Raw genomic sequence first — 57671 nt, forward strand, 5'->3', positions numbered from 1 at the left:
TCTTTTTTATTTTACTGCAAAGATACGAATAAGCCGAGAGAAAAAAGCAAGTTCGCTTGCATTTTTTCCGAGGCGTATTATCTAAGGCAAAGCCAAAGATACGAAAAAACGGATGGGTCAAAACGCTCGTCCTCTTTCTAAAAGTGCCGTTACGGCACCAAAGATAGCGCAAACCGGGCGCACTGCCAAATTTATTTCCGTCAGATATACCGGCTTTCGGTATCGCCGGCCTGCACGGGGTAGAGCAGTACGGAACTGTATGCGGCGAAAAGGTGCTCGAGCATGGCGGGGATGCGGCTCATGGCGGGGTGGTAGGAGACCCTTTCGCGGCGGCTCATCACGAACCACAGGCAGTCGTCGTCGCGCAGGTCGTGTTCGAGCGAGGGCAGGTCGTCCCACAGTTCGAACGGCACGAAATCGAGATTTGCCGTGCGTTTGCGGCCTTTCGGACGCAGGTATTCCATCGTCGTCGCCGGGGCGAAGACCACGATTTTGATCCCTGAATTCTCGGCCAGATGGCGGATGCGGCGCAGCCACATCTGGAATCCCGCCTCCTGCTCGGCCTTCTCGGGCACCACGATCAGGTGGCGCTTGATGGTCGTCAGGGGTTGCACGGGGTTGTAGATGAAGGTCGTGACGTTGCTCCGCGCCAGCACGTCGGCGGCCATCTTGCCGATGCCCGTGCCCGTGCCGCCGTGGATGCCCGGAATCGCCGGGATGCCCGGGACGGCGGGCGCTCCGTGGTGCATGCCCATCACGATGTCGGTGATGTTGCGTTCGCGGACCACGCTGACGATGGCGTTGGAGATGTTCACGTCGTAGCGCAACAACTCCTGCAGGTAGATGTCGCCCGCGGCGGCGGCCGTGGCCGCCACATCGAGAATCTTCTGGGCCCGTTTTTCGACGTTGGGGTCCTCGACCTGATTGTCGACGGCGTGCAGGGCGTAGAGCCCGTTGGGCTCCTTGGCGCGTTTGAGCATCGCGCTCAGGCCGACCAGTTCGTCGGCCGTGCGCTCGTCGGCCACCGGGATCAGGATGTGGTCCTCCTGCTTGGGGGCTTTGTCGTCGGCGTCGTGCGTGTGGCGGACGGCGATGTTGTGTGCGCCGCGCTGCGTGGCGAAGGTCGAAATGGTGCAGGTGGCCAGAATCATCAGGATCGTGCCGTTGAGCACGCTCTCGTTCAGCAGGCGGATGGGTTCGCCGTCGGGCGTGTGGCCCAGAATGACGTTGTAGCCGACCATCACGGCGGCCAGCGTCGCGGCCACATGGGCCGAACTCAGGCCGAAGATCACCGTCCGCTGGTCGCGCGAGAGGCGGAATGTCTTTTGGGTGAGCCACGCCGCAATGAATTTCGCGGCCGTAATCAGCACGATCATGATGGCCGCCACCTCGATGCTCTCCCAGTCGCGGAAGAAGGCGCGGTAGTCGATGAGCATGCCCACGCCGATCAGGAAGAAGGGGATGAAGATGGCGTTGCCGACGAACTCGATGCGGTTCATCAGCGGCGAGGTGCGGGGGATCAGGCGGTTGAGGGCCAGCCCCGAGAGGAATGCGCCGATGATCGGCTCCAGTCCCGCCAGCTGGGCGAGGTAGGCGCCCAGAAAGACCATCACCAGCACGAAGATGTACTGCGAGACGTTGTCGCTGCACTGCTTGAAGAACCAGTGGGCGATCAGCGGAAAGAGAAAGACGATGATGACGATGCAGAGGAGGACCGAGCCGCCGAGCCGCCACCAGAACATCTCGTCGACGTTGCCCGTGGCCATGCCGACGATCACGGTGAGCAGCAGCAGGGCCAGCGTGTCGGTGATGACCGTGCCGCCGACGGCGATGGTCACGGCCTTGTCGCGGGCGATGCCGAGTTTGCTGACGATGGGGTAGGCGATGAGCGTCTGCGAGGCGAAGAGTCCGGCCAGCAGGATCGAGGAGTAGATCGAGAATCCCATGACGTAATACCCGGCCAGAATACCGAGGCCCAATGGAACGCAGAAGGTGTAGAGTCCGAAGATGAGGCTTCGCCAACTGTTTTTCTTGAAGTCGGACATGTCCATGTCGAGCCCCGAGAGGAACATGATGTAGAGGAGGCCGGCCGTTCCCGAGAGGATGATGCTGCTGTCGCGCAGCACGAGGTTCAGGCCGTGGGGACCGATCACCGCACCCGCGATGATGAGCCCCAGCAGATAGGGGATTTTGAGTTTGTTCAGCAGCAGCGGAGCCGCGAGGATGATGACCAGAATCAGCATGAACTTCAGGATCGGGTCCTCGAGCGGCAGCGTCAGATTTATATTGTGTGCGAATAGCAGCATGGGCATAAAAAGTGTCGTTATGAGACCAAATATACGAAAATCCGCGGTTATTTCCAAACGGGCGGGACGCTTTGTGCGGACAGGGCGTATCTTGCACGTTTTTTGTTCATTGTCGGCAGCAAAGATACGCAATTGGGAAATAAACGGTGTCCCGAACGCGTTTTTTAGAGAAAAAAACGTAACTTTGAAAAATTTGAAACCCGAAATTCCGCCTCGGATGAGCGTAGACAAAGTCGATAAGAAGTTGCTCGGGCCCGTGCTTGCGGGCTTTTTCATCATGGGATTCTGCGACATGGTGGCGCCCATCACGGGCCGCATCGCCGCCGAATTCCCGGCCGAACGGCAGGCTGCCGTGAGTTTCCTGCCGACGATGGTGTTCCTCTGGTTTCTGGTGCTCTCGACCCCCGTCGCCGCGCTGATGAACCGCTGGGGCCGGAAGGCCACGGCGCTGGTCGGCTACGGATTCACGATCGCGGGGCTGACGGTGCCTTTCGCCGCGGGCGCCGACTGCGCGCTGGGGTGGTATTTCGCAGGCTTCGGACTGCTGGGCATCGGCAATACGGCGATTCAGGTGGCCGTCAACCCCCTGCTGGCGACCATCGTTCCCGGCGAGCGGATGACCAGCTACCTGACCGTCGGCCAGATATTTCGCAACACCTCGCTCCTGCTGCTGGCCCCGATCGTCACGGGGCTCGTCGCCCTGACGGGGTCGTGGCGGCTCCTGCTGCCCATCTACGCCGGACTGACCGTTGTGGGCGGCATCTGGCTGCAACTGACCGCGGTGCCGGAACCCGCGCAGATGGGACGCGCCGCGTCGCTGGCCGACTGTTTCCGCCTGCTGAAAAACCGCGCCGTACTGCTCTCGACGCTGGGCGTGGCGGCGTTCATCGCCGCCGACGTGGGTATCGGATTCCTCTCGGTGCGGCTGATCGACAACCCCTCGTCGATCCTCACCACCACGGGATTCTACGCCTGCCGCATCGTCGGAACACTCATCGGCGCATGGGTGCTGGTGCACGTCTCCGACGTGAAATACCTCGGCTGGAACATGGCCGGGGCGCTGGCGCTGTGCATCGCGCTGCTGTTCGTGCGCAACGAGGCGGCGATCTATGCCGCCGTCGGGCTGCTGGGCTTCGGCATGGCGTGCGTCTTTGCCACATTCTATGCCGTGGCGACCAAGGCCGTGCCCGGGAGCGCCAACGAAGTGGCCGGGCTGATGATTATGGCCATCTCGGCCGGAGCGGTCTCGGGACCCGTCTGCGGCGCGATCATCCGCGCTTCGGGCAATCCGCATCTGGGGATGCTGTTCGTCGCCGCATGCGTCGGCTACATGCTCTGGGCCTCCGTCAAACTGAAAACCAAACGCTGACTATGATACGCAAGATCGTACTGACCCTGTTGCTTGGAGGCGCCGTGCTGAGCGCCGCCGCGCAGAAACCCCGCGCCCGGGTGGAATGGGGCGTCGTCGGGGGTATCAACATTCCCGACTACACGACCAACATGAAAGCCGCCGACGTGAAGAACAAACTGGGCTGGCAGGCCGGTATCGTCACGGCCGTCAACCTCGGGGCTTTCGCCGTCGAGCCGCAGATACTCTACGTCCGGCAGGGGCTCCGCATCCGTCCCGAAGGGGCGAAGGAGATCAACCTCAAGTCGAACTCGATCGACGTTCCGGTGCTGGCGTCGTTCCGCCTGCTGAAGCCCGTGCGCATCTATGCCGGTCCGGTCTTCACGGTGATGAACGACTGCAAGCAGAAGTCGGGCGGCGATCTGCTCGACTTCGGGCGCATCCGTCCGACGCTCTCCTACACGGTGGGGGCCGGGGTGGTGCTGATGCGCCACCTGCTGATCGACCTGCGTTACAACGGCCAGTTCCGTTCGAAGCACGAGGTGGTGCTGCCCGACGGAAGCCAGCTCGATAAACTTCGTACCTATAATGTTGCGCTCAGCTTCGGCTATCTATTCTGATCTATGACGGAAACAGTCGGAAAGGAAATACTCATCGAAGGCGTCGATCCCCGCGAGTTGTACGGGGCGCAGAACGTCTACCTCGAACAGATCAAATCGCTGCACCCCGCGCTGAAAGTCGTGGCCCGCGGCTCGTCGCTCAAGGTCCTCGGCTCCGAGGCCGAGACCCGGCGGTTCGCCAAACGCATGGACTCGCTGGTGGCCTATTACCTCAAGTACGGGCATGTCTCGTCGCAGGTGATCGACCAGTGCTTCTCGGGCGGCATCACGCAGGACGACGCCCCGGTGGACAAGGACGTGATCGTCTACGGCAACAACGGCAACATCGTCCGGGCCCGGACCGTCAACCAGCAGCGGCTCGTCAAACTCTACGACAAGAACGACCTGCTGTTCGCCGTGGGTCCCGCCGGCTCGGGCAAGACCTACACGGCCATTGCGCTGGCCGTCCGCGCCCTGAAAGAGAAGCAGGTGCGGCGCATCATCCTCACGCGCCCGGCTGTCGAGGCGGGCGAGAAGCTGGGCTTTCTGCCCGGCGACATGAAGGAGAAACTCGATCCCTACCTGCAACCGTTGTACGATGCGCTGAACGACATGATCCCGCCCGTCAAACTCCAGAAGTTCCTCGAGGACGGGACCGTGCAGATCGCCCCGCTGGCCTACATGCGCGGCCGCACGCTGGACAATGCTTTCGTCATTCTGGACGAGGCGCAGAACACCACCTTGTCGCAGATTAAGATGTTCCTCACGCGCATGGGCCGCAACGCGCGGTTCATCGTCACGGGCGACGTGACGCAGATCGACCTGCCCCGCCGGAGCGACAGCGGACTGGTCCGCACGATGGAGATTCTGCGCGGCATCGCCGACATCGGCATCGTGGAGTTCGACAAGCGCGACATCGTGCGCCATCCGCTGGTGAAACACATCGTCGAGGCGTTCGACAAACATACGGAACCCGAACATTCAAACCCAAAAACAGAATAAGCTATGGATCGTAATTTAACGGCGCTGAAACCGGCGCTCGTCTGGAAACATTTTGCGGAGATCGTCCGCATTCCGCGTCCCTCGTACCACGAGGAGAAGATCCGCAAATACATCCTCGATTTCGCCCGCGCGCAGGGCCTCGAATGCAAGGAGGACGCGGCGCACAACGTCTATGTCTCGAAACCCGCCTCGAAGGGGATGGAGAACCGCAAGGGCGTGATCCTGCAGGCGCACCTCGACATGGTGCCGCAGAAGAACAACGACAAGCAGTTCGACTTCACGAAAGACCCCATCGACGCCTACATCGACGGCGACTGGGTGACGGCCGACGGCACGACGCTCGGGGCCGACAACGGCATCGGCGCGGCGGCGATCCTCGCGGTGCTGGAGGACAAGACCTTGAAACACGGCCCGCTGGAGGCGCTCTTCACGGCCACCGAGGAGACCGGCATGGACGGCGCTTTCGGGCTGAAAAAGGGACTTCTCAAAGGCGACATCCTGCTGAACCTCGACTCCGAGGAGGAGGGCGAACTCTATGTGGGCTGCGCCGGAGGACTCGACGCCAACGTCACGTTCAAGTACAAGGCCGAGCCGACGCCCGCCCGCAACTATACCGCTGCAAAGATCACGGTGAAAGGGCTCAAGGGCGGCCACTCGGGCATTCAGATCGTCTGCCAGCGCGCCAACGCCAACAAGGTGCTGTTCCGTTTCCTGAACGCCTCGCCGTGCGACGTACTGCTGGCGTCGGTGGACGGCGGCGGTCTGCGCAATGCCATTCCGCGCGAGGCCGAGGCCGTAGTGCTGGTCAGGACCAAGGACTACGACGGGTTCGCCAAGGCGCTGAAAGCCTATGAAAAGGTCGTCAAGGCCGAATACGCCGGTATCGAGGATGCAGTGTCGATCAAGGTCAAGGAGTGCGACAAACCGGCGGAGATGCTTCCGAAGGAGGTCGCCGCCAATCTCACGAAGGCCGTGGTCGCCTGCCCCGACGGGGTGCAGAAGATGTCGATGGCGATGCCCGGACTGGTGCAGACCTCGACGAACCTTGCGCGCGTGGTGTCGGACGGCAAGACCGTGAAACTCCAATGCCTGCTGCGCAGTTCGGTGGGTACGGAGAAGGCGGCGCTGGGCGAGGCCATGGCCGCGGTCTTCGCGCTGGCCGGTGCCAAGACCGACCTGACGGGCTCCTACGACGGCTGGAACCCCAATATGGAGTCGCCGATCCTGAAAGCCATGACCGCCTCCTACGAAGCGCTCTACGGCAAGAAACCCGCCGTGACGGCCATTCACGCCGGACTGGAGTGCGGCATCATCGGCAGCAAATACCCCAAGATGGACATGATCTCGTTCGGTCCGACGATCTGCTATCCCCACTCGCCCGACGAAAAGGTTCAGATCGCTTCGGTCGGCAAGTTCTACGACTTTCTGGTAGACACGCTGCGCAACATTCCCGAAAAGTAGACGCAGCGTGGCAGCCAATTCCGAAACTTGGTTCGTCATCGTCAATCCCGTGGCCGGAGGCGGCCGCGGGCTCGACCATTTTCCGCAGATCTCGAAGCACCTGCGCGATGCGCATATCCTTTGCGAACCGGTCTTCACGGAGCATAAGTTCCACGCCACGGAACTCACCGTGTGGGCCGTGCGCGAGGGCTACCGCCGCATCATCGTCGTGGGCGGCGACGGTACGCTGCACGAGGTGGTGAACGGGCTGTTCATCCAGCAGGAGGTGTGCCCCAGCGATGTGCTGCTGGCTGTGGTGGCCGTCGGCACGGGCAACGACTGGGTCCGCACGTTCGGCATTTCGAACCGTTATCAGGACGCCGTGAAAGCCATCAGCGAGGGCTGTTCGTTCCTGCAGGACGTCGGGGTGGTCTCCTACGAGGAGGCTCACTACCGCCAGAGCCGCTACATGGCCAATGTCGCCGGAGCGGGCTTCGACGCCCATGTCGTGCGCAAGCTCTCGCACCTGAAAAAGAAGGGCCACAAGAGCCGCTGGCGCTATACGTGGTGTCTGGTGAAGAATTTCTTCCGTTACAAGTCCACGGGTGTCAAGGTCTGGGTCGACGACCGGCTGGTCTACAACAACCTGCTGCTGTCGGCGGCTGTGGGCATCTGTAAATTCAACGGCGGCGGCATCCAGCAGTTGCCCGAGGCGGTTGCCGACGACGGTATGCTCGACCTGTCGCTGATCCGCCCGGTGCATTTCTGGCACCTGCTGTTCCGCTTCCACTACCTCTTCAACGGCGGCATCTACCGCATCCGCCACATCTTGCAGGAGCGCGGCAGCCGCATCCGCATCGAATCGTCGCCCGAGGGGTCGGTCGAGATCGACGGCGAGCCGCTGGGGCATACGCCCCTCGAATTCTCGGTGCTCCATCAGGCCGTGCGGATCGTTGTAGGGCGCGATTTCTTCGAGAAAGCCTCTTGTTAAGTATACCATGTAAAGAAACGGGGACCTGACATCAGTCAGGTCCCCGTTTCTCATATAGGCGGGATTACTTGTCGGCGTAGAGCGATCGGGCGATGCCCAGCTCCAGACCGCGCAGCTCGGCCAGACCGCGCAGGCGGCCCAGACACGAATAACCCGGATTGGTCTTCTTTTTCAGGTCGTCGATCATCTGATGACCGTGGTCGGGACGCATCGGGATCGAGATGCCGCGGCGCTGCTGAATCTCCAGCAGGGCTTTCATCACGTCGTACATCGGCACGTCGCCTTCGAGGTGGTTGGCTTCGTAGAAATTGCCCTCGGCATCGCGCTGCGTCGAGCGCAGGTGGACGAAATTCACCCGGTCGCCCTGACGGAGCATCATCCCCGGCAGGTCGTTCTTCGCCGAGACGCCGAACGATCCCGTGCAGAGGCACAGACCGTTCGAAATGTTGGGAACGGCCGCTACCAGCTTCTCGAAATCGGATTCCGTGGAGAGGATGCGCGGCAGGCCGAGAATCGGGTAGGGGGGATCGTCGGGGTGGATGGCCAGCACGGCGCCCGCCTCGTCGGCGACAGGGGCTACTTCCTTGAGGAACGCGATGAGGTTCGCACGGAGGGTCTCCGCATCGACGCCCTTGTAGCGGTCCAGTTCCTGCTGGAACTGCTCCAGCGTGAAACTCTCCTCCGAACCGGGCAGGCCCGCGATCATGTTGCGGGTGATGAGTTCGATCTCCGCGGCGTCCATCTGCTCGAAACGGGCCTTGGCGATGGCGCGCTCGGCCTCGGTGTACTCCTGCTCGGCGCCGGGACGCTTGAGGATGTGGAGGTCGAAGGCGAGGAACGCCGCACGCTCGAAGCGCAGGGCGCGCGATCCGTCGGGCAGCTCGTAGGCGAGGTTCGTGCGCGTCCAGTCCAGAACGGGCATGAAGTTATAGGTGATGACCTTCACGCCGCAGGCCGCGAGGTTGCGGATCGACTGTTTGTAGTTCTCGATATAGCGCTGGAAGTCGCCCGTGCGGGTCTTGATGTGCTCGTGAACGGGAACGCTCTCGACGACCGACCATGTGAGGCCCGCGTCGGCGACCGTCTGCTGGCGTTTTTGAATCTCCTCGACGGTCCATACTTCGCCGTTGGGAATGTGGTGGAGGGCGGTCACGATGTCCGTGGCTCCGGCTTGGCGGATATCCTCCAGCGATACGGGGTCGTTCGGACCGTACCACCGCCAAGATTGCTTACATAGATACATGGCTGAATGCAGTTTTAAAGCTCGTCCCTCCGATCGCTCCGGGCGGTTTCGACTCACGGCCTCTGGCCGTGTTTACAAGTCTGACCCCACCCTAAACCCCTCCCTCGGGAGGGGCTTGTCGCACGCGACCGGAATGACGCGCCGATTGGTTATTCACTAAATAGAGAATGCGTCGAAACCGCCGTCGACGACGGCCAGCGCGCCCGTCACGAACGACGAAGCGTCGCTGATGAGGTAGTGGATCGTACCCAGCAGCTCCTCGGGCTCGGCGAAGCGGCCGGCGGGGGTGTGGGCGATGATCGTCCGCGCACGGTCGGTGTACGAACCGTCGGGGTTCGTCAGCAGCGTGCGGTTCTGGTTCGTCAGCAGGAAGCCCGGGACGATGGCGTTAACGCGCATTTCGGGGCTGAACTTCATGGCCAGCTCGGCAGCCATGTATTTCGTGTAGTTGCCGATGGCGGCTTTCGCGGCGCCGTAGCCCACCACGCGGGTCAGCGGACGCAGGGCCGATTCGGAGCAGAAGTTGACGATCACGCCCTTCTTGCGGGCCGTCATGGCCTCGCCGAAGACCGTCGTGGGCAGCACCGTGCCGAAGAGGTTGAGGTCCACGACCTTCTTGAAGGCGTCGATCTCCAGATCGAGGAACGACTTGTCGGGGGCGATCGTCGCGCCGCCCATGTTGCCGCCGGCGGCATTCAGGAGGATGTCGATGCAGCCGTAAGCCTTGAGGATCGCCTCGCGGTTCGAAACGAGCACTTCGCGGTTCAGTACGTCGGTCACGAGGAACAGCGCCTCGCCGCCCTTCTCGCGGATCGACGACGCAAGCGCCTCGCCCGACTGCTCGTCGCGGTCGAGAACGACGACTTTAGCCCCCTGCTCGGCGAGGTATTCGCAGATCGAGCGGCCCAGAATGCCGGCCCCGCCCGTCACGACGACGACGCGGCCACGGATGTCAAACAGATTTTTCATGGTTTTTCAGATAAGGTTGTTTTTATAATATTGAATGTTCTCTTTCAGCAGAATGTCGATCGGCATGTGGTTGACCGGCGCCTCGGGGCGGCGTCCCTCGACCAGCCATTCGCACAAGGCCATCACCCCGCGGTAGCCCTGCGCCTCGGGGCGCTGGGCTACCAAGGCCGTCACCACGCCCGCGTCGAGCATCTGCCCGTTGCGGCGGATGACGTCGTAGCCCACCAGCCGGACGTCCGTGCGGCGGCGTGCCGCGAGGTAGCCCGCCAGAATGTAGCACGTCGAATTGAAAGTCACGGCTCCGGCGATCGCGTGGTGTTTGAGGAACAGGTCGTCGAGCACCTCGCGGTTGTAATCCTCGTCGTCGAGCCGCAGCGCGGCGTAGTGGAGCTGTCCCCGGAATCCTTTTTCCCGGAGGTAGCTGCGGAATCCCTCCTCGCGGCTGCGGCCCTGATTCGAACCTCCGTCGCCGCGGTGGATGATGTTGCCCACGACGATGTCGGAACCGGGGTCGAGACGGTCGAACAGCAATCTCGCGGCGACCACTCCGGCATCGAACGACGAAGTGCCGAAATAGGCCAGTTGGTTGCATTCCGGGATGTTCGAATCGACAAACACATAGGGGATGCCCCTCCGGTCGAGTTCGTGTGCGAAGGGGGCGACCGTCTCGGCAAAAAGCGTGGCGATCACTGCGCCGTCGAACGCTTCGTCGCGCAGTTGCGCGAGCAGTTTCTCGCACGACGAGCGGTCGTATTGGTCGAAGACGAACTTGCGGACCGCGATGTTGTAACGCCGGGCTTCGGCCTCGGCACGGACGATTCCGGCGTCGAAATCGGCCCAGTATTCGCCCTGCGCGAAGCGGGGCATCACCACGGCCAGCGTATATTGGCGGCCCGAGGCCAGCGAACGGGCGATCAGGTTGGGGCGGTAGTTCACGGCGTGAAGCACTTCGTTGATGCGTGCGAGGTTCTCCTCCGAGACCTTGCCGCGGTTGTGGATCACGCGGTCGACGGTAGCTACCGACACCCCCGCCATGCGGGCGATGTCGACGATGCGGACCGTCGTATTTTCGTTGTCAGCCATGATTCGGCAGCGGGTTTGAAGTTTCTACCGCAAATCTACGCATAATTTTCCAAAATCGCAAGTGTGTGCGCACACATCGCATTTTTTAGGGTAAAAAAGCATTGGTCGCGGTTGTTACCGCGAGATTTTGCCGCTTTTTGGTCGGCAAAAAGCGGCGTAAAAACCGACCGGCAGACGAAAAAAGCTAAAAGACGCGGCCTAACGCTGACTCCGGGCGACTATTCGCGGGTTTGCAAGCAAACCGTCCCCTCCGTTCGCGCTTTTAGTCCGCATCTTTCTTGACGCTTTTTTCGCCGGGCCGGATTATTCGCCGCCGTTGGCGGCGGGGAGCAATCTGCGTTATTGCTTACAACCGCAAAAAAATGACGCGCCCTAAAATAAGGGACGCGCCGTTTTATCGTATTGAACCCCGGCTATTTCTTTTGGGCCGGAGCTGCTGCCGGGGCGGCGGGAATGGTTTCGGTGATATCCACCTCGGTCACCACCCAACTGAAAAGATCGTTGGCGCACTGGCTCTCCATTTGGCGGATCTGCGACAGGTCGGTCGTGTCGGCCAGAATGGCGTTGAAGAACTGGTCCGTCGTGGCGTAGGCCGCGTTGACCTTTCCGGCGAAGCATTCGTAGAACGCCTTCTGCTGGGAGCGGTCCAGACCCGCCGGAAGCACGCCCTGTGCGACGAGGGTGCTGTAAGGATAGATGTGGCGCATGTTGTGGGCGTCGGCATCGAGTTCATCGACGATGGTCGATACGACGACCATATCGACCGTGTCGTCCACGCCCTGCATCTCGACGAATTCCACATAGACCGGATAGCTGTTTTCGAGCTGACCGGCCACGTCGTCGGTGAACACTACGAATTCGGCGTCGGTCAGGTCGTCGAGGTAAACCATCTGGCGGTAGCTGCGCAGCGCTTCGCGCATGGCTTTGCGCTGTTCGTGGTTCCATTGGCGTTGCTGCGAGCAGCCGACGAGGCCTGCGGCGAACATGGCCAGCAGGGGGACACAGAGGAGAATTTTTTTCATTTTTACCTTGATTTTGGTTTTACTTCTGAGAGAACGCAATCCGTGTGCCAAAAAAATCGCTATATTCGCACAAAATAGCTTGTTATGGATGTTTTGAGTTTCCGCGACTACTGCCTGTCGCTGCCCCTGACCGAAGAGACGACCCCTTTCGACGAGACCACACTGGTCTATAAGATCGGCGGCAGGATGTACGCCTGCGCCGATATGGAGGCGTTCGAGTGGATTGCCGTGAAGTGCGACCCCGACGAGGCCATTGCGCTGCGCGAGCGGTATGCGGAGGTGAATCCGGCGTTTCATTTCAACAAGGTGCACTGGAACGGCATCGGCACCACGGGCGACCTGCCCGACGCTTTCATCCGCGAACAGATCCGCAACTCCTACCTGCTGGTCCTGCGGCAGAACGTCACGCCCCGGGCCCGCCGCGAGGAGATTCTGCGCTATATAGACCAACACGGCCTGCCCGTCTAAGAGGCGGGATTTAGGGGCTGCGGAGACTTTTGCACATCAGACGCGATTTCCGCTACGACCCACGCTAAATCCCGCGTTTTACGCAGGTAGGCGGTATCCGGCCCGGAACCATCCGAAGGTCGGTCGCCCCCTAAAACCCGCCTTTTAGGCGGGTAGCGCAACTCTTGCTCCGATACGGGAACTCCTGCCGCCGCCCCTAAAACCCGCGTCTTACGCGGGCTTGTTTCCTCCAGCGGAGATAACCTGCGACGGCCAGCGCCGAATAGAGGGCGTAGAGCCCTGCGGTGAGCGGAATCTCCTTATATAAATAAAGCCCCGCCGTCACGACGTCTACGGCCAGCCACACGAGCCATTGTTCGACCTGTTTGCGCGAGAGCATCCACATCGCCACGATGCTGGCGGCCGTGGTCCCGGCGTCCCAGAAGGGTACGGTGCTGTTGGTGAAATACACCAGCAGCAGGTAGATGGCCGCATGGGCCGCGGCGTAGACCCCGACGAGCCCCGGAATCTGCCGCAGGGGCGTGTGAACGATCTCCGCAGGGACTTTCTTCGGAGCTTTCGGAGCAGCGTGCCGCCGCGCACGGCGCCATACCGCCCAACCGTACAGCCCGGCCAGCACATAGTAGACCTGCATCGAGCAGTCGGCATACAACCCCGCCTTGAAATAGAGCGTGCCGTGTACCACGGGCATCACGAGACCCACGATCCACAGCCGGATGTCGGCGCGGTATTCGAGCCAGAGATAGGTAAGTCCCAGCAAGACCCCTGCGATTTGCAGGATGAGTTTCCAATCCATCGTTATCATTTATTATCCGCCCGCCTAAGAGGCGGGTTTTAGAGTGGGTCGTAGCGGAAATTGCGTTCTGATGTGCAATAGGCCGCCGCAGCCCCTAAATCCCGCTTCTTAAGCGGGCCGGCGTAAGACGCCGGCGGGCTAAAATTTCACCGTTACGTTCGCCAGTACGTTGAGCGGCGCCTGCGGGAAGTAGAACGCGTTGTCGATCTGCTTTCCTCCGGTATATTCCGAATAGCCGTATCCGTTGCTTTCGTACTCGGTGTTGAAGAGGTTGTTGACCAGCAGTCCCAGCCGCACGCTGCGCGCCGCCTTCGTGCGGAACGTATAGGCGAGGTTGAGGTTGGTCACGCAGTAGGCGTCGAGCATCATGTCGGGATTCTCGTAGTTGGTGAAATACTGCTTGCTGACATACTGCGTGTGTAACACGGCCTCGAACCCTTTGTGGTGGAAGTCGAGCAGCAGCGCGGCGATGGTCTTGGGCGAGTAGGAGAGGCGCGTGGTCCCCATCTCGACGGTGTGATAGCCGTAATACCCGGCCACGTCGCCCGAAGTGTCGTAATCGACCACCCGGTGCACATAGTTTTCGATGCGGTTCTGCGAGAAGGTGGCGTTGGCTCCCACGGTGAACCATCCCGTCGCGCGCCACGCCGCCGACAGCTCCACGCCCCGGCGGTAGCTGTCCGCCACGTTGTCGTTCAGCGAGTCGTAGCCGTCGTTGATGCGGCCCGTCGGCACCAGTTGGTCCTTGTACTTCATGTAGTAGAAGTTCACGCCCAGCGAAAGGCGCGGAGCCGTGTACTGGTAGCCCAGCTCCCAGTCGTAGAGCTTCTCCGACGAGGGGTAGGTGTTGGCCTCGGCGAACATGTAGCGGTCGGTGAAGTCGCTGCGCGTGGGTTCCTTCTGGGCCACGGCGAACGAGAGGTAGAAGTTGTTGCACTCGGCGAGCGTGTAACTGATGCCCACACGGGGATTGAAGAAGTGATAGGTCTTGTCCACGTCGATGGGCTGCATGCCGACCTCCTCCGAAACGAAGTTGTCGTTGACGCCCCACGCCTGATAGCTGACATAACGGTACTGGAGGTCGCCGAAAAGGCGCAGTCCCCGGGCGACGGTCCACGATGCGCGGGCGAAGACGTTGGCGTCGTGCTTGTCCACGTCGTTGTCGTACCAGCGGCCGCCGATCTGACTGCTTTCCAGTCCGTCCACCCAGTCGAGCGTACCCCAGTGGGGGCAGGAGTAGTAGCTGTACGACGCTCCGAAGGTGAGATCGAGGTTGCGTACCGAATAGGACGCCGAGGCGTTCAGACCTCCTAAGTGGTTGCGCATCAGCTTTTCGCGGATGAGGTCGGCCTCTTTCCCGGCCGCGACTTCGGTCGGGATGTTGAGGTATTCGGACAGCGTGCGCCCGTCCTTATATTGTTTGTAGAAACCGTAGCCGTAGGTGTAGAATCCCGTGGCGTTCAAGGTCCACTTCTCGTTGAAACGGTGGGAGAGCACCAGCTGGTTGTTGATCTGCAGGTAGTTGTCCGTCTGGTCGTCGTAATAGCCTACCGTGGCGCGCTCCACCTTGTCGTCGTCCATGTAATAATAGGAGTGCGGGCCGTTGGAGGTGTAATACATGCCTTCGGTCTGGAACCGCCGGCCGTTGAGGCGCATCTGCTCCTTCGTAACGCCCGTGTAGGTGAGGCCGGTCTTGGCCTTGCCGCCGAACGAAAGGAATTTGAGCATCGTGTTGCCGTTGTAATACCCGGCCTGAAACATGTAGGATTTGAGGTCCGTGGCTCCGCGGTCGATGTAGCCGTCCGATCCGATGTGCGTCAGCCGTGCATCGAGGGTCCAGTGACCGCCCATCAGACCCGACGAGAGGTGTACGGCCTGCTTGTTGGTGTTGTATGAGCCGTAGGAGAGCGATGCGTCGCCTCCGAATTCGGTCTGCAGGGCGTCGGTCGACATATTGATAGCGCCGCCGAAGGCTCCCGTGCCGTTGGTCGAAATACCCGCGCCGCGTTGCACCTGCACGGTCCCCACCGACGAAATCAGGTCGGGGGTGTCGTACCAGTACATCGAGTGCGAATCGGGGTTGTTCATCGCCACGCCGTTGATCGTGACGTTGATGCGCGTGGCGTCCGTGCCGCGCAGGCGGATGGCCGTTCCGCCGATGCCGATGCCGGTCTCGTTCGTCGCCACGACCGAGGGGGTGAAAGCGATCAGCGAGGGAATGTCGAACCCGTAGCTGTTGCGGGCGATCTCGCTGCGCGTGATGTCGGAATAGGCTACGGGAGTGTTTCGGGAGGCCCGCGTGGCGGTCACCTCGACCTCCTGCAAACGGTACATCCGCACCGAATCATCGGCACCGGACGCCGGTTTTTCGGGCGTCGGAGCCGTTGTGCCGTTCGGAGCCGCATTTCCGCTCCGTTCGGGTAAATCTTCCGCGTGCAGTTGTGCGGCCGGGCAGAGCGCGGCAGCCGCAAGAATCAGAAAAATCCTTTTCATCGTTAAACTTTTTAAGTTAATAGACTGAAAAGGGGTATGAGTTGTTGATTACGCTTCGTCCCGGTCTCGGCATTACCCGTCTCCGGTTCAATGGGTATAATCTCAGCCTGACAGTAAGGCACCCCTTTGAAATATCGGGGCAAAGATAGTGTTTTTGGGGCGGATTTTGAAATTTTTTGATTAATTTTGCGGCTTCATTGAAAATTACCCGTTACAGATGAAAGTCATGTCATTCAGACCCAAGCTCTTCGATACGCTGAAGGGTTATTCCCGCGCGGATTTCCTGCGCGACCTGATGGCCGGCGTCATTGTCGGCATCGTCGCCCTGCCGCTGGCCATCGCCTTCGGCATCGCCTCGGGCGTCTCGCCCGAAAAGGGCATCATCACCGCCGTGATCGCCGGATTCGTCGTTTCGCTGCTGGGCGGCAGCCGCGTGCAGATCGGAGGCCCCACGGGCGCCTTCATCATCATCATCTACGGCATCGTCCAGCAATACGGCGAGGCGGGACTTCTGGTCGCCACGCTCATGGGCGGCGTCCTGCTGCTGGTCATGGGCCTCTGCCGGCCGGGCACGGTCATCAAATTCATCCCCTATCCGATCATCGTGGGCTTCACGAGCGGTATTGCCGTGACGATCTTCACCACGCAGGTCGCCGACCTCCTCGGGCTCGACTTCGGGGGCGAGGCCGTTCCGGGCGATTTCGCCGGGAAGTGGATGCTCTATTTCCGCCATTTTGGTTCGGTCAACGGCTGGGAGGTGGCGGTGAGCGCCGCGAGTATCCTGCTGATCGCCCTCACGCCGCGCGTCATGCGCCGCATTCCCGGATCGCTCGTGGCCATCGTCGTGATGACCGTCGCGGTATGGCTTCTGCGTACCTATGCTGGTGTCGAGGGCATCGACACCATCGGCGACCGCTTCACCATCCGCGCCGAACTTCCCGCCGCCGCCCTTCCGGCGATCGACTGGGAGGCGATCCGCAACCTCTTCCCCGTGGCTGTCACCATCGCCATTCTGGGCGCCATCGAATCGCTGTTGTCGGCGACGGTGGCCGACGGCGTGATCGACGACCGCCACGACTCCAACACCGAACTCATCGCGCAGGGCGCCGCCAACCTGCTGACGCCGCTCTTCGGCGGCATCCCGGCCACGGGCGCCATCGCCCGCACGATGACCAACATCAACAACGGCGGCCGCACGCCCGTCGCGGGTATCGTCCACGCCGTGGTGCTGCTGCTGATCCTCGTGCTGTTCATGCCGCTGGCGCAATATATCCCGATGGCTTGTCTGGCGGGCGTACTGGCTGTCGTGGCCTATAATATGAGCGGCTGGCGAACTTTCCGGGCTCTGCTTCGCAACCCCCGCTCGGATGTCGCGGTGCTGCTGCTGACCTTCTTCCTGACGGTGGTCTTCGACCTGACGATCGCTATCGAGGTGGGCCTGCTGATCGCCTGCGTGCTCTTTATGAAACGGGTGATGGAGACCACCGAAATCTCGGTCATCCGCGACGAGATCGACCCTTCGGCGGGGCTCGACGTGGCTACGCACGAGGAACCCCTCGCGGTGCCCGAGGGAGTGGAGGTCTACGAGATCAACGGACCCTATTTCTTCGGTATCGCCACACGTTTCGAGGAGCTGATGGCTCAGATCGGCGACCGTCCCCGGGTGCGGATCATCCGCATGCGCAAGGTGCCGTTCATCGACTCCACGGGCATTCACAACCTCACGACGCTGTGCGAAATGTCGCACCGCAACAAGATCACGGTGGTGCTTTCGGGCGTCAACGACGATGTCCGCGCCGCGCTCGAACGCTCGGGTCTCTACGAACTTCTCGGAGGCGATAATGTCTGTCCCCACATCAATGCCGCGCTGGCGCGGGCCGGTCAGATCATCGCACAGACGGAGCAGTAAAACGAAGCGGCGGCCCATCGGGCCGCCGCTTTTTCTGTTTAGAACGTTCCGAAGCGGAACACGATCTTCTGGCAGTAGAGTTCGCCGGGCCGGAGCAGCGGCGAGGGGAACTCGGGGTGGTTCACGGCGTCGGGGTAGTTCTGGCACTCCATCGCCACGCCGTCGTAGTCGGCATAACGGCCTCCGGTCTTGGTCTCGGGACATCCGCCCGCGAGCCAGTTGCCCGTGTAGATCATCACGCTGGGCTGCGACGAGAGCACCTTCACCGAACGGCCCGACTTGGCTTCGCGCAGTTCGCCGACCTCGCCCAAAATGTTGGGCTTCCAGTTGTCGACGACGAACGGATGGTCGTAACCCTTGAAGTCGCGGATGTGGTTGAATTCCGAGTCGATGCCGGGGCGGAACGTCCGGAATTCCCGAAAGTCCTGCGGCGTGCCGGCTGCGTCGAGCAGTTTGCCCGTGGGAATCTGCTTGTCGTTCATCTCCAGCACCTTCGAGCTGTTGAGCCGCAGTTCGTGGTCGAGGACCGACCCGCTGCCGTCGCCCGCGAGGTTGAAATAGACGTGGTTGGTGAGGTTCACGACCGTCGTTTTGTCGGTTTTGGCCAGATAGGTGATCTCCAGCGCGTTGTCGTCGTCGAAGTCGAAAACGGCCTCGACGCACAGCTCTCCGGGATAGCCTTGGTCGCCGTCTTCCGAGACGAGCGACATCACCACACGGTTGGTCTCCACACGGCTCTCCCAGACGCGGTTGGCGAATCCTTTCGTGCCGCCGTGCAGGTGGTTTACGCCGTTGTTGACCTCCAGCCGGTATTCCTTGCCTTCGACCATCATCTGCCCGTAGGCGATGCGGTTGGCGCAGCGGCCTACGCTCTTGCCCGAGGCGGCTCCGTCGAAGAAATAACCTTCGGGATGCTTGTAGCCCAGCACCACGTCGGCCATGCGGCCCTCGCGGTCGGGCATCGTCACCGAGACGATCGCGGCGCCGTAGTTCGAAAGCCGGACCTCGGCTCCCGAGTCGTTGCGCAGCGTGTAGAGGATGATCGCCTCGCCTTCCGGGGTCATGCCCCAGACGTTCTGTTCGATTGCTACCATTTTATTCAGCGGGTTTTAGGTTGTTCAATAGGTTGTCGATGCGTTTCAGGCACTCCTCTTTGCCGATGAACGACGTCACATCGTACATCCCGGGGCCTTTCCCGGCGCCCACGAGCGCCAGCCGCAGGGTGTTCATCACCTGTCCCATGCCGTAGCCTTTCTCCTCGATCCAGCCGTGGACGATGCGCTCGGTGTTCTCCAGCGAGAAGTCGTCGATACCCTCCAATACGCCGCGCAGTTCGCGCAGGATGGCGGGATTCTGGCCTTTCCAGTACTTTTTGGCCTGCTTCTCCTCGTACTCGGCGGGAGCCACGAAGAAGAACGACGTGAGGTCCCACAGGTCGGTCGTGAACGTCGCGCGCTCCTTCATGATGCCCGCGGCCCGTCCGGCCAGCTCGTCCGACACCTCGATGCCGTGCTCGCGCAGGACAGGCTGGTAGAGGACAGCCAGCTCGGCGTCCGTCTTGCGGTGCATGTACTGGGCGTTGAACCACTTGGCCTTGTCGGGCTGGAAGCGGGCGCCCGATTTCGAGACCCTCTCCAGCGAAAAGTTGTCGATCAGCTCCTGCATCGAGAACAGCTCCTGCTCCGTGCCGGGGTTCCAGCCCAGCAGAGCCAGCATGTTGATGAACGCCTCGGGGAAATAGCCGTCCTCGCGGTATCCGTGGGCGGTCTCCCCGGTCGGGGAGGTCCAGAAAAGCGGAAATACCGGAAATCCCATCTTGTCGCCGTCGCGCTTCGAGAGCTTGCCGCCGCCCGTGGGCTTCAGCAGCAGGGGCAGGTGGGCGAACTGCGGCTGTGCGTCCGTCCATCCGAAGGCCTTGTACAAAAGATAGTGCAGGGGCAGCGACGGGAGCCACTCCTCGCCGCGGATGACGTGCGACACCTCCATCAGACGGTCGTCGACGATGTTCGCCAGATGGTAGGTGGGCAGTGCGTCGGCCGACTTGTAGAGCACCTTGTCGTCCAGCGTCGAGGTGTTGACCTCCACATGGCCGCGGATCAGGTCGTCCATTTCGACCACCTCGTTCTCGGGCATCCTGAAGCGGATGACCCACTGGTCCCCGCGGTCGATGCGGGCCTTGACCTCCTCGGCCGGCAGAGCCAGCGACGTGGCCAGTTTTTCGCGCACGGCGTAATTATAGGCGAACGCCTCGCCGCGCGCCTCGGCCTCCTTGCGCAGGGCGTCGAGCTCTTCGGCGGTGTCGAAGGCGTAGTAGGCCCACCCGGCTTCGACGAGTTGCAGGGCGTATTTGAGGTATATCTCGCGCCGTTCGCTCTGGCGGTAGGGGGCGTGGGGCCCTCCGACGCCGACGCCCTCGTCGATCTCGATGCCGCACCATTTGAGCGATTCCAGAATGTAATCCTCGGCGCCCGGCACGAAGCGCTGCGAGTCGGTGTCCTCGATGCGGAGGATCATCGTGCCTTTGTGCCGGCGGGCGAACAGGTAGTTATACAGTGCCGTGCGGACGCCCCCGATGTGCAGGGGCCCGGTGGGGCTGGGTGCGAAACGCACCCGAACGGGTCTTTCCATGATTATGTTACTGTTTTTTTACTTTAGTTGTTACGACATGCGGGAGTGCCGGGGTTGGACGGAGGATGGCCGGTCCGACCATCGCCCCTAACCCCCCCCCTCTCTCGGACGGGTTATTTTATGCGGTATTCGATCCGCATGGTGATGCGGGCCTTCTTGTTGCGGTTGGCGGTGTTGAACGAACCTCCGGCCGAGAACTCCTCGTTGGAGTTGGCTCCGGTGATCTGGAAAACGCCCATGCGCGCCGACGAGACGCTGCCGATCTTCGCCCCGGCATTCACGGCGATCTTCTCGGCCCGCAGGCGGGCATCGGCCGAAGCCTTCTCGATCAGCCCCATCTTCACATCGTCGAGTTTCGTGTAGTAGTAGTCCGGGGCGTATGCCTCGATCGACACGCCTTGAGCGATCAGCGACGAGATTTCGCGCGAGATGGTCTCCACCTTCTCCACGTCGGACGATTCGACCGTGAAGCGCTGGCGCAACTGGTAACCCGCAAAACGCTGCCCGGCCCAGTTGCCCGAGGCGTTGTAGACAGGGGTGTACTGCTTGTCGACGTTCACGAACGCAAAGACCACCGCCCCGGCGGGCACACCCTTGTCTGCGAGGTATTTCTGCACCTTCTGCTTGCTCTGCTCGATCCGGGCGTAGCCCGCGGCGACGTTCTCCGCCTCGGCGGTCAGCGTCCCCGACCAGACGATCAGGTCCGAAGTGAATTCCGTTTCGCCCAGCCCGGTTACGACAATGGTGTCCTGCGACCGGTATTTGTAGGTGTAGGCGCGTGCGAGCACGACGGCGCAGACGATGGCGGCGATGCCCAGAAGGATGTACTTCGAATTTTTCATGGCGGTATGTTTTTTAAGGTTCTCTCCCGTGTGTCAGACGTTGAACAGGAAGTGCATGATGTCGCCGTCCTGCACGACGTATTCCTTGCCTTCGATGCCGATTTTTCCCGCATCGCGGCACGCTTTCTCCGACCCCAGCGTCACATAGTCGTCGTACTTGATGACCTCGGCGCGGATGAATCCCTTCTCGAAGTCGGTGTGGATGATTCCGGCCGTCTGCGGGGCTTTCATGCCGCGCGAGTAGGTCCATGCACGGGTCTCGTCGGCTCCGGTGGTGAAGAACGTTTCAAGATTGAGCAATTTGTAGGCCGATTTTATCAGACGAGCGACACCCGACTCCTCCAGCCCGAGGTCCTCGAGGAACATCTGGCGCTCCTCGTAGCTCTCCAGCTCGGCGATGTCGGCTTCCGTGGCGGCGGCGATGACGAGCATTTCAGCTTTCTCTCCGGCGATGGCGGCCCGGACGGCTTCGGTGTAGGCATTGCCCGTCGCGGCGCTCTTCTCATCGACGTTGCAGACGTAGAGCACCGGTTTGTCGGTCAGCAGGTTGAGGTCGGCGACCAGCTTGCGGTCCTCTTTGTCGAGTTCGACCGTGCGGGCCGAGAGACCCTGCTCCAGCGCCGACTTGTATTGTAACAACAGCTCCACGGCGCGCTTGGCGTTCTTGTCGCCGCCCGAGGTGGCCTGTTTCTGGATTTTGCCCAGACGCCCCTCGACGGTCTCGAGGTCTTTCAACTGCAATTCGGTGTCGATGATGCCCTTGTCGCGCACGGGATCGATTGTGCCATCGACGTGGGTGATGTTGCCGTTGTCGAAGCAGCGCAGGACGTGGATGATCGCGTGGGTGTTGCGGATGTTGCCGAGGAATTTGTTGCCCAGCCCTTCGCCTTTCGAAGCGCCTTTCACCAGCCCCGCGATGTCGACGATCTCGATCGTCGTGGGGACCACGCGCTTGGGATTGTCGATCTCGGCCAGCCGGATCAGCCGCTGGTCGGGGACCGTGATGACGCCCACGTTGGGCTCGATGGTGCAAAAGGGGAAATTCGCCGCCTGCGCCTTTGCGTTGGACAGGCAGTTGAAAAGGGTCGATTTACCGACGTTCGGCAAACCGACTATGCCGCATTGTAATGCCATTGGTTCGTTGTTCGTTTAAAAATTGTCGCACTTGAAAATAAGTTCACAAAGATAGCTATTTCTTTTTATTTCGGAGCGCGCAGACGCCAGAAAAGTCCGCTCCGGATTCGTTTCGGGCAAAAGGTTTCCGCAGGTGCCGGACATTCCTGAATTTTTTCTATCTTTGGCTTCGCCTTGGATACTCCCGCTCGGCAATGTTCAAATAAATTTGACATTGCCCTCACTTATTCGTATCTTTGGTGCTTGAAATTGGATGGAACTATGGATTTGAAAACGATACAAGGCGAATTGCGGCAGCTCTCGGCCCTCGTCGAAGGATGGGCGCAGACGGACGGAATCCCGGCCCTCGAACGCGATCTGGCGCTCGAAAAATTGCGGTCGCTCTATGACAAGGTGCGCTTCGGTGCTGTGGATTCCGATGCGGTAATTGCTGATGCAGAGGATGTTGCGGTAGTTGCAGAGGCCATCGACTTGGGCGATGTGCTCTCGCTCGATCCTTCTGCCGGGGAGGACGAACCGGTGTCGGAAGCCGCGGAAGAGGAACCTGCGGAGGAGGTTGCCGAAGAGGTGATCCCGGGACCGGCGATTCCCGAGCCCGTTGCCGAATCCGAGTCTGCCGAACCCGAGCCCGTTGTGGAACCTGCCTCTGTCGAGCCCGCGCCGGTTGCAGAGCCGGTTGAGGAGCCCGCTTCGGAGCCTGTTCCAGTATCCGAGCCGGAACCCGAACCGGAACCGATCGCTGAGTCTAAGCCTGAAAAGCCCAGTTATGTGGCGCCTACGCTGTTCGGGCTGGAGGAGGAGACCATCCGCCACCGCAACAAACAGCGCGTCATCATGTCGCTTTACGATACGGCCGCCGAAACGCCCGCCCGTCCCGAACCGGCTCCCGAACCGGCTCCGAAGCCTGCGGAAACTCCGGCTCCTGTCCCCGTGGAAATACCTGCTCCGGAACCCGAGGCCGAAGAACCGGCCGCAGTTCCGGAAGAGCCCGCCGAAATACCTGAAACCCGGGAAACGTCCGCTGCGCCGCAATCTGCGGCAGAGGAGGATGACGAACCCGGCTTCGAGGAGATTACGCTAGAGGCGGCCGCTCCCGCCGGGGTCGTGCTGGGCGACGTCATCAACCACGACGTGCAGACGCTGGCCGACACGCTCGCCGCGCCGCGCGACCGGGCTTCGGAACTGCGGCGCAGCGAGCCCGTCACCGACCTGCGCAAAGCGATCGGCATCAACGACAAGTTTCTGTTGATCCGCGATCTGTTCGGGGGCGACGGCGAGGCTTACGAGCGGGCGATCGGGACGCTCAACGACTGCGCCGATTTCGACGACTGCATGATCTATATCGCCGAAAACTATGCGTGGAACCCCAATTCCGACGGGGTGAAACTGCTGATGGAACTGCTCGAACGCAAATTTGCCTGACAGCGATGGCCAAACTCTATATCGTACCTACGCCGATCGGCAATCTCGACGACATCACGCTGCGTGCGGTGAATGTCCTGCGCAGTGTGGATTTCATTCTGGCGGAGGATACGCGCACGACGTCGTTCCTTTTGAAGCACCTCGGCATCGAGCAGAAGCTCCGTTCGCACCATAAGTTCAACGAACACGCCACGGTGCAACTGGTCGCCGAGTCGATTGCTGCGGGACGCGATGCGGCTCTGGTGTCGGATGCCGGGACGCCCGGTATCTCGGACCCCGGATTCCTGCTCGTGCGCACATGCGTCGAGGCGGGGATCGAGGTCGAGACGCTGCCCGGGGCCACGGCGCTGATTCCGGCGCTGGTGCAGAGCGGATTTCCCTGCGACCGCTTCTGCTTCGAGGGCTTCCTGCCCCAGAAAAAGGGTCGCAGCAAGCAGTTGCAGACATTGGCCGACGAGGAGCGGACGATGATCTTCTACGAATCGCCCTACCGGGTGGTGAAGTGTCTGGAACAGTTCGCCGAGGTCTTCGGTCCCGAACGCCGGGTCTCGGTGTCGCGGGAGCTGACCAAGAAATTCGAACAGACCGTGCGCGGCACCGTCGCCGAGGTGCTGGAGCATTTCCGGGCGACCGAGCCCAAGGGGGAGTTCGTGATCGTCGTGGCCGGAAAGCCCAAGGCCCGGCGCGCGCAGGAGTTGCAGGAGGAGTAATTTAATATGGAACAGACCGGTTATGGAAAATAATCCTACGGACAATACACAGCAGGTGCGGCGCTCGTTCTCGGCATGGATCGGGGAGCTGCGCGAGTTTATGAAGGGACGTTTCAGTCTCGAGGAGGATCAGGCGCAGCGCGACGAGGTCGTGGCCGCCATTTCGAAGGGCGTGGTGTTCCGCGGCGTCAACCTCTGGGTGCTGATCTTCGCCACGATGATCGCGTCGCTGGGCCTGAACGTCAATTCGGCCGCCGTGATTATCGGCGCGATGCTCATCTCGCCGATCATGGGCCCGATCATGGGCGTGGGCCTGTCGCTGGGCATCAACGATTTCGACCTGCTGAAAAAGTCGCTGCGCAACCTGACGCTGATGTTCATCGTTGCGATCATCACCTCGACGGTCTATTTCTTCATCTCGCCCCTTTCGTCGAACAGCAGCGAACTGCTGGCGCGCACCGTGCCCACGACCTACGACGTGCTGATCGCCCTCTTCGGCGGTCTGGCGGGCATCGTGGCGCAGACGCGGCAGGACCGCACCTCGACGGTGATTCCCGGCGTGGCCATCGCCACGGCGCTGATCCCGCCCCTCTGTACGGCGGGCTTCGGACTGGCTACGGGGCAGTTCCGCTTCTTCTTCGGGGCGTTCTACCTCTTCTTCATCAACTCGGTCTTCATCGCGCTGGCGACCTATGCCATGGTGCGGTTCCTGAAATACGAAAAGAAAGCCTTCATCGACAAGAACCGCGAACGCACGGTCAAGCGGCTGATGATGGTCATCACGTTGGTGACCTTCATCCCGAGCGTCGTCATCGGGTTCCACATGGTCCGGGTCTCGGTGTTCGAGGCCGTGGCCGACAAATATGTGTCGCAGGTCTTCAATTTCCCGCATACGCGCGTGATCGAGTGCAACAAGCACTACGCGCAGGGCAAGAATCCGTCGCAGATCGAACTGCTGCTGGTGGGCGAACCGCTGGGTGAGGAGGTGATCGAGAATGCCCGGACGCAGATGGGCGGTTTCGGGCTGGAGAATGCCGAACTGGTCGTCCGGCAGGCCAACACCGAGGACAAGATCGACGTGGCGTCGCTGCAGCAGAGCTACAAGGAGCTGCTGGAGGAGAAAAACCGTCGTATCGGCGAGATGTCCGCACAATTGAAACGCTACCGGGTGACCAACGTCGAGGTGGACGACATCTCGCGCGAGGTGGGGGCCATGATGGAGAACATCGGCGCTATTTCGCTGATGAAGGGCATCACGTTCGACGTGAAGGGCACGCCCGGCGACACGACGCTCGTGTGCGTGGTGACGCCCAAGGACCCTGCGGAGGCGATCGACCGGGAGACGCTCTCCCGCTGGCTGAGGATCCGCACTAAGGTCGAGAACGTGAAACTTTTCGTAGAACCGTAACCGCACGGCAGGTATGAAAACGACGGAACTGACCCTCATGCAGCGAATCGGACTGGAGTCTCTCTGGCTCGGGGCGCGTGTGTTCGCCGTGATGCCGTATTGGTTCAAGTATTATGTGGTCGAGAACCTGATCTTCGCGCTGCTCTATTACTGCCTGCGCTACCGCATGAAGGTCGTGAAGACCAACCTCCGGAACTCATTTCCCGAGAAGGACGAACGCGAACTGGCCGTCATCCGGCGGAAGTTCTACCGCACGCTGGCCGAGATTTTCGTCGATACGATCAATCTGGCCGACCTGACGCCCGAGAAGGGCCGCTCCCTGCTGACCGTCAAGGGGCTGGAGGAGCAGAAAGAGCGGGTCGGAGGCCGCGACTGGATCGCCATGACGGCCCATTTCGGCTGCTGGGAATACTGCTCGTTCTGGGGTCTGTACGACCCGACGCAGATCGTCGTCGCGGTCTACCATCCGCTGCGGAGCAAGATCGTGGAGGCGCTGTACCAGCGGCTCCGCAACGGGGATTACGCCACGACGGTCTCGATGAAGGAGAGCCTGCGCTTCTACCTGCGCAACCGGGAAAAGGGCATCGACGGCAAGAACCTCGCCATGGGACTCATCGCCGACCAGAATCCCCCGCGGCGTCCCGACAGCCATTGGTTCCGCTTCCTCAATCAGGATACGATCTTCTTCGACGGGGGCGAAAAACTGGCCCTGCGCTGTCGGCTCCCGGTTTATTTCGTGAAAATGGACCGCGTGCGGCGGGGCCGTTATGAAATGTCTTTCGAGCAGATCTACGACGGTAAAGAGGAGGTCGCCGAATACGAAATCACGGAGCGGTACGTTCGTATGCTGGAGACGGAGATTCGCCGGCGTCCCGAACTCTGGATGTGGTCGCACCGCCGCTGGAAACACAAACGAAATGCCAGTCGCTAAAATCGTCATATTGAATTGGAACGGCGCCGGACACCTGCGCCGTTTTCTGCCGTCGGTCGTGGCCGCGGCTCCCGAAGGGGTCGAAGTTGTGGTGGCCGACAACGGATCGACGGACGATTCCGTGGCGATCCTCGCCGCCGAATTCCCTACGGTCTCGGTGCTGCGCATGGATGCCAATTACGGCTTTGCCGGCGGTTACAACCGGGCGCTGGAGCAGATCGAGGCCGACTATTACCTGCTGCTCAACTCCGATATCGAGACGCCTCCGGGGTGGCTCGGGCCGATCTTGGACTGCCTAAGCAAAAATCCCGACGTGGCGGTCGTCGCGCCGAAACTGATCTCCTATGCCGACCGGACGATGTTCGAATACGCCGGGGCTTCGGGCGGATTCATCGACTTTCTGGGCTATCCCTTCTGCCGGGGCCGCATCCTGCGCTGCGTGGAGGAGGACCGGGGACAGTACGACGACGCCCGCGACGTATTCTGGGTGAGCGGCGCGGCTTTCTGCTGCCGGGCCGACGTGTTCCGGGCGCTGGGAGGCTTCGACGCCGATTTCTTCGCCCACATGGAGGAGATCGACCTCTGCTGGCGGATGCAGTTGGCGGGCTACCGCGTGCGGGTCGTTCCCCAAAGCACGGTCTACCACCTCGGTGGCGGTACGCTCCAGACCGATTCGCCGACCAAGGTCTTCTACAATCACCGGAACAATCTGGCGATGCTTTATAAATGTACCTCCACCGGGCAGCGGCTTTTCGTGGCCGTGGCGCGTCCGGCGCTCGACCTGCTGGCGGCTTTCTCCTATCTGGTGCAGGGACGCGGGGATAATTTCCGGGCCGTGTTCCGTGCCTACCGCGATTTTTTCCGCTGGCATAAGATGCTCTCCCGCAAGCGGCGCACGATCCGTGCGACCCGCAAAGGTTCCGCCGCGGAGCATATTTACCGCGGTTCGGTGGTCCTGCGCTACCTTTTCGGGCGGCGCACTTTCGCCAAGATGATGCCTTGAAGCTGAAATCCGCAAAATCGGAAAAGTCCGTTCGTCCCGCAGGCGGTACCTTTGTCCCGAGATGAAGAACAAACCAGCCACCACGAACGACTATCAGCAGCGCATCAACCGGGTCGTCGAGTACATCCGGATGCACCTCGACGAAGATATCGACCTGCGCGCCTTAGCCGAACTGTCGGCATTCTCCCCGTACCATTTCCACCGCATCGTGTCGGCCCTGCTGGGGGAGCCGCTCGGTGAATTCATCGCCCGCACGCGGATCGAAACGGCCGCCCGGCTGCTGTGCTATACGGACGTTCCCGTCGCGGAGATCGCCTACCGCGTGGGTTACGACACGCCCTCGTCGCTGAGCAAGGCGTTCCGGCGGTTTTTCGGCATCTCGCCCAAAGCGTATCGAATCACTAAAAACCGTCCGATGATGAAAACCGACATCCAACCCGACGCCGAAATCCGGCTGTCGAAACCCCGGATCAGCGAGATTCCCGCCAAAACCGTGGCTTACATCCGCGCACAGGGAAATTACAGCAAGGTCGATTACGGCTCCTATTTCACCCGGCTGTGGGGTTACGTCAGGGAGCATAAGCTCTTTACTGCGGGGATCGAAAACCTCGTGATCTACCACAACGACCCCGACATTTCGCAGGCGGGCGACCTGCGCTGCGACGTATGTCTCGCACTGCCCGGAGGAAGGGCGGTTGCCGACGGCGATATCGGCGTGAAGGAGATCGCCGGGGGCAAATATGCCGTGTTTCTCTATACGGGGCCTTATACCGGACTGGGGAGTGCCTACCGGAAAATCTGCGGCGAATGGCTCCCGGAAAGCGGCTGCGCGCTGCGCGACAGCCCTTGTTTCGAGAAATACATCAACCATCCCGACCGGGTCCCGGCCGGGAAACTGAAAACCGAGATTTACGTTCCGCTGATGTGACGGGAATTACTGCCGGGGTTCGTAAGGCAGCGTGAACCAGAAGGTCGAGCCTTTCCCGACCTCGGACTCCACGCCGATCTCTCCGCCCAGCGCCTTGACGATCGATTTCGAGATCGCCAGCCCGATGCCGATGCCCTGCTTGTGCGACCCGGCCTTGACGAAGCGTTTGAACAACTGTCCCCGTACCTCCTCGGGAATACCCGTTCCGGTGTCCGAGACATAAATGCGGATTTCCCCCCCCCGGATGTCGTATCCGAAATCGATACTGCCCCGGGCCGTGAATTTCACGGCGTTGCTCAGGAAGTTGGCCATCACCTGCGACAACCGGTTGCGGTCGGTGCGGAGGTAGCACGAGGGATATTTCCGGTGGAACGTGATCGTCGTGGGACTGTCTTCGGACTGCCGCAGCCGGCAGAGGTGCTCCTGCTCCTCCATGATGGTATTCAGTTCGATGTCGGAGTATTCGTATTCGAGTTCCCCGGCTTCGATCTTCGAGAGGTCGAGGATGTCGTTCACCAGTTGCAGCAGCAGTTCGTTGTTGGTCCGGATGATGCGGAGATACTCCTGCTTCTCCTCGGGGGTGGGGTCGGTTGCGAGGAGTTCCGAGAATCCGACGATGGCATTGAGCGGCGTGCGCAGTTCGTGGCTCGTGTTGGCCAGAAAGAACGTTTTCATACGGTCTGCTTCCTCGGCACGCCTGCGCGCTTTTTCCAACTCGCGCTGGGCGTTTTTCTGGTTCGTGATGTCGTTGACGGTCAGTACCATCCGGACCGTACTGCCGAAGGTCAGGTAATTGCCGGCCACCGATACGTCGCAATCGACGGTCTGCGTGCGGTCGTCGGAGGTGTAAAGGACCATCGGGGCCTCGACTCCCGAGAAATTCCGTCCCGTGCGGAACGCTTCGGCAATGGCCGACCGCACGGGGCAGTCGGCGCAGAGGTCGTGGGTGCCGCAGACGCCGGCATCTTCGCCGTTCTTGCACCGCAACAGGTTCCCGACCTTGGGAGGCACGGCTTTCGGAGCCGTACCCGTCACGGTGTAGTAATTGGTCTGGTGGACATTGAAGTCGGGATCGATCAGCAGGACATAGGCTGCGACACTGCGGAATATCTCGTCGTTGACACGGCTGCTTATCCGAACGTAACGACGCTGCCAGATGATACGGCCGGTCAGGAGAACACACGCCACTGCCAACACCGCCGTACTGATTATCCCCGATAAGCACATCCTGTTCCTGTTTTTCGATTATGCCACCAAAGATAGGCAAAATCCGGTGAGGTGGAAAGGAAAGTGCAAAAAAAAGACATCCGAATTGCTCCGGATGTCTTTTTTATTGGCGAAAACAGTTTTTACTTGTTGATCTTGGCCCACGAATCCTTGAGCGTCACCGTGCGGTTGAAGACGAGGTGTTCGGGGGTCGAGTCGGTGTCGGGGCAGAAATAGCCCACGCGCTCGAACTGCACGGCCTGTCCGACGGGAATCTCGCGCAGCGAGGGTTCCAGATAGCCCGTGACCTTGACCATCGACTCGGGGTTGAGGTTGTCCTCCCACGTCTGTCCCTCCTCCACGTCGTCGGGGTCCGCCTTGGTGAAGAGCGGGTTGAACAGCCGGACTTCGGCTTCCACGGCGTCCTTGGCCGACACCCAGTGGATGACGCCCTTCACCCGGCGGCCGTCGCTCGACGAACCTTGGCCCGACATCGGGTCGTAGGTGCAGCGCAGCTCCGTGATATTGCCTTCGGCGTCCTTCACGACCTCCTCGCACTTGATGAGGTAGGAGTAGCGCAGGCGCACCTCGCCGCCCGGCGAGAGGCGGTAGAACTTCTTGGGTGGCTCCTCCATGAAGTCGTCGCGCTCGATGTAGATCACCTTCGAGAACGGAACCTGACGCGTTCCCGCGGCTTCGTCCTCGGGGTTGTTCACGGCCGTGAACAGCTCGGTCTTATCGTCGTCGTAGTTGGTGATGACCACCTTCAGCGGATTGAGCACGGCCATGCGGCGCTCGGCGACCTTGTTCAGATCCTCGCGCACGCAGTATTCCAGCTTGCCGAGGTCGATTACGTTGTCGCGCTTGGCGACACCCACCATCTCGGCGAAATTACGCACCGAAGCCGGCGTGTAACCCTTGCGGCGCAGGGCGCAGATGGTCGGCATGCGGGGATCGTCCCAGCCCATCACGGCGCCTTCCTGCACGAGTTTCAGCAGTTTGCGCTTCGACATCATCGTGTAGGTGAGGTTCAGCCGCGCGAACTCGTACTGGTGCGAGGGGAAAATCTCCAACGCCTGGATGAACCAGTCGTAAAGCGGACGGTGCACGTCGAATTCCAGCGTGCAGATCGAGTGGGTGATCTGCTCGATCGAGTCGCTCTGGCCGTGGGCGTAGTCGTACATCGGGTAGATGCACCACTTGTCGCCCGTGCGGTGGTGGCTGGTGTGGATGATGCGGTACATCAGCGGGTCGCGGAACAGCATGTTCGGGTGTGCCATGTCGATCTTGGCACGCAGCACCTTGGCGCCGTCGGGGAATTCGCCGTTCTTCATGCGTTCGAACAGGTCGAGGTTCTCCTCGACCGTCCGGTCGCGCCACGGCGACGGGGTTCCCGGCACGGACACCGTGCCGCGGTTCTCGCGGATCTGCTCCTGCGTTTGGTCATCGACGTAGGCCAGTCCCTTTTTGATAAGCTCCACGGCCCACTCGTAGAGCTGGTCGAAATAGTCCGACGCATAACGCTCCAGTTCCCACTGGAAGCCGAGCCACTGGATGTCGCGCTTGATCGAGTCGACATACTCCACATCCTCCTTCACGGGGTTCGTGTCGTCGAAGCGCAGGTTGCACTTACCGCCGTATTTCTTGGCCAGGCCGAAGTTGATGCAGATGCTCTTGGCATGGCCGATATGGAGGTAGCCGTTCGGTTCGGGCGGGAAACGGGTCTGTACGCGTGTTTCGCCCTTGGCGATCGACTCTTCGATGATCTCTTCGAGGAAGTTCAGCGACTTCTCCCGGATTTCGGTTGTTTCGCTTGCCATATAGTTGTCTATTTTTTGTGATTCTTACTGTTGTAAACCGTTTTGAGCAGCTTCACGCCGACCACCAGCATCTGCTGGGTTCCCAGCGCCGTGCCGTCGTGATGGGCGGAGAATTCGGCGCGCACCGAGACCGTGTCGTCGAAGAACGACCGGCGGTAGGAGAGCGCCGTGCGGCTGTATACCTTCTGGTCGGTGCGGAAAAAGCTCTCGCCCGGATAGAGTTCGCGCCCGTAGGGCAGCGGCGTGCCGTCTTCCAGCGTGTGCCCCATGAAGAACGGATGGATGTTGTCACCTATGTACAACCGCTCGTCGAGCGAAAGGCCCCAGCGGCTAATTCGGAAAGCGAACTCACCCATGCAGGGAGTTTCCCACGAATGGCCGAAACTGCGGTCGCGCTGGGCCGTCAGCAGCGCCCCTAACTTGATGTCGAAATCGAAGAATGCGTTGAATTTCACGCCGACGCAGGGGTTCAGCAGTTGCAGGTCCACGACGTTTTCCAGTTCCGCGCCTTTCTGTCCCGCGAAGTGGAACATCGAGTAGTTGAAGCCGTAGTAGAACATATTGAAGTAGTGGCGTCCGGCCAGCAGGATGCGGAATTTTTCACGCGAGAGCTCCGAATACATGCCCTCCCAGTCGCAGACGAACTCCACATAGGAGTTCCGCTTGCCGTTGTACTGCGCCAGCACACCGTTCATCCGGTTGTGGCGGAAGCGCTCCGACTCGGAGAAAAAGGCCGTCGAATAATCGTCGTCATGCATCATGTCGCGCGTGAAGATACCGGCCACGGCCGTCACCTTGGGTGTCTGGAACTGGTAGTAGAAGACGGGTTTCACCTCCGAGAGATAGGACGATTCGGCCGAACCGAAGTTCTTGACCATGTCCGCCGCAATGAAAAGCGTGTTCTTCTCGTCCCACCGGATGCCGACACGGGGCGTCAGGCGCGCTGCGAAATCCGTGCCCGAATCGATGTCCAGCCCCGGAACGGCGAATTCGTTGCTGCCGAACTCCTTGTTGTCGAAGTACATCTTGAAATCGGCGCCCAACAGAATCTCCTGAGCGTATCCTGAGACAGCCCCCCCCCATGAGAGGATGAGTAAAAATAAAAGTCTTTTCATGCGATTCATCTGAATATAGTTGACAAAAGTAAGGAAAAGATTTTAATTTTATTTATTTTTGACCCCGAAATAAACCATTCCGAACCCATTATGCGCAAAATCACCAACGAAGAACTCGGCAGGCCATCGGCAGAGGAGTTTGCCGCGATGGAGAAAATGCCCGTCACGGTGGTCTTGGACAATGTCCGTTCGGCCCAGAACGTCGGGGCTTTTTTCCGCACGTCCGACGCTTTCGCCGCGGAGCGGATCGCCCTGTGCGGCATCACCGCCGTGCCGCCCTCCCGCGACATCCACAAAACGGCTTTGGGGGCCGAGCTGACCGTGCCGTGGAGCCGTCATGCGACCACCGCGGAGTGCCTCGCGCAGCTTCGGGCCGAGGGGTACGAAATCCATGCCGTGGAGCAGGTCGAGGGGGCCGTGATGCTCGATGCGTTCCGTCCCCGGCCGGGGGTGAAATACGCGCTGGTCTTCGGCAACGAGGTCGACGGCGTGGGGCAGGAGGCGGTCGATATGTGCGACGGGGCCATCGAGATTCCGCAGTCCGGGACCAAGCATTCGATCAACGTCTCGGTCGCCGGGGGTGTCGTTTTATGGAATTTCTTTTGCCAAATCCGACCGAAGCGTTAACTTTGCCCCGATTTAAAAACTTAAAACCTGAAAAAATGTCAGTAGAAAGCACCGTTCGTGCGGTAACGACTTACCGCCTTACGGAGATGAAACAGCGGGGCGAGAAGATCGCCATGCTTACCTCTTACGACTATTCGATGGCGAAGATCGTCGATGCCGCGGGCGTCGACGTGATTCTCGTGGGTGACTCGGCGGCCAACGTCATGGCCGGTTACGAGACCACGGTTCCCATTACCCTCGATATGATGATCTACCACGCACGTTCGGTCGTGCGCGCCGTCGAGCGTGCGCTGGTCGTCGTCGACCTGCCGTTCGGAGCCTATCAGGGCAACTCGAAGGTGGCACTCGACTCGGCCATCCGCATCATGAAGGAGACCGAGGCCGACGCTGTGAAGATGGAGGGCGGCGAGGAGATTCTCGAATCGGTCCAGCGCATTCTTTCGGCCGGCATTCCCGTCATGGGGCACCTCGGCCTGACGCCCCAGTCGATCCACAAGTTCGGCACCTATGCCGTCCGTGCCAAGGAGGAGGCCGAGGCCGGGAAACTGGTGCGCGACGCCCGCCTGCTGAGCGATGCGGGGTGCTTCGGCATCGTGCTGGAAAAGATTCCCGCAGCGCTGGCCGAGCGGGTGACGAAGGAGATTTCGGCCCCGACGATCGGTATCGGCGCCGGCGGCTGCTGCGACGGGCAGGTGCTCGTGATCCACGACATGCTGGGCATCAACAAGGGCTTTTCGCCCCGTTTTCTGCGCCGCTATGCCGATCTGCATACCGTGATGACCGGAGCCGTGGAGCAGTATGTCCGCGATGTGAAGGAGTGCGATTTCCCCAACGAGAGCGAGCAGTATTAATATAAGGAGTGTTCTCCGTACAGACAGGGCGCAACGGAATTCCGTCTGCGCCCTGTCTGTATGTATCCGAAACTCCGATTGATAAATTGTTGATAAAAAAATCGGCGGATCGGCCCGGAAATTAGGCCGTTTCGAAAAAAATGATTACTTTTGCGAGCAACAAAAATCCACGTTCATTATGTCTTTTATCAATGAAAGGGTTCAGCCCGAAGGACTTACCTTCGACGACGTGCTGCTTATACCCGCCTATTCGGAAGTGTTGCCGCGAGAGGTCAATATCCAGACCCGTTTCTCGCGAAATATCAAACTCAACATCCCCATCGTGTCCGCCGCCATGGACACCGTCACCGAGGCGCCGCTGGCTATCGCTCTGGCCCGTGAAGGGGGTATCGGCGTGATTCACAAGAACATGTCCATTGCCGAACAGGCCGCGCAGGTGCGCCGGGTGAAACGCGCCGAGAACGGCATGATCTACGACCCGGTGACCATCTCCAAGGAGAACACCGTCGGCGATGCGCTGAACCTGATGAAGGAGAACAAGATCGGAGGCATTCCGGTCGTGGATTCGGATAAGATCCTCATCGGCATCGTCACCAACCGTGACCTGCGCTTCCAGCGCGACATGTCGCGCCGCATCGAGGAGGTGATGACTCCCGGCGACCGCCTGATCACGACCCGGAACCCCGAACTCGAACATGCATCGGAAATCCTGCTCAACAGCAAGATCGAGAAGCTCCCCGTGGTGGACGACGCAGGCCGTCTGGTGGGGCTTATTACCTATAAGGACATTACCAAGGTACAGGACCATCCCAACGCCTGCAAGGACTCCAAGGGGCGTCTGCGCGTGGCTGCCGGCGTGGGTATCACGCCCGATGCGCTGGACCGCGTGAGGGCGCTGGTCGCCGAGGACGTCGATGCCGTGGTGCTCGACTCCGCACACGGCCATTCGGTCGCCATGGTCCGCAAACTGCGCGAGATCAAGGCCGAATTTCCGTCGCTCGAGGTTGTCGCCGGCAACGTGGCTACGGCCGAGGCTGCGAAGTTCCTGATCGAGAACGGCGCCGACGGCGTGAAGGTCGGCATCGGTCCGGGTTCGATCTGTACGACGCGCATCATCGCCGGAGTGGGCGTTCCCCAGCTTTCGGCCATCTTCGACGCCGCATCGGCCGCTGCCGGAACGGGCGTGCCCGTCATCGCCGACGGCGGCTTGCGCTATTCGGGCGATCTGGTGAAGGCGCTGGCTGCGGGCGGTGACTGCGTGATGATCGGCTCGATGTTCGCCGGTACGGAGGAGGCTCCGGGCGAGACGATCATCTACAACGGCCGCAAGTTCAAGAGCTACCGCGGCATGGGTTCGATCGACGCCATGAAGGCCGGGTCGGCCGACCGCTATTTCCAGAAAGGCTGTGAAAACAACTTCAGCAAGCTCGTTCCCGAGGGTATCGCCGCGCGCGTTCCGTTCAAGGGTTCCCTCTCCGAGACGGTCTACCAGTTGATCGGCGGCGTCCGCGCCGGCATGTTCTACTGCGGTGCGAAGGATATTCAGACGCTGCAACAGGCGCGGTTCGTCCGCATCACCGCTTCGGGCATGCACGAAAGCCATCCGCACGACGTAGCCATCACGAGCGAGGCGCCCAACTATTCGAGCGAACGATAAACAACCTACGATAATGCAGGAAAAAATTCTCATTCTCGACTTCGGATCGCAGTACACGCAGCTTATCGCACGGCGTGTCCGCGAACTGAGCGTCTATTGCGAAATCCACCCCTTCAACAAAATTCCGGCGCTCGACGCTTCGGTGCGGGGTGTGATCCTTTCGGGCAGCCCCTACTCCGTGCGGGATGCTCAGGCCCCGACCCCCGATCTTTCGGCCATCAAGGGCAAACTGCCGCTGCTGGGCGTCTGTTACGGTGCCCAGTTCCTCGCGTCGGCCTTTGGCGGCGAGGTGCAGCCCGCACCCAGCCGCGAATACGGCCGTGCGATGCTCACCGTCGGCGACCCGTCGGATGCGCTGATGCGCGACCTGCCGGCCAAGACGCAGGTGTGGATGTCGCACGGCGACACCATCACGCGCGTGCCCGATACCTATAAACTGGTCGCCAGCACCGAGGACGTGCGCGTCGCCGCATTCCATGTCGAGGGTGAGCAGACGTGGGGTATCCAGTTCCATCCGGAGGTCTACCACTCGACCGACGGCACGCAGTTGCTGAAAAATTTCGTCGTCGGCATCTGCGGCTGCGAGCAGTCGTGGACCTCGGAGAGCTTCGTGGAGTCCACCGTGCGCGAGCTGCGCGAAAAGCTGGGCGACGACAAGGTCGTGCTGGGGCTCTCGGGCGGTGTCGATTCGTCGGTCGCCGCCGTGCTGCTGCACAAGGCCATCGGCAAGAACCTCTACTGCATCTTCGTCGATTCGGGACTGCTGCGCAAGAACGAGTTCGAAGATGTGCTGGAATCCTATAAGAACATGGGCCTGAACGTCAAGGGCGTGAAAGCCGGCGCCAAGTTTCTGGGCGATCTGGCGGGCGTCACCGACCCCGAGCGGAAACGCAAGATCATCGGCCGCGACTTCGTGGAGGTGTTCAACGAAGAGGCTATCCAGATCAAGGACGTCAAGTGGCTGGCGCAGGGTACGATCTACCCGGACGTGATCGAGTCGTGCTCGGTCAACGGTCCCTCGGCCACGATCAAGTCGCACCACAACGTGGGCGGACTTCCCGAGAAGATGCACCTCGGGATCGTCGAGCCGCTGCGCCTGCTGTTCAAAGACGAGGTGCGGCGTGTGGGACGTTCGCTGGGCATTTCCGAACAACTGATCGGCCGCCATCCCTTCCCGGGACCGGGCCTCGCTATCCGCATTCTGGGCGACATCACCCCCGAGAAGGTCGAGATTCTGCAAAACGTGGACAAAATCTATATCGATTCGCTGCGCGCCGCCGGGCTGTACGACAAGGTATGGCAGGCCGGAGCGATCCTGCTTCCGGTGAAGAGCGTCGGCGTGATGGGCGACGAGCGCACCTACGAGAGCTGCGTGGCCCTGCGTGCCGTGACCTCGACGGACGGCATGACGGCCGACTGGGTGCACCTGCCCTATGAGTTTCTGGCCAATGTCTCGAACGATATCATCAACAAGGTCAAGGGGGTCAACCGCGTCGTCTACGACATCTCCTCGAAACCGCCCGCAACGATCGAGTGGGAGTAGGGTATTCCCCATATCGATAGCGAACCGCATCCTTCGGGAATGCGGTTTTTTTGTCATTGAGATGTCATCCGCCTGTCGTTGCGGTGAAACGGCGGCGGGGTAATTTTGCCGTGTGATCAGATGAAACCTCACACACCTGATAACCATACCCTTGAAACTTCACCGGCCCCGCCTGTACCAAGCGGGGCTTTTTTTGCGTTCTGTGTGTACGCCGATCCGCCGAATTGCGTATATTTGCAGGACGAACAGCATCCGATCGAATGAAAGATTTTGCAGCCATAGATTTTGAAACGGCCAACGGAAAGCGCACGAGCGTCTGCTCGGTGGGTGTCGTCGTCGTGCGCGGCGGTGAGGTTACCGACACGTTCTACCGCCTGATCCGTCCCCGTCCCAACTATTACAGCCATTTCACCACGGCCATCCACGGCCTGCGCTATGAGGATACGGCCGAGGCTCCCGATTTCGCCTCCGTGTGGCACGAGATCGAACCCCGTATCGAGGGTCTGCCGCTCGTGGCGCACAATTCGCCTTTCGACGAAGGGTGTCTGAAGGCGGCTTTCGACCTCTACGGCATGCCTTATCCCGGCTACACGTTCTATTGTACCTGCCGGGCTTCGCGGCGCATCTTCGGCAGCCGCCTGCCCAACCACCAACTGCATACCGTCTCCGCCGCCTGCGGCTATGAACTGGAAAACCACCACCATGCGCTGGCCGATGCCGAAGCCTGCGCGCAGATCGCACTCAAACTCCTCTGAATAAAAATCCCGGAACATTTGTTCCGGGATTTTTCAATCAAAGCCCCAGTTCCAGTTGGAACCGAATCTCCCAGCGGTTGTAATTCGGGTCTGCGGACCGGCTGCGGGTGTTGTACGACATGTCGGCCTGTACTTTCAGACTGTGGCCGATGATGTAGCGCGTGACGCCCAGCGTGGTCTGGTTCCAGTTCCGGTATCCGGCCAGCGGCTGCACCTTCTCCTCGGGGAAAAGCGTCGAGTTGCGCAGGGCCACCTCCCATTTGTTGCGGAACAGGTAGCTGGCCTGGATGTTGAGGCCCTGCCCGCTGTACACGAAGGCATTCCGGTCGCCGTCGAACAGCGGTTCGTCGCAGGTGCGTCCCATATAATCGGTGTAAAAGGCGAATCCGCGGTATTTGAGGATGAAGTCGGCGAAGTAGGAGCCGAGGTTGCGCGTGGCGTCGTCGGGCATGATTGCGCCCCGCTGGCCTTTCAGGCGCGAAGCCTTGTGGTTGTAGGAGTAGGCCCCGGCGATCAGGATGCGGGGACGTTCCTCGAAGTCGAAATCGCCTTCCAGCAGGTCGCCCTTGGCCGAGAAGCGCCCCAGTGGGTAGAGCTCCAGACGCCCCGTGTAGGCCATTCCGCCGTTCGACGAGCTGCCCCAGTTGCGGCCCTCGCCGAGTGTCACGGAGCCTTTGGCCGAGAGGTCGAAGCCACTTTTGCGGTCGAGGTTGTACTCGCCGAAGAACCCGAAATCGCGGTCGAGGTTGAACTCGCTGTTGACGATGCTGCGGTCGACGAACTGCAGGGCGCTCGACGAGTTGATCCGCGCCCGGTTGGCCTTGATCTTGGTCTGTCCGAACCCGATGTTCCATTTGGCGCTCGGGACGTAGTAGACGATGGCGTCGCGCACGATGTTCATGCTCCCGTTGGGCAGCACCTCGGTGTCGTATCCCGTGAATCCCAACTGGACCGAGTAGACCAGTTTGGGCGAGTAGATGTAACCGTCGAACCGCAGCCGGAGGCGCTTGACGCGGGCGTCGGTCTTGGTGAGCGTGAAATCGTCGTCGAACGACAGCGACAGGAGGTTCTGCATCCGAAAACGCATCGTCAGCTCGAACCAGTTGTTTTTGGGGCGGAACGTGATTCCCTTGCCGACCTCGATGTTGGGCATGTTGCGCAGTTGCTCGATCAGTTCGTAGGTCGAATCGGCCGTAATGATTTCGGTCTGCGGCTGGACGGTTCGGGGTTGCGGCTCCCGGGCCTCGGCCAGTGACCAGCAGGCGGTGAGCAGGAGCAGGATCGGTAATTTTTTCATCATCTGTGTTTCTGTTTGTTTCCCTTCGGGGACGTGCCGGACAAAAATACAAAAAATGTGCACGCCTTGAAGATTCCGGTGCAAAGTTGGGGCGTAAATCTGAAATAAACTTGAAATCACGGCTTTTGCAGCTCCGGAAACGCGATAAAAAACGGAAAAAATAGGATTTGTGGAATAAAATGTGTATGTTTGTACCGAAAACAATCGAGTTTTGTTTTGAATCTTCTTTGGCAAGTGTCTGATACTGCATCTGTATAGCAGTTTCCCCAATTCTCAAAATCGACCTCATCCCTTACTCTTTTGTTCTGTGCGATGCGTTTGCGGCGTATTGCAGTTGTTTTCCGAATCCGCAAAAAACAAATAGATTGAATGGCCAAACGAATTACATCGGGAAAGCGAGAAAGAGAAAAACTAAAACAGACAAAGCGTCAGGACAAGCAGAAGAAAAAGGAGGAGCGCACGAGCGGCGGCAGTCGCAGCTTCGAGGATATGCTGGCTTACGTCGATGAGAACGGCGTGCTTCATACCTCGCAGGAGGACGTAAAACCCCGGGAGGAGATCGACATCTCCGAGATCGAGGTTTCGGTGCCCCGGCAGTCGGAGATCGAGGACGAGGAGCCCCTGAGCGGACGGGTGGAGTATTTCACCTCTTCGAAGGGATACGGCTTCATCAAGGACGCCTCGGACGGCGAAAAATACTTTTTCCACGTCACCAACGCCCCGGCGGGGATCGCCGAAGGCGACCGGGTGACCTTCGAGCTTGAGCGCGGCACGCGCGGAATGAACGCAGTACGGATAGCTATTATCAACAAATAGGCATTTTTTAACTTTTATTTTAATTTTTTAGCAGAATGAACATTTATGTTTCGCATCTGAGCTGGGGCACGAGCAGTGAAGGCTTAGGAAATTTATTCGCACAGTTTGGCGAAGTCGCTTCGGCCAACGTCATCACTGACCGGGAAACGGGTCGTTCGCGCGGTTTCGGCTTTGTCGAAATGCCCGATGACGAGCAGGCTCGGAAGGCAATGGAACAGCTCAACGGCACCAACTTCGAGGGCCAGACGATCACCGTAAACGAGGCTCGTCCGCGTGAGGAGCGTCCTTCGGGTGGTTTCGGCGGCAACCGCGGCGGTGGCTACGGCGGCGGCAACCGCGGCCGGAGATTCTAAGAACGAGTCCGGACAGAGAACGATCTTCGGGGATTTTCCCCTTAACCCATACGAGCGAGGCGGTGCGAACCGCCTCGTTTTTTTATTTCCCACGCACACAGCGATCTGGGAAAAATGCGGGAAAATAGCGGGCCGAAGCCCCGTGTTTTTCGAAAAAAAACGATATCTTGCCGTCGTGAAAGCAACCGTGCTGGAAAAACTCAAGGTGCTGGCCGAATCGGCCAAATACGACGTCTCGTGCGCGTCGAGCGGCGTCACGCGCCGCAACCGCCCGGGCGATGTGGGCAGCACGGCGGGGGGGGGGATCTGCCACTCCTTCACGGCCGACGGCCGCTGCGTCTCGCTGCTGAAGATCATGCTCACCAACGTCTGCATCTACGACTGCGCCTACTGCATCAACCGCCGCAGCAACGACATTCCGCGCGCGGCCTTCACGCCCGGCGAACTGACCGAACTGACGATCGAGTTCTTCCGCCGCAACTACATCGAGGGGCTGTTCCTCTCGTCGGGCGTCGTCCGCAATCCCGACTACACGATGGAACGCATGGTCCGCGTGGTCCGCGACCTGCGCACGGTCCACCGTTTCAACGGCTACATCCACCTGAAAAGCATTCCCGGCGCCAGCCCCGAACTGGTCGCCGAGGCGGGACGCTATGCCGACCGCATGAGCGTCAATATCGAAATTCCGACGGAGCGCAACCTGTTGCTGCTGGCTCCCGACAAGAACTACGAGAGCATCTACCGCCCGATGAGCTACATCCAGCAGGGGGTGCTGCAAAGCGCCGAGGAGCGCGCCCGCTTCCGTCATGCGCCCCGCTTCGTCCCTGCGGGGCAGAGCACGCAGATGATCGTCGGGGCCACCGACGAGAGCGACCGCGACATCCTGCTGCTCTCGTCGTCGCTCTACGACCGTCCCACGATGAAGCGCGTCTACTATTCGGGTTTCATCCCGGTGAATCCCTATGACAAACGGCTGCCCGCGCTGGACAAGGCGCCCCTCGTGCGTGAGAACCGGCTCTATCAGGCCGACTGGCTGATGCGTTTCTATGGATTCCGGGCCGACGAGATCGCCGACGAGCGCACGCCGCGCCTCGATCTGGAGATCGACCCCAAGCTGGCTTGGGCCTTGCGGCATCCCGAATACTTTCCGGTCGACGTCAACCGCGCCGACTACGAGATGTTGCTGCGCGTGCCGGGCATCGGGGTCAAGTCGGCGCGGCTGATCGTCGCCTCGCGCCGCTACCGGATGCTGACGCAGCACTCCCTGAAGCAGATCGGCGTGGTGATGAAGAAGGCGCAGTATTTCATCCTCTGCCGCGAACTGTCCATGGGGCAGGGGGTCAACGAACTCCGCCCGGAGCAGGTGCGCCGCCTGCTCACCGCCCCGCAGCGGCGGAAATCCGATAAGAACGAGGGCCAACTGACCCTGTTTTGACGCCCATGCTGGTCTTTCGTTACGATAAAACTTTCGACGGGTTGCTGTCGGCCGTGTTCGACGCCTATTCGTTGCATATGTTCCCCGAATCGCTGATCGGCCCCGGGGAGCCCGAACCGCTCTTTACGGAGCGCGTCCACGACGTTGTGACCGACGAGGCGCATGCCTCCCGCGTGTGGCGGGGGCTCGAACGGCGGCTTGTCGCCCGCGCCCGGTCGATGTTCGTCTATGCTTGGCATGGGGAGCAGGCCGGAAGCGACCTGCTGATGCTGCGCTGCCTGCGGCGTGTTTTCGACGAGGGCGGGGGCGTCGTCGCCGATCAGGGCGATCCCGACATGAAGGCTCTGCACCGGCTGGCGCTTCAGGTCTCCCACGAACGCGAGCGCATGAAGCAGTTCGTCCGGCTCCAGAAAGCCGCCGACGGCACCTTTTTCGCTGCCGTGACACCCGAGCACAACGCCCTGCCGCTGGCGCTGGACTATTTCATCGACCGTTTCGCCGACCAGCGGTGGCTCATCTACGACCGCAAACGCGACTATGGATACTATTACGACTGTACCTCGGCGCGCCGCATCACGCTGGAGGACGACCGGGGGATGATCGCCGACAAACTCGCCGACGAGTGGCTTGCCGAGGACGAACGGCAGTTCCAGCTTTTGTGGAAAAATTATTTCCGGGCGCTGGCCATTCCCCAGCGGACGAACGAACGCCTCCAGCGCCGCATGATGCCGCGCCGTTACTGGAAACACCTGACCGAAATGGAGTGAATGGCGGCGGGATTAACGCTGCTGTTTGTCGGGGGCGCCGAAACGCCCGATCACCGGAAAGCCGAAGAACCCGCGCCGCATGGTGACCGTTTTCGGGTGATCCTCCCGGCAGGAGTTGTAGACCGACGACGATACCTGCATCTTCCGGCGCATGCCGTCGGCGAACGTGATCCGCAGGTAGAAAACATCGTAAGTCCGGCCCTGCACCGAACGGTGTCCGACGCGGTGACGGTGGCGGCGCACTTTGTGGATTTTCTCCATGACGGTGATCTGCTCGCCGTACTCCGACGCCGGGTCTGCCAGCAGGTAATTGCCGCCCATGAGGAGGAAATAGAGCGCGGTTCCGACTCCGAACAGGTGGCACAACCGGTTTATGTCCCGGTCGTCGGACCCCGTCAGCCGGTTCCACCGCCGTGAAAGGATCGGCATCGTGACCACGGCTCCGCCGACGGCGAGAACAACGGGTAACCACCCGGCGATCCGGGTCTTTTCGTAACAGAGATAACCGTACACCCCTGCCACCAGCAGAAGCATCATTGCGGAGATGCGTACGATATTCAACAGTCGGTTGCCCATAATCCGGATAATGACAGATGGTCTGAAAGTAAAAATCCTGCAAACGTCTATTTGCAGGATTCCTTGGCGGAGAGGACGAGATTCGAACTCGTGGTACAGGTTGCCCCGTACGTCGGTTTAGCAAACCGGTGGTTTCAGCCACTCACCCACCTCTCCGGTCACGCCTCCCGGCTGTTAGCTCCGAAAGGGTGTGCAAATATAGAATCTTTTTGGGTAAATTCAAAGAATTGCGGTCAAAATTTATATATTTGCATAAATCTCCGGGCGCGTTTTGAAACCCCTTCGTCGTATATTATATATGGTGTGCTGCCGTGTCGCGGCATCCGCTGCCGCACGGCCTGCGGCCGGAGAACGCTGTGAGCGGCCGCTGCGCGGAACCGGAACGAATCATTGAAAAACTGAAACAGCATGAAACGGATTTTAACTCTTTTGCTGGCCCTCGGTGCCGTCTGCACCCTGAACGCCAAGACCCAGAAATGCAACTACCGCGTAACCGTCACGGGTTCGCGGCTTGAATGCCCGGTCGTCATCCGGGATGTGCCCGAGTGGGCCCAGAGCGCCGTCGTGTCGCTCGGGGGCGTTCACCAGATCCCGTCCCAGTTGGATAAACGGTTGGGCGAACTGGTCTTCGTGGCCAACATCTCCGGGCAGCAGAATTTTCGCGTGGTCTACTCCTCGGAACCCGACAAGCGGGTGTTCAAGAGCCGCGTGCACGCCCAGATGTGGCTGAAGAATCCGGATAAGAGCCTGCGGGCGGCCGATACGCTCTCCTCGACGCAGAACGACATGTACCACAAGCTCCACCACCACGGCCCGGCTTTCGAGTCGGAATATGCCGCCTACCGCATCTATTTCGACAACAAGCAGACCATCGACACCTACGGTAAGAAACGCCCCCGGCTGGAACTGGCCGAGACGATGTGGTACCCCTCGGACGAACAGTTGGCCGCCGGTTACGGACACGACAACCTGCGGGTCTTCGGCTCGGTGGGCGTGGGGGCACTCAAAGGCTGGGATGCCGAAAAGAACAAGATGGTCCACATCGCCGATTTCAAACGCCGCGAAGCCCGCATTCTGGCCAAAGGCCCCATCCGCACGATCGTCGAGATGCGGGTCGAGGGGTGGAAATACGGCGGCCGTGAGATTACGATGACTTCGCGTTACATCCTCTATGCCGGGCACGGCGACGTGCAGGTCGAGAACCGCATCGAGGGCGATTTCAAGGGGCTGATCTTCACGACGGGCGTGATGAAGATGGCCGGGAACAAGGTCTATAGGGACGACAACGTGATCGCCGCTTTCGGACGCGATTATCCCGAGAACGACACCCTGAAATGGGAGAAGGAGAGCGTCGGGCTGGCCGTCGCCGTGCCGCAGAAGCAGGTGGTCTCGCAGATCGACGACAAGACCAGCTACCTGTTCCAGCTTGCTCCCGACGCCCGCGGACGTATCGACTATGTGTTCGAAATGATCTGGCGCAAGAGCGAATGGCTCAAGGACCGCAGCGACACCCAGTGTGTTTTGGGGCTGATGGAATCGGTCCGTTCGGCCCGCACGGCGGTCGTCGTCTCGCGGATTCCGTAGTTTTGAAAAAAAGTACATCGTTTGCGTCAAAAAATCCCGGTCCGATAGGCTGAGGCAGTTTACTTTTGTATACCTGAAATTCCGAAAATTTTAAGTATACGAATAAAACTACCTCTCTTATGAACCTGAAATTTGTGACGATCTGTGCGGCGGCGATCCTGATAACGACCGCGGATGGCCGGGCCCGCACTCCGCACGCGGCTTCTTCCCCCGGCGGGCAACCGTTCGAAATGCCGCATGTCGCGCGGCCCGCAATCCCCGACCGCAGGGTCAGCGTCGCCGACTTCGGCGGCGTGGGCGACGGCCATACGCTCAATACCGGAGCTTTTGCCGATGCCATCGACGCCCTGACGGCCCGCGGAGGCGGCCGCGTGGAGGTCCCCGAAGGGGTCTGGTTTACGGGCCCTATCGTGTTGAAAGACAACATCGAACTCCACGTCGGACAGAATGCCGTGATCGTCTTCAGCGACGACAAGTCGCTCTATCCTTTGGTCGAAACCACTTTCGAGGGACTCAACACCCTGCGCTGCCAGTCGCCGCTGTCGGCCCGCGGTGTCCGGAACGTGGCCGTCACGGGCCGCGGCGTGATCGACGGGAACGGCGATGCGTGGCGCGCCGTGAAGAAGGACAAACTCAATCCCCGCCAGTGGAAAGAGCTGGTGCAGAGCGGCGGTGTGCTCTCCGACGATGAAAAGACATGGTACCCTTCGGAAAGCTATAAGTTCGGAGCCTCCTCGGGCGCCGACCAGAATGTCTCGACGTGGGCCGAAACGCGCGACGATTTCGAACGCATGCGCGATTTCCTGCGTCCGGTCATGGTCGCCATCCACAACTGCGAAAATGTCCTGCTGGAAGGCGTCACTTTCCAGAACTCCCCCTGCTGGAACATCCATCCGGCGATGTGCACCAACCTGATCGTCAACGACATTACGGTCCGCTGCCCCGACTATGCCCAGAACAGCGACGGCATCGACATCGAGTCGTGCCGAAATGTCGTGCTGACCAATTCGCGCTTCGACGTGGGCGACGACGGCATCTGCATCAAGAGCGGCAAGGATCAGGCGGGCCGCGACCGCGGCATTCCGTGCGAGAACATCCTCGTCGACAACTGCATCGTCTTCCACGGCCACGGCGGTTTCGTCGTCGGCAGCGAAATGTCGGGCGGCGTGCGCAACGTCAAGGTCTCGAACTGCGTCTTCTCGGGCACCGACGTGGGCCTGCGCTTCAAGTCCACGCGCGGCCGCGGCGGGGTGGTGGAGCATATCTGGATCGAGGATATCGCCATGAACAACATCCTGCAGGAACCGCTGCTGTTCGACCTTTTCTACGGCGGCAAATCGGCCTCCGAGGCGCTTGCCGCGGGAGCCGAAGCCGAGCCTACGGACGTGGCTCCCAAGGCTGTCGACGAAACTACGCCCACGTTCCGGAACATCCATATCCGCAACGTCTGGTGCCGCGGCGCCCGCCGTGCGATGTATTTCAACGGCCTGCCGGAGATGAACGTCGAGCATGTGACGGTCGAGAATACCTATATTTATGCCCGGACCGGAGCCCGGATCAACGAATCTTCGGACGTCGTGCTGCGCAACGTGCAGATCGTCCCCGAGCAGGGGCCTGCGCTGATGCTCAACAACGTGAAGAACCTCCATGCCGAGGGCTTCATAACGCCCGCAGGCATGGAGCGCGCTCTGGTTGTGACGGGCAGCCGCAACCGCGGCATCGCTGTCTCCTCGGCACAGATCACCCGGGAAAATGCGGACCTTTCCAAAAGCGCGGCCCGTTATGTCGTTATTAAATAGCTGATTACATGATACGCAATTTGTTTTTATATATGCTGCCCGCTTTTCTGGTGCTTACGGCCGGATGCGGCGGCGACTCCACCGAGGCGGCTCCCGAGCGGAAGACCCTTCCCGTGCCCGACGTGACGTTCTCGGTCTCCGACCTGACGGCTATTGTCCGCTGGTCGGTCTCGGCGCAGGTCGAGGCCGTGCGCTTCACCTTCGAGCTCTATGCCGGGGGTGCCTCTGCCCCCGAGAAAACGGCCACGACGAGCCTTACCTCCCAGCGCTTCGCACTGGAAGCGGGCGTGACCTACCGCTTCCGGGTGTGCGCCGTGGCGCCGCTCGGCTCGGCCGAATGGCAGGATTCCGCTTTTTCCGAAGAGGTTACCTTTACGGCCGGCGGTTCGCCCGTCGATCCGGGTGCGGATCTGGGGCTTCCCTTGGCCAACGAGAACGACGGCGTGCTGCGCGCCTTTCCGGGTGCCGAGGGCGGCGGCATGTACGTCACGGGCGGGCGCGGCGGCAAGGTCTGCCACGTCACCAACCTCAACGATTCGGGTACGGGATCGCTGCGTGCGGCTGTCGAGGCTTCGGGTAAGCGCATCGTCGTCTTCGACGTGGCGGGAACGATCGAACTGCTCAGCGATTTGCGCATCAAGAATGGAAACCTGACCATTGCCGGGCAGACGGCTCCGGGCAACGGGATTTGTGTGAGCGGCGGTACGGTCGTGATCGATGCCGACAATGTCATTGTCCGTTACATGCGTTTCCGCTTGGGCGACCTGAATAAAGGCGGTAATCTTTCCGATGGGTCGGATACCATTTGGGGACGTTATCGCACGGATATCATCCTCGACCACTGCTCGATGTCGTGGTCGATCGACGAGTGCGCCTCGTTCTATGCCAACCGCAACTTCACGATGCAGTGGTGCCTGCTGACCGAGAGCCTGCGCAAATCGGCGCACGGCAAGGGCGAGCATGGTTACGGCGGCATCTGGGGCGGCAGGAACGCCTCGTTCCACCATAACATGCTGGCCAATCACGACAGCCGCAATGCCCGCATCGACCATCCGGGTATCTACGGCAGCTACCTCTCGACTCACCGGGGAAATGTCGATTACCGCAACAACGTGATTTACAACTGGGGCAGCAACACGACCTACGGCGGTGAGGACGGCTCGTTCAACATCGTGAACAACTATTACAAGCCCGGGCCGGCTTCGAAAGAGCGCAACTATTTCGTCGATGCCTACTGGTACAACTCCTCTTCGAACGTGGGTTCGGCCTATCCCCGGCTCTATATGTCCGGGAACTACCATGCGGGCGGCTATGCTTCGGCGATCAACGGCGATAACTGGTTGGGTGTCTATTACCATCCGCAGGGCGACGATCCCTCGAAAACGGCCGGACGCCTTTCCGCTCCGCTGTCCGTCAGGGCCGGCGATACGCAGGTCTGCCACACGACGACCCATTCGGCAGCCGATGCCTTCGATGCCGTGCTGAAATACGCCGGGGCTTCGCTCAGCCGCGATGCCGTCGACAAGCGCGCCGAGAGCGATGCCCGCAGCGGAGAGGCTACCTTTCCGAATGGCGGCAACGGCTCGACGGGAGGCATTATCGATACTCAATCCGCCGTCGGCGGCTGGCCCGAACTCACGGCCACCGATGAGGAGATACGGCGCGCCGCGACCGATACCGACGGCGACGGCATTCCCGACTATTACGAGACGCTGCTGGGGCTCGACCCGAACGACGCCTCCGACGCCAACGCCACGACGCTCGACCCGCAGGGCATTTATCCCAATATCGAGGTCTATTTTCACTTCCTCGTCAGGGAGATTTCCGTCGCCCAGACCGCAGGCGGAACCTACACTGCTTTGGAATAGCTGCCGGCTTGAACCTTAACTTGAGATGAAACGCCTTTTCCTGCTGACGATCTGTCTGTTATTCGCCGGTGTTGCCTGCGGACGAAACCTGCATGTCTACTTGATCGGCGATTCGACCTGTGCCACGAAGGAGCTTGCGAAACAGAATCCCGAGCGGGGATGGGGACAGTTGTTCCGGCCGTTGTTCGACGGCTCGGTTACGGTCTGCAACCACGCTGCCAATGGCCGTTCCACCAAGTCGTTCCGCGACGAGGGCCGCTGGAAAACTGTTTGCGACGGGTTGCGGCCGGGCGATTACGTCTTCATCCAGTTCGGGCACAACGACCAGAAACAGAGCGACTCGACCCGCTACGCCTCCCCGGTGCAGTATGCCGCGAACCTACGCCGCTATGTGGCCGAGACGCGCGAACGGGGAGCCGTTCCGGTACTGCTGACGCCCATCGTGCGCCGCCGTTTTACCGACGGCGTGCTGGACGATACCCACGGGCCCTATGCCGCCGCCGTGCGCCGTGTTTCGGCCGAAACGGGCACGGTGCTGATCGACGCCGAACGGCTGACCCGCGAATGGGTGTCACGGCTCGGGGACGAGGCGTCGACAGCGTACTATATGTGGGTTGAGCCGGGAACCAATCCCCGCTGGCCCGACGGGCGGCAGGACAACACGCACCTCAATGTCCGCGGGGCCCGCACCGTGGCGCGGATGATCGCCGCGCGGCTTCCGGAGCTGATTCCCGAACTGGGACGCTGTCTGAAAACCTCCGATTTCGTGGTCGCACAGGACGGTTCGGGCGATTTCTTCACCTTGACGGAGGCCGTGGCCGCCGTTCCCGACTTCTGCCGCGACACGACCCGCATCCTTGTCTGCGAAGGCACCTACCGTGAGAAGATCGCCATTCCCGCCACCAAGCGTAATGTGGTGCTTGAAAGCCGTGGGGCAGTGACGGTTACATGGGACGATTACGCCGCGAAGACTGGAGCCACCGGGCGGCCGCTGGGCACTTCGGGCTCTTCGACCGTCTATTTCGGCGGCGACGGCTGGACGGTGCGCGGACTGACGTTCGAAAACTCCGCCGGGAGGGTGGGGCAGGCGGTCGCCGTGCAGTGCTTCGGCACCGGACTGCACTTCATCGGCTGTCGTTTCCTCGGCAATCAGGACACGCTCTACCTCTACGGCGCCGGCAACCGCGACGGGGAGACCGTCACGGAAAATGCCCGGATACTGTTCGAGGAGTGTTATGTCGAAGGTACGACCGATTTTATCTTCGGCTCGGCCGCGGCGCTGTTCCGCAACTGCGAGATTCGTTCGACGGCCGATTCCTACATCACGGCGGCTTCGACCTGCCGGGGACAGGCGTGCGGACTTATCTTTGAAAACTGCCGTCTGACCGCTGCCGAAGGTGTCGCGCGCTGTTGGCTGGGGCGTCCGTGGCGCGATCATGCGCAGACGGTCTTTATCGGCTGTGAAATGGGGGCGCACATCCTGCCCGAAGGGTGGCACGACTGGTCGAAGCCGCATGCGCAAAAGACTGTCTTCTATGCCGAATACGGCTCTGAAGGCCCCGGCGCCGCTCCCCGCAGCCGCGTGAAATGGTCGCGGCAGCTCACGGAAAAAGAGGCCCGGCAGGTGCTTGCGGCCTTTGAAAAATAGCTTGGAATCCGATTTTTCGTATATTGGTGTCGTAACGACACTTTTATGTGTCGGACCGTTTTGCCGCACTGCGCGCAATTCGATTTTGGAAATGTCCGTCCTTTTTGCTATATTGGGAAGACCGGATTTGTTTAATTTACTATGAAACGACTGTTGCTGACCCTTTTGCTGCTCGCCACCGTCCCGATCGCCCGGGCGACGCCTCCGCAGTGCCTTTTCCAGACCTACTCCACGCTGGACGGAATGACGCACGACCGTATCGCCGACATCTATACCGATTCGCGCGGATTCGTGTGGGTCTGCACATGGTACGGCGTCAGCCGTTTCGACGGATACACCTTCAAGAATTTCAGCACCACGCCGGGCGATTTCTCGCCCCTGTCGCACCACCGCTTCATCTCCGTGAGCGAGGATTCGAACGGACACCTCTGGTTCACGACCTATAATTTCCATGTCTACCGGCTCAACCGCTATACCGAGCAGTTCGAGGACGTGGTATCGCTCGTCGAGGGCGTCGATTCGCAGCACTACCGCATGACACACTGCCTGCACGACGGTCGCGGCGGCACATGGGTGGCCATTGCCGGACTGGGCGTGGCGCGTTTCGGCGATGCCGACGACGCGTCGCCCGTGCGCATCGACGCCTTTTTCGACGCTCCGGTACTGGGCGGGGATGTCACGGCGATGTATGTCGACAATGGGGGCGACGCTTGGATCGCCACGGCTGACGGCCGCCTGAACCGGGTCGCCGCCGGGGAACGGACCGCCCGCACGCTCTGCGAAACGGCCTCCCCGGCTTTCTCGTTTACGGCCGATGCCGACTATGTCTACTGCGCCACGGCGGACGAGGTGGTCCGTGCAGGGCGCAGGGATGGCACGCTCACCCGTCTGCCGGGCGGCGGCGCTCCGCTCACGGCCATCGTCGCCGACTCGGTGCGCAGGACGGTCTATGCCGGCAGCCGTTCGGGGGAACTCTACCGCGTGTCGGGCGACCGGCTGGCGCGGCTGAATCCCAAAGGGGCGCGTCCGCGCCGTATCCGCGATCTGGCGGCCGACTCCCACGGCATCGTGTGGGTGACTTCGGCCGAGACGGGCATCACGCGCTACAACCCCGCGACGGACGATTACAAGCATTTCGAACAGCAGCCCTACACCGTCTCCTACAACATCGACACCCTGACCAAGATCGCCGAGGGCGGCGGCCTGCTGTGGATCAAGATGAACAACTGGGGCTTCGGCTACTACGACCGCGACCGCGACGAGGTAGAACCTTTCTACAACGATCCCAAACTCCCCAACTGCCAGATGACCAACGCCGTCGTGCGTTTCGACGTGCGCGACGACGTGCTGTGGCTCTCGACCTACCACGAACGCGGCTTGCGCAAGGCGGTGATCCTGCGCCAGCCCGCCGAGGTCTTCACCCTCGACTCGAAATCCCCGAATCCGCTTTCGGGCGAGATACGCGCTCTGATGACCGACAGCCGGGGCCGGATGTGGGTCGGCACGCGCGACGGCGAGCTGATCGCTTTCGACGCCGCGAACAAACCCGTCTACACGCTTCCCGCGCAGGGCCGCCGGGGCACGGGTATGATCTACGCCCTGAAGGAGGACTCCTCGGGCAACATCTGGGTCGGCACCAAGGGCGAGGGCCTCTACCGCATGACGCCCGAGGGCGGCGGCTATAAAGTCACGCATTTCACCCATTCCGAAGCGGATGCTTGGTCGCTCAGCGACGATCAGGTCTATTGTGTCGAGGAGGACGGTTCGGGACGTATCTGGGTGGCGACCTACGGCGGGGGCATCAATCTGCTGGAAGACCCCGCCGGGCACCGGTTCATCCATGCCGGCAACCTGATGACGCACTATCCGCTGGACGAGGCGGGGCGCGTGCGGTGGCTGCTTTACGACCGGCAGGACCGGATGTTCGCCGCCACGGTCGACGGCCTTTTGGTCTTCGACCCGGGGGCCAGTGCCAAATCGATGCGCTTCCGGCTGGTGCAGAAGATTCCGGGCGACGCGGAGTCGCTGGGCAACAACGACATCATCCAGATGCTCCGCGATTCGGAGGGCCGCATCTGGCTGGCGACTTTCGGCGGCGGCCTGAACCTGATCTCGGGCTATGACGGCGAAGGGATGCCCCGGTTCCGCTGCTACGACAAGACGGCGGGACTGGCCGGCAACATCTGCATGGCCCTGACCGAGGACCGGCAGGGCGACCTGTGGGTCTCGACCCACAACGCCGTGTCGCGCTTCGACCCGCGCCGCGGGATTTTCTCGAATTATTACCTCTACGACAACATGCGCAACGCGGTCTTCAGCGAGGCCACGGCGCTCACCGCGCCGCAGGGCGACGTGCTCTTCGGCAGCGGCCGCCACCTCTACCGCTTCGATCCCGAGGCGGTCCGCGCTGCGAAGATCGACTACGAACTGCGTTTCACGGGGCTCGACGTGCGCAACAAACCCGTCGTCGCGGGACGCCGCTCGCCGCTCTCGGAGTCGGTGACCGAGGCCGGCCGCATCGTTCTGCCCTACAATTTCTCGAATTTCCGCATGGAGTTCGCCTCGCTCAATTTCGCCATCCAGCATATCGTGGGTTATATGTACAAGTTGGAGGGTTACGACCACGACTGGAACATCTCGGGAACTACCAACCGGGCGACCTATTCCAACGTGCCGATCGGCAGCTACACGCTCCATGTCAGGGCTTTCGTCGGCAACGCCGATGCGGCCGGCGAGGGGATCACGATCGGGGTCGAGGTGCTCCCCCCCCCTTGGCTCACATGGTGGGCTAAAACCCTCTACATACTGCTGGCGCTGGTCGTCATCGCCGTGGTCTACCGCATTGCCAGCTCGGTCATCCGCATCCGCCGCGAGGCGAGTGTCGAACAGAACATGACCGACCTGAAACTGCGCTTCTTCACCAACATCTCCCACGAACTGCGCACGCCGCTGACGCTCATTCTGGGCGGCATCGAGGATGCGCAGAAGCACGACGAACTCTCGCCCCGCGGCGAGAACAGCCTCACGCTGGCCCACCGCAACGCCAAGCGCATGCTGACGCTCATCAATCAACTGCTGGACTTCCGCAAGATCGTCAAGGACAAGATGGAGCTGAAAATCTCGCGCGTGGACCTCGTGCCGCTGGTCGAGGACGCCCTCGACGACTTCCGCGAACTGGCCGCCGAACGCCGGATCGAGCTGCTTTTCACCGTCTCGCGCCGTTCGGTGCTGGTGTGGGTCGACATCGAACGCATGGAGAGCGTGGTTTATAACCTGTTGTCCAACGCCCTGAAATTCACGCCCAACGACGGTAAGGTCGAGGTGATCCTCTCGCTGCGCGAGGCGGAGGAGTGCGTGCTGCTCACGGTCCGCGACACGGGCATCGGTATCCCGAAGGACAAGCAGGGGATGATCTTCGAGCGTTTTGCGCAGGCTTCGCGCGCCGTGGACAGCAACATGAAGGGTTCGGGCATCGGACTCTCGCTGTGCCGCGACATCGTGGCCCTGCACCACGGCGAAATCTCGGTCGAGAGCCGTCCGGGCGAGGGCGCCGCCTTCACCGTGAAACTCTGCCTCGGCAATGCCCATTTCGGCATGGAGCAGATCGACTTCTCGGGGGCCGGAGCAGGTGATGGTGATCGCCGCAACGACTATATGGTCAGTGACTTCACGCCCGCCGACAGCCAGCGCCGCGTCGATGTCACGCCGCCGAAGGATGCCCAGAAAATCCTGCTCGTGGAGGACAACCGCGAACTGCGCATCTTCATGTACAACAGCCTGATCGATACCTACCATGTCGTCGAGGCCGACGACGGCGTCGAGGCCCTCGAAAAGATTCGCAGCGAGATGCCCGATATCATCGTCACCGACCTGATGATGCCCCGCATGGACGGCATCGAACTGATCGACAAGGTGCGCCACGACTTCACGATGAGCCACATCCCCATCGTGATGCTCACGGCCCGCCATTCGCCCGACGACCGGGTGAAGGCCATGGAGTTCGGTGCCGACGGCTACATTACCAAGCCGTTCAGCATCGAACTGCTGCTGGCCCGCATCGACAACCTCCTGACTCAGCGGCGCAAACTCTTCGAGAAATTCTCGTCGCAGTCGGCCCGCAACAAGGTCGTCGAATTGGTCGTCGAGGATGTCGTCGTCACCGACCGCGACGAGGAGTTTATGAAGGAGGTGATGGCGTGGCTGGGCGAGAACGTCGAGAACTCGGAGCTCACGATCGACCAGTTGGCCTCGCACCTCGGGCTGGGCCGTACGACGATGTACAACAAACTCAAGAGCCTCACCGGAAAATCGCCCGTCGAGCTGATCAAGGAGTACCGCATCACCAAATCGAAACTCCTGCTGCGCACGGGGCAGTTCTCTGTGTCGGAGGTGGCCTACAAGGTGGGCTTCTCCGATCCGGGCTATTTCAGCCGCTGCTTCCGCGAGCAGTACCACATGTCGCCCGCCGAATACCTGAAAACCCATAACCTGAAAGAAAACCAAGACACCAAAACCGCATGAAACGATTGCTGATACCTGCCCTGTGCGTGCTGGCCGCCTGCACCTCGCGCAGCCCGCTGTATGACTCCTCGACGCCGCTCGCCGTGCGTATGGCCCAAAGTGAGATCGCCCGCAACCCCTCGCCCATGACGCTCGACGGCATCCCCGCCGGCAAGGTGAAGTGGAACTACACCACGGGGCTCGAACTGCTCGCCGTTGCCGACGCCGGCGCGGCCTACCGTATCCCGGAGTTCACGGCCTATGCCGACCGCTATTTCGATTCGATCGTGCAGCCCGACGGGAGCGTGCTGACCTATAAGCGTTCGAAGTACAACCTCGACCACGTCTGTCCGGGGCGCATGCTCTTCGACCTGTACGACCGCACGGGCGAGGTGCGCTATAAAATGGTGCTCGACACGCTCTTTCGGCAGTTGCAGGAGCAGCCCCGCAACCCCGACGGCGGATTCTGGCACAAGGAGGTCTATCCCAGCCAGATGTGGCTCGACGGGCTCTACATGGCCGAGCCGTTCTATGCCGAATATGCCAAAAAATACCTCTCGGGTGCCGAATACGAAAAGGCTGTCGACGACATCGTCAACCAGTTCGTCGTCGTGGCCGCGCATACCTACGACCCCGTGACGGGGCTCTACCGCCACGCCTACGACGATTCGCGCGAGATGTTCTGGTGCGACAAGACCACCGGCCAGTCGGCGCACGCATGGGGCCGGGCGATGGGGTGGTACGCCATGGCCATCGTCGAGACGCTGCAATACCTCGGGGCGGACGACACGACGCGCCCGATGGTCGATATTCTGAACCATATCTATGAGGTGCTGCCCCAATATGCCGATCCCGCGACCGGCATGTGGTATCAGGTCCTCGACCAGCCGGGACGCGAGGGCAACTACCTCGAATCGACCGCCTCGGCGATGTTCGTCTACGCCATGCTCAAAGGGGTGCGGCTGGGCTACCTGCCCGTGGAGATGGGTGCCGGGGCCCGGCGGCTCTACGAGAAGTTCGTGGACCGTTTCGTGCGGGAGAATCCCGACGGCACGATCTCGCTGACCGACTGCTGTTCGGTGGCCGGGCTGGGCGGCAAGGGGATGCGCAGCGGCACGTTCGAATATTACATCTCCGAGCCGGTGATCGACAACGACTGCAAGGGCGTGGGGCCCTTCATCTGGGCGTCGATGGAATACCGGCGTAAGACGCCGGATTTAGAGGCGGATGTTCGTTAATGCGTCTCCGGTCCGGTTCTGCGCCCCGGCTAAGAGCCGGGTTACAGGGGCGATGGCTGGTCCGCTCTTCTCTGATCCGGTTCTCCGCTGCCGATATGCGAAGCCCGATGTATTCGCCCGATCTGAAAATCTTTTTCCGGAAAATCCTCCCGAGAAGGGAGGATTTTTTGCCCCGTATTCCTTTTCTCAGGGCTTTGGAGGGCCATTCGGCCGGGGTTGACAAATTATCCATGAGAAGTGATAAAAATTACCTGTCGAATCCTCCGGGGCAATTTATTTTTGTATAGGGAAATGCCCCTTTTTACGGAAAAAGCGAAAACCTAATTATTAACCAAAACCTTTTATATGAAAAGCTTTACTCTAAAGTTCGCCCTGTTGTTCCTGCTGGGTGTGAGTCTGGCCTCCGCGGCTGTGGCTCAGAAAATCGGAGGAGTCGTCAGGGATTCGGCGGGAAAACCGGTCGTCGGAGCTTCGGTGATCGTCGACGGATCGACCTTGGGAGCAAGTTCGGGGGTCGACGGCCAGTGGTCGCTCAACGTGCCCGACGCTTCGAAGAAGACGCTGGTGATCTCGTACATCGGTATGAAGACGCAGCGCATCGCCATCGGCAGCAGGACGCAGATCGACGTTAAGCTCGAAGACGAATCGACGGCCATGGACGACGTCGTGGTCGTGGGCTACGCCACCGTGAAACGCCGCGACGTGGTCGGCTCGGTCGCCTCGGTCAACGCCGAGACGCTCCAGCAGATGCCCGTGGCCTCGGTCGCCGAGGCGATGACGGGCCGCATGGCCGGCGTGCAGATCACCGCCACGGAGGGCGATCCCGACGCTGAAATCCGCATCCGCGTCCGCGGTGCGGGCACGTTCTCGTCCGACGGCGCGCCGCTCTACATCGTCGACGGATTCCCGGTGGAGAGCATCAGCGACATCTCCTCGTCGGAAATCCAGTCGATCGACATCCTCAAGGATGCTTTCTCAACGGCCATCTACGGTTCGCGCGGTGCCAACGGCGTCGTGCTCATCACCACCAAGAGCGGCGAGAAGGGCAAGATCAACGTGAATTATAATGTATACTGGGGTTTCAAGGATATCGCCCGCAAGAATCAGGTGCAGGCGCTCAACCCCTCGGAGTTCGCCAAGTGGCAGTATGAACTGGCCGCCGTTCAGAACAAGGTGTCGGACAACTACGAGCCCTATTTCGGGGCGTTCTCCGACATCGACCTTTACGACAACGTGAAGGGCAACGACTGGATGGACCAGCTTTTCGGCCGCACGGGCGAGCAGTTCAACCACAACCTCACGGTTTCGGGCGGCGGCGACAAGTTCAAGTGGAACGCCACCTATGCGCGCCTCTATGACAAGGCGATCATGATCGGTTCGAATTACAGCCGCGACAACCTCGGCCTGAAGACGCAGTTCAAGCCCAACAAGCGCATCACGCTCGACTTCAACATCCGTTATTCGCGCATGAAGGTGCGCGGCGCGGGCGCCAACTCGCTCAACGACTCGGGTGCCCAGACCACGGGTCGTCTGAAGAACGC

General features: G+C 60.8%; 45 protein-coding genes and 1 tRNA gene (1 of these 46 only partly in view). 29 read left to right on the forward strand and 17 right to left on the reverse strand.

What is annotated here, in order from left to right; translation table 11 throughout:
- Nucleotides 1–200 precede the first annotated feature (200 nt).
- Nucleotides 201–2306, reverse strand: coding sequence for a cation:proton antiporter (locus BN5935_RS09805; protein WP_082944205.1), 2106 nt, complete (start codon nt 2304–2306; stop codon nt 201–203).
- Between the two features lie 217 nt (nt 2307–2523).
- Here BN5935_RS09805 and BN5935_RS09810 point away from each other — a divergent pair, with 217 nt between their 5' ends.
- From BN5935_RS09810 to BN5935_RS09830, 5 genes are read left to right on the forward strand one after another with little or no spacing between them, the layout of a single operon-like run.
- Nucleotides 2524–3675, forward strand: coding sequence for an MFS transporter (locus tag BN5935_RS09810; protein WP_064975952.1), 1152 nt, complete (start codon nt 2524–2526; stop codon nt 3673–3675).
- Nucleotides 3676–3677: 2 nt separating this feature from the next.
- Nucleotides 3678–4274 carry a porin family protein gene (locus BN5935_RS09815; protein WP_064975953.1) on the forward strand — a complete coding sequence of 199 codons (597 nt, stop codon included), beginning with the start codon at nt 3678–3680 and terminating at the stop codon, nt 4272–4274.
- A 3-nt stretch (nt 4275–4277) separates the two neighbouring features.
- Nucleotides 4278–5255 (forward strand): PhoH family protein, encoded by a 978-nt coding sequence (locus BN5935_RS09820; protein WP_064975954.1) that lies wholly within the window; start codon nt 4278–4280, stop codon nt 5253–5255.
- A gap of 3 nt (nt 5256–5258) precedes the next feature.
- Nucleotides 5259–6716 (forward strand): aminoacyl-histidine dipeptidase, encoded by a 1458-nt coding sequence (locus BN5935_RS09825; protein ID WP_064975955.1) that lies wholly within the window; start codon nt 5259–5261, stop codon nt 6714–6716.
- A 7-nt stretch (nt 6717–6723) separates the two neighbouring features.
- On the forward strand, nt 6724–7686 hold the full coding sequence (locus tag BN5935_RS09830) for a diacylglycerol/lipid kinase family protein (protein ID WP_064975956.1): 963 nt from the start codon (nt 6724–6726) through the stop codon (nt 7684–7686).
- 64 nt (nt 7687–7750) lie between these two features.
- On the opposite strand, the gene uxuA is transcribed toward BN5935_RS09830, so the two are convergent.
- From uxuA to BN5935_RS09850, 4 genes are all read right to left on the reverse strand, one after another.
- Entirely contained in the window at nt 7751–8929 is a 1179-nt protein-coding gene (gene uxuA, locus BN5935_RS09835; RefSeq protein ID WP_064975957.1) for a mannonate dehydratase, read from the reverse strand.
- A 156-nt stretch (nt 8930–9085) separates the two neighbouring features.
- A complete protein-coding gene (locus tag BN5935_RS09840; protein WP_064975958.1) occupies nt 9086–9898 on the reverse strand; it encodes an SDR family oxidoreductase in 813 nt (270 codons plus the stop codon).
- A gap of 6 nt (nt 9899–9904) precedes the next feature.
- Nucleotides 9905–10981 (reverse strand): LacI family DNA-binding transcriptional regulator, encoded by a 1077-nt coding sequence (locus tag BN5935_RS09845; protein WP_064975959.1) that lies wholly within the window; start codon nt 10979–10981, stop codon nt 9905–9907.
- 413 nt (nt 10982–11394) lie between these two features.
- A complete protein-coding gene (locus BN5935_RS09850) occupies nt 11395–12003 on the reverse strand; it encodes a hypothetical protein (RefSeq protein ID WP_064975960.1) in 609 nt (202 codons plus the stop codon).
- Between the two features lie 84 nt (nt 12004–12087).
- On the opposite strand from BN5935_RS09850, the gene BN5935_RS09855 reads away from it, so the two are divergent.
- The gene (locus BN5935_RS09855; protein WP_064975961.1) at nt 12088–12471 is read left to right on the forward strand and encodes an MmcQ/YjbR family DNA-binding protein; all 384 of its coding nucleotides are present in this window, start codon (nt 12088–12090) and stop codon (nt 12469–12471) included.
- 196 nt (nt 12472–12667) lie between these two features.
- Here BN5935_RS09855 and pnuC read toward each other — a convergent pair whose 3' ends face one another.
- Together pnuC and BN5935_RS09865 are read right to left on the reverse strand one after the other, a co-directional pair.
- Nucleotides 12668–13267 carry a nicotinamide riboside transporter PnuC gene (pnuC, locus tag BN5935_RS09860; protein WP_064976916.1) on the reverse strand — a complete coding sequence of 200 codons (600 nt, stop codon included), beginning with the start codon at nt 13265–13267 and terminating at the stop codon, nt 12668–12670.
- 138 nt (nt 13268–13405) lie between these two features.
- Entirely contained in the window at nt 13406–15760 is a 2355-nt protein-coding gene (locus BN5935_RS09865; protein ID WP_064975962.1) for a TonB-dependent receptor, read from the reverse strand.
- A gap of 217 nt (nt 15761–15977) precedes the next feature.
- Between BN5935_RS09865 and BN5935_RS09870 the strand changes: the two genes are divergently transcribed.
- Nucleotides 15978–17669 carry a SulP family inorganic anion transporter gene (locus BN5935_RS09870; RefSeq protein WP_064975963.1) on the forward strand — a complete coding sequence of 564 codons (1692 nt, stop codon included), beginning with the start codon at nt 15978–15980 and terminating at the stop codon, nt 17667–17669.
- Between the two features lie 38 nt (nt 17670–17707).
- Here the strand turns inward: BN5935_RS09870 and BN5935_RS09875 are convergent, their stop codons facing one another.
- From BN5935_RS09875 to ychF, 4 genes are all read right to left on the reverse strand, one after another.
- Nucleotides 17708–18763 (reverse strand): aldose epimerase family protein, encoded by a 1056-nt coding sequence (locus tag BN5935_RS09875; protein ID WP_064975964.1) that lies wholly within the window; start codon nt 18761–18763, stop codon nt 17708–17710.
- Between the two features lies 1 nt (nt 18764).
- Nucleotides 18765–20297, reverse strand: coding sequence for a glutamate--tRNA ligase (gltX, locus tag BN5935_RS09880; protein WP_064975965.1), 1533 nt, complete (start codon nt 20295–20297; stop codon nt 18765–18767).
- Between the two features lie 113 nt (nt 20298–20410).
- Nucleotides 20411–21139, reverse strand: coding sequence for an SIMPL domain-containing protein (locus BN5935_RS09885; protein ID WP_064975966.1), 729 nt, complete (start codon nt 21137–21139; stop codon nt 20411–20413).
- Between the two features lie 33 nt (nt 21140–21172).
- The gene (ychF, locus tag BN5935_RS09890; protein ID WP_064975967.1) at nt 21173–22273 is read right to left on the reverse strand and encodes a redox-regulated ATPase YchF; all 1101 of its coding nucleotides are present in this window, start codon (nt 22271–22273) and stop codon (nt 21173–21175) included.
- Between the two features lie 261 nt (nt 22274–22534).
- Between ychF and BN5935_RS09895 the strand changes: the two genes are divergently transcribed.
- The 6 genes from BN5935_RS09895 to BN5935_RS09920 all read left to right on the forward strand — a co-directional run bounded on the left by BN5935_RS09895 (nt 22535) and on the right by BN5935_RS09920 (nt 28675).
- Nucleotides 22535–23695: a hypothetical protein gene (locus BN5935_RS09895; protein ID WP_064975968.1), complete on the forward strand. Its 1161-nt coding sequence runs from the start codon at nt 22535–22537 to the stop codon at nt 23693–23695.
- Nucleotides 23696–23700: 5 nt separating this feature from the next.
- The gene (rsmI, locus tag BN5935_RS09900) at nt 23701–24405 is read left to right on the forward strand and encodes a 16S rRNA (cytidine(1402)-2'-O)-methyltransferase (RefSeq protein WP_064975969.1); all 705 of its coding nucleotides are present in this window, start codon (nt 23701–23703) and stop codon (nt 24403–24405) included.
- Between the two features lie 22 nt (nt 24406–24427).
- Nucleotides 24428–25813: a TIGR00341 family protein gene (locus BN5935_RS09905; RefSeq protein WP_064975970.1), complete on the forward strand. Its 1386-nt coding sequence runs from the start codon at nt 24428–24430 to the stop codon at nt 25811–25813.
- Nucleotides 25814–25826: 13 nt separating this feature from the next.
- Nucleotides 25827–26744: a lysophospholipid acyltransferase family protein gene (locus BN5935_RS09910; protein WP_064975971.1), complete on the forward strand. Its 918-nt coding sequence runs from the start codon at nt 25827–25829 to the stop codon at nt 26742–26744.
- The gene (locus BN5935_RS09915) at nt 26731–27747 is read left to right on the forward strand and encodes a glycosyltransferase family 2 protein (RefSeq protein ID WP_064975972.1); all 1017 of its coding nucleotides are present in this window, start codon (nt 26731–26733) and stop codon (nt 27745–27747) included. Before BN5935_RS09910 ends, BN5935_RS09915 begins: the two co-directional genes overlap by 14 nt.
- 61 nt (nt 27748–27808) lie before the next feature.
- Nucleotides 27809–28675 carry an AraC family transcriptional regulator gene (locus tag BN5935_RS09920; protein WP_064975973.1) on the forward strand — a complete coding sequence of 289 codons (867 nt, stop codon included), beginning with the start codon at nt 27809–27811 and terminating at the stop codon, nt 28673–28675.
- 6 nt (nt 28676–28681) lie between these two features.
- Here the strand turns inward: BN5935_RS09920 and BN5935_RS09925 are convergent, their stop codons facing one another.
- The 3 genes from BN5935_RS09925 to BN5935_RS09935 all read right to left on the reverse strand — a co-directional run bounded on the left by BN5935_RS09925 (nt 28682) and on the right by BN5935_RS09935 (nt 32816).
- Complete coding sequence (locus tag BN5935_RS09925) at nt 28682–29902, reverse strand: sensor histidine kinase (protein ID WP_064975974.1); 1221 nt, start codon at nt 29900–29902, stop codon at nt 28682–28684.
- 122 nt (nt 29903–30024) lie between these two features.
- Complete coding sequence (locus BN5935_RS09930) at nt 30025–31701, reverse strand: glutamine--tRNA ligase/YqeY domain fusion protein (RefSeq protein ID WP_064975975.1); 1677 nt, start codon at nt 31699–31701, stop codon at nt 30025–30027.
- Between the two features lie 8 nt (nt 31702–31709).
- On the reverse strand, nt 31710–32816 hold the full coding sequence (locus tag BN5935_RS09935) for a hypothetical protein (protein WP_082944206.1): 1107 nt from the start codon (nt 32814–32816) through the stop codon (nt 31710–31712).
- A 90-nt stretch (nt 32817–32906) separates the two neighbouring features.
- Between BN5935_RS09935 and BN5935_RS09940 the strand changes: the two genes are divergently transcribed.
- The 5 genes from BN5935_RS09940 to BN5935_RS09960 all read left to right on the forward strand — a co-directional run bounded on the left by BN5935_RS09940 (nt 32907) and on the right by BN5935_RS09960 (nt 38249).
- Nucleotides 32907–33443, forward strand: coding sequence for an RNA methyltransferase (locus BN5935_RS09940; protein ID WP_064975977.1), 537 nt, complete (start codon nt 32907–32909; stop codon nt 33441–33443).
- Nucleotides 33444–33478: 35 nt separating this feature from the next.
- The gene (panB, locus tag BN5935_RS09945; protein WP_064975978.1) at nt 33479–34294 is read left to right on the forward strand and encodes a 3-methyl-2-oxobutanoate hydroxymethyltransferase; all 816 of its coding nucleotides are present in this window, start codon (nt 33479–33481) and stop codon (nt 34292–34294) included.
- Between the two features lie 178 nt (nt 34295–34472).
- Complete coding sequence (gene guaB / locus BN5935_RS09950) at nt 34473–35951, forward strand: IMP dehydrogenase (protein WP_064975979.1); 1479 nt, start codon at nt 34473–34475, stop codon at nt 35949–35951.
- A 13-nt stretch (nt 35952–35964) separates the two neighbouring features.
- A complete protein-coding gene (gene guaA / locus BN5935_RS09955) occupies nt 35965–37494 on the forward strand; it encodes a glutamine-hydrolyzing GMP synthase (RefSeq protein ID WP_064975980.1) in 1530 nt (509 codons plus the stop codon).
- A 260-nt stretch (nt 37495–37754) separates the two neighbouring features.
- On the forward strand, nt 37755–38249 hold the full coding sequence (locus BN5935_RS09960; protein WP_064975981.1) for a 3'-5' exonuclease: 495 nt from the start codon (nt 37755–37757) through the stop codon (nt 38247–38249).
- 37 nt (nt 38250–38286) lie between these two features.
- Here BN5935_RS09960 and BN5935_RS09965 read toward each other — a convergent pair whose 3' ends face one another.
- Complete coding sequence (locus tag BN5935_RS09965; protein ID WP_064976917.1) at nt 38287–39546, reverse strand: porin; 1260 nt, start codon at nt 39544–39546, stop codon at nt 38287–38289.
- 369 nt (nt 39547–39915) lie between these two features.
- On the opposite strand from BN5935_RS09965, the gene BN5935_RS09970 reads away from it, so the two are divergent.
- The 4 genes from BN5935_RS09970 to BN5935_RS09985 all read left to right on the forward strand — a co-directional run bounded on the left by BN5935_RS09970 (nt 39916) and on the right by BN5935_RS09985 (nt 42917).
- The gene (locus tag BN5935_RS09970; protein ID WP_064975982.1) at nt 39916–40362 is read left to right on the forward strand and encodes a cold-shock protein; all 447 of its coding nucleotides are present in this window, start codon (nt 39916–39918) and stop codon (nt 40360–40362) included.
- Nucleotides 40363–40397: 35 nt separating this feature from the next.
- Nucleotides 40398–40715 carry an RNA recognition motif domain-containing protein gene (locus BN5935_RS09975; RefSeq protein WP_010258564.1) on the forward strand — a complete coding sequence of 106 codons (318 nt, stop codon included), beginning with the start codon at nt 40398–40400 and terminating at the stop codon, nt 40713–40715.
- A gap of 175 nt (nt 40716–40890) precedes the next feature.
- Nucleotides 40891–42150 (forward strand): putative DNA modification/repair radical SAM protein, encoded by a 1260-nt coding sequence (locus BN5935_RS09980; RefSeq protein WP_064976918.1) that lies wholly within the window; start codon nt 40891–40893, stop codon nt 42148–42150.
- A 5-nt stretch (nt 42151–42155) separates the two neighbouring features.
- A complete protein-coding gene (locus BN5935_RS09985) occupies nt 42156–42917 on the forward strand; it encodes a TIGR03915 family putative DNA repair protein (RefSeq protein ID WP_064976919.1) in 762 nt (253 codons plus the stop codon).
- A gap of 12 nt (nt 42918–42929) precedes the next feature.
- On the opposite strand, the gene BN5935_RS09990 is transcribed toward BN5935_RS09985, so the two are convergent.
- Together BN5935_RS09990 and BN5935_RS09995 are read right to left on the reverse strand one after the other, a co-directional pair.
- Entirely contained in the window at nt 42930–43493 is a 564-nt protein-coding gene (locus BN5935_RS09990; protein ID WP_064975983.1) for a hypothetical protein, read from the reverse strand.
- 64 nt (nt 43494–43557) lie between these two features.
- Nucleotides 43558–43649: transfer RNA gene (locus BN5935_RS09995), tRNA-Ser, on the reverse strand.
- A gap of 252 nt (nt 43650–43901) precedes the next feature.
- On the opposite strand from BN5935_RS09995, the gene BN5935_RS10000 reads away from it, so the two are divergent.
- From BN5935_RS10000 to BN5935_RS10030, 7 genes are all read left to right on the forward strand, one after another.
- On the forward strand, nt 43902–45077 hold the full coding sequence (locus tag BN5935_RS10000) for a DUF4861 family protein (RefSeq protein WP_064975984.1): 1176 nt from the start codon (nt 43902–43904) through the stop codon (nt 45075–45077).
- A gap of 119 nt (nt 45078–45196) precedes the next feature.
- A complete protein-coding gene (locus BN5935_RS10005; RefSeq protein WP_064975985.1) occupies nt 45197–46876 on the forward strand; it encodes a glycoside hydrolase family 28 protein in 1680 nt (559 codons plus the stop codon).
- Nucleotides 46877–46908: 32 nt separating this feature from the next.
- Entirely contained in the window at nt 46909–48744 is a 1836-nt protein-coding gene (locus BN5935_RS10010; RefSeq protein WP_235821072.1) for a pectate lyase, read from the forward strand.
- Nucleotides 48745–48769: 25 nt separating this feature from the next.
- Entirely contained in the window at nt 48770–50392 is a 1623-nt protein-coding gene (locus tag BN5935_RS10015; RefSeq protein WP_147625804.1) for a pectinesterase family protein, read from the forward strand.
- A gap of 141 nt (nt 50393–50533) precedes the next feature.
- The gene (locus BN5935_RS10020; protein WP_082944099.1) at nt 50534–54913 is read left to right on the forward strand and encodes a hybrid sensor histidine kinase/response regulator transcription factor; all 4380 of its coding nucleotides are present in this window, start codon (nt 50534–50536) and stop codon (nt 54911–54913) included.
- A complete protein-coding gene (locus BN5935_RS10025; protein WP_064975988.1) occupies nt 54910–56130 on the forward strand; it encodes a glycoside hydrolase family 88/105 protein in 1221 nt (406 codons plus the stop codon). The genes BN5935_RS10020 and BN5935_RS10025 overlap by 4 nt, the downstream gene beginning before the upstream one ends.
- A gap of 345 nt (nt 56131–56475) precedes the next feature.
- Nucleotides 56476–57671: the start of a SusC/RagA family TonB-linked outer membrane protein gene (locus tag BN5935_RS10030; protein ID WP_064975989.1), read on the forward strand. It continues 2041 nt past the right edge of the window; 1196 of the gene's 3237 nt are visible here — the first part of the coding sequence; it begins with the start codon at nt 56476–56478; its stop codon lies off the right edge, out of view.

Origin of the sequence: Alistipes provencensis (genome assembly GCF_900083545.1) — a bacterium.
Lineage (GTDB): Bacteria > Bacteroidota > Bacteroidia > Bacteroidales > Rikenellaceae > Alistipes > Alistipes provencensis.

Bases quoted from the DNA above. Each gene is read 5' to 3' on its own strand.
- BN5935_RS09805 (WP_082944205.1), bottom strand. From the start codon at position 2,306: ATGCTGCTATTCGCACACAATATAAATCTGACGCTGCCGCTCGAGGAC.
- BN5935_RS09810 (WP_064975952.1), top strand. From the start codon at position 2,524: ATGAGCGTAGACAAAGTCGATAAGAAGTTGCTCGGGCCCGTGCTTGCG.
- BN5935_RS09815 (WP_064975953.1), top strand. From the start codon at position 3,678: ATGATACGCAAGATCGTACTGACCCTGTTGCTTGGAGGCGCCGTGCTG.
- BN5935_RS09820 (WP_064975954.1), top strand. From the start codon at position 4,278: ATGACGGAAACAGTCGGAAAGGAAATACTCATCGAAGGCGTCGATCCC.
- BN5935_RS09825 (WP_064975955.1), top strand. From the start codon at position 5,259: ATGGATCGTAATTTAACGGCGCTGAAACCGGCGCTCGTCTGGAAACAT.
- uxuA (WP_064975957.1), bottom strand. From the start codon at position 8,929: ATGTATCTATGTAAGCAATCTTGGCGGTGGTACGGTCCGAACGACCCC.
- BN5935_RS09840 (WP_064975958.1), bottom strand. From the start codon at position 9,898: ATGAAAAATCTGTTTGACATCCGTGGCCGCGTCGTCGTCGTGACGGGC.
- BN5935_RS09845 (WP_064975959.1), bottom strand. From the start codon at position 10,981: ATGGCTGACAACGAAAATACGACGGTCCGCATCGTCGACATCGCCCGC.
- BN5935_RS09850 (WP_064975960.1), bottom strand. From the start codon at position 12,003: ATGAAAAAAATTCTCCTCTGTGTCCCCCTGCTGGCCATGTTCGCCGCA.
- BN5935_RS09855 (WP_064975961.1), top strand. From the start codon at position 12,088: ATGGATGTTTTGAGTTTCCGCGACTACTGCCTGTCGCTGCCCCTGACC.
- pnuC (WP_064976916.1), bottom strand. From the start codon at position 13,267: ATGGATTGGAAACTCATCCTGCAAATCGCAGGGGTCTTGCTGGGACTT.
- BN5935_RS09865 (WP_064975962.1), bottom strand. From the start codon at position 15,760: ATGAAAAGGATTTTTCTGATTCTTGCGGCTGCCGCGCTCTGCCCGGCC.
- BN5935_RS09870 (WP_064975963.1), top strand. From the start codon at position 15,978: ATGAAAGTCATGTCATTCAGACCCAAGCTCTTCGATACGCTGAAGGGT.
- BN5935_RS09875 (WP_064975964.1), bottom strand. From the start codon at position 18,763: ATGGTAGCAATCGAACAGAACGTCTGGGGCATGACCCCGGAAGGCGAG.
- gltX (WP_064975965.1), bottom strand. From the start codon at position 20,297: ATGGAAAGACCCGTTCGGGTGCGTTTCGCACCCAGCCCCACCGGGCCC.
- BN5935_RS09885 (WP_064975966.1), bottom strand. From the start codon at position 21,139: ATGAAAAATTCGAAGTACATCCTTCTGGGCATCGCCGCCATCGTCTGC.
- ychF (WP_064975967.1), bottom strand. From the start codon at position 22,273: ATGGCATTACAATGCGGCATAGTCGGTTTGCCGAACGTCGGTAAATCG.
- BN5935_RS09895 (WP_064975968.1), top strand. From the start codon at position 22,535: ATGGATTTGAAAACGATACAAGGCGAATTGCGGCAGCTCTCGGCCCTC.
- rsmI (WP_064975969.1), top strand. From the start codon at position 23,701: ATGGCCAAACTCTATATCGTACCTACGCCGATCGGCAATCTCGACGAC.
- BN5935_RS09905 (WP_064975970.1), top strand. From the start codon at position 24,428: ATGGAAAATAATCCTACGGACAATACACAGCAGGTGCGGCGCTCGTTC.
- BN5935_RS09910 (WP_064975971.1), top strand. From the start codon at position 25,827: ATGAAAACGACGGAACTGACCCTCATGCAGCGAATCGGACTGGAGTCT.
- BN5935_RS09915 (WP_064975972.1), top strand. From the start codon at position 26,731: ATGCCAGTCGCTAAAATCGTCATATTGAATTGGAACGGCGCCGGACAC.
- BN5935_RS09920 (WP_064975973.1), top strand. From the start codon at position 27,809: ATGAAGAACAAACCAGCCACCACGAACGACTATCAGCAGCGCATCAAC.
- BN5935_RS09925 (WP_064975974.1), bottom strand. From the start codon at position 29,902: ATGTGCTTATCGGGGATAATCAGTACGGCGGTGTTGGCAGTGGCGTGT.
- BN5935_RS09930 (WP_064975975.1), bottom strand. From the start codon at position 31,701: ATGGCAAGCGAAACAACCGAAATCCGGGAGAAGTCGCTGAACTTCCTC.
- BN5935_RS09935 (WP_082944206.1), bottom strand. From the start codon at position 32,816: ATGAAAAGACTTTTATTTTTACTCATCCTCTCATGGGGGGGGGCTGTC.
- BN5935_RS09940 (WP_064975977.1), top strand. From the start codon at position 32,907: ATGCGCAAAATCACCAACGAAGAACTCGGCAGGCCATCGGCAGAGGAG.
- panB (WP_064975978.1), top strand. From the start codon at position 33,479: ATGTCAGTAGAAAGCACCGTTCGTGCGGTAACGACTTACCGCCTTACG.
- guaB (WP_064975979.1), top strand. From the start codon at position 34,473: ATGTCTTTTATCAATGAAAGGGTTCAGCCCGAAGGACTTACCTTCGAC.
- guaA (WP_064975980.1), top strand. From the start codon at position 35,965: ATGCAGGAAAAAATTCTCATTCTCGACTTCGGATCGCAGTACACGCAG.
- BN5935_RS09960 (WP_064975981.1), top strand. From the start codon at position 37,755: ATGAAAGATTTTGCAGCCATAGATTTTGAAACGGCCAACGGAAAGCGC.
- BN5935_RS09965 (WP_064976917.1), bottom strand. From the start codon at position 39,546: ATGAAAAAATTACCGATCCTGCTCCTGCTCACCGCCTGCTGGTCACTG.
- BN5935_RS09970 (WP_064975982.1), top strand. From the start codon at position 39,916: ATGGCCAAACGAATTACATCGGGAAAGCGAGAAAGAGAAAAACTAAAA.
- BN5935_RS09975 (WP_010258564.1), top strand. From the start codon at position 40,398: ATGAACATTTATGTTTCGCATCTGAGCTGGGGCACGAGCAGTGAAGGC.
- BN5935_RS09985 (WP_064976919.1), top strand. From the start codon at position 42,156: ATGCTGGTCTTTCGTTACGATAAAACTTTCGACGGGTTGCTGTCGGCC.
- BN5935_RS09990 (WP_064975983.1), bottom strand. From the start codon at position 43,493: ATGGGCAACCGACTGTTGAATATCGTACGCATCTCCGCAATGATGCTT.
- BN5935_RS10000 (WP_064975984.1), top strand. From the start codon at position 43,902: ATGAAACGGATTTTAACTCTTTTGCTGGCCCTCGGTGCCGTCTGCACC.
- BN5935_RS10005 (WP_064975985.1), top strand. From the start codon at position 45,197: ATGAACCTGAAATTTGTGACGATCTGTGCGGCGGCGATCCTGATAACG.
- BN5935_RS10010 (WP_235821072.1), top strand. From the start codon at position 46,909: ATGCTGCCCGCTTTTCTGGTGCTTACGGCCGGATGCGGCGGCGACTCC.
- BN5935_RS10015 (WP_147625804.1), top strand. From the start codon at position 48,770: ATGAAACGCCTTTTCCTGCTGACGATCTGTCTGTTATTCGCCGGTGTT.
- BN5935_RS10020 (WP_082944099.1), top strand. From the start codon at position 50,534: ATGAAACGACTGTTGCTGACCCTTTTGCTGCTCGCCACCGTCCCGATC.
- BN5935_RS10025 (WP_064975988.1), top strand. From the start codon at position 54,910: ATGAAACGATTGCTGATACCTGCCCTGTGCGTGCTGGCCGCCTGCACC.